Raw genomic sequence first — 57,671 nt, 5'->3', positions numbered from 1 at the left:
GCGCCACGCAGGTCGCACATCGTCCACGCCAGCCGCAGCGCGCGATCAGCTCCACGAGCGGTGACCCGGCCGTCGCGCAGGAACAGTTCCACCGGCCGCATCGCCTCGGCGCTAAGCCGGAACCGTTGCCGCAGAATCGAACCGGGCACCTCGGAGTTGGTGAGCCAGCCGTATTCGCGCCAGCGCTCCACGGCCGCCGAGCGGGCAGTCACCACCCGCGCACGCACCTGCGCACTCGTCTCCTCACCGGAGGTCATCAGCGCGGCCGACCCGGGCGGGTCCATCCGCACCCTGATGTCGACGCGATCCATCAGCGGCCCGGACAGTTTGCCCAGGTAGCGGCGCCGGACCACGGAGCTGCACACGCAGTCGACGTCGTGGGCCGGCGCGCACGGGCAGGGATTGGCGGCCAGGACGAGCTGGAATCGTGCCGGATAGCGGGCAATGCCGTCACGCCTGGGCACGCTCACCTCCCCCTCCTCCAGTGGCTGCCGCAACGAATCGAGCACTGTCGGGGACATCTCGGCACATTCGTCGAGAAACAGCACCCCGCGGTGCGCCAGCGACGCCGCCCCCGGCCGGGCGAAACCCGTTCCGCCACCTAGTAATCCGGTGGACGAGGTGCTGTGGTGCGGGGCGACGAACGGCGGATCGGACACCAACGGATCCCCGGGCGAGAGCACCCCGGCAATGGAGTGGATCGCGGTCACCTCGAGTGATTCCTCACGCCGCAGCTGCGGCAGGATTCCCGGAATCCGTTTGGCCAGCATCGTTTTCCCGATTCCCGGGGGTCCGGTCATGAGCACATGATGTGCGCCGGCCGCGGCGATCTCCAAGGCGTGACGTGCCTCGCTCTGCCCGACCACGTCGGCCATGTCGTCACGATGACCACCCGCCGCCGCGGGGATCTCCTCTCGTTCGCGCGGCACCGCGTCGAGCACGCATTCACCGGCGAGCCAACTCACCACCTGCCCCAGCGAGTCGGCTGCACCCACCTCCAGTTCGGTCACCAGCAGCGCCTCGTCGATGTTGCCCTGCGGTACGACGGCCCGCTCGAAACCCTGCTTGGCCGCGTGAATCAGGGCCGGCAGGATGCCCCGGACCGGACGCACCCTCCCGTCGAGAGCCAACTCGCCCATAACGACGGTGCGCGGCAACCGATGCGGCGCCGCCTCACCTGTCGACACCAGGATCGCGACCGCGATCGCCAGGTCGAAGCCGGAACCGGATTTGGGGATATCGGCCGGCGACAACGCGACGGTGAGCCGCCCTTCGGGAAACTTGAACCCGGAGTTGGTGATTGCCGACCGAATACGATCGCGTGCCTCCCGCACCGATCCGTCCACACCGCCACCGACCACGAACGCAGGCAGCCCCGTCCCCACCGAGGCCTGCACCTCCAGCATCTTGGCCTCGAACGCGTTGAGACCCACCGTGTGCACCGTGCCCAGCGCCCGGACCCGGGAGCTCATACGAACACCCCGACGTGATGACGCAGCCCCGCGCGGGTCAGATCTGTCGGGTCGACCGGGTCGAGCTGGATGGCGATGACATCGAACCGGATGGTTGGAAACCACGCCTCCTGCTGCGCCAGCCACACCCGCGTGGCACGCCGCATCTTGGCCAGTTTGTCCGGAGTGACCGCCTCGGCCGGATCAGTGTACATCCGACTGGCCCGGGTCTTGACCTCCACCACCACCAGCACCGACCCGTCGACGGCGATGATGTCGAGTTCGCCGTACCGGCACCGCCAGTTACGTTCCAGCACAGTCCATCCGGCGCTGGTCACATAGTCGGCGGCGATGTCCTCGCCCAGCCTGCCGATCGTCGCCCGCCGGTTGTCCCGACCCGGAGTGCCGGCGTCCTGCGGCCCTGAAGAATCCTGTTCGCTCATGCCGATAAGCATCGGCCCGGATCCGGCCGGATCGGCCCGGGTAGCAGCCCGAACGCGACATCTGTGGATAATTCAAGGGCCGTCCCCAAATTCCGCTGGGGAAACGCGAGCGACTAGGGCGTGTCGGGAAGCCGCAACTCCGGCTTCTCCAGTTCCTCGATGTTGACATCCTTGAACGTGATCACCCGGACCTGCTTGACGAAGCGCGCCGGCCGGTACATGTCCCACACCCAGGCGTCGCTCATCCGCAGCTCGAAGTACACTTCGCCGTCGGTGTTGCGGGGTGCGAGTTCAACGGAGTTGGCGAGGTAGAAACGGCGTTCGGTCTCGACCACATACGTGAACTGCCCGACGATGTCCTTGTACTCGCGGTACAGGGAGAGTTCCATCTCGGTTTCGTACTTTTCGAGATCCTCCGCGCTCATCCGGTAAGCGTATCGCGATCGGGGTCGGCAGTTATGGGTGGTCTCCCACCTGCTCGGGCGGCCACGTTGCGGTAGGACATGCGGTGCTCGCGGGACGGCCCGAGCCGGTCGATGCAGCTCATGTGGTGGGCGGTGCTGTAGCCCTTGTGGAGGGCGAAATCATAGCCGGGCAGATCACGGTCGAGGTCCACCATGATGCGGTCGCGGGTGACCTTGGCGATGACGCTGGCCGCGGCGATGCAGGCCGCGGTTCCGTCGCCGCCGATGACTGGCAGGCTCGGCGCGGTCAGGCCCGGTACGCCGAAACCGTCGGACAGGACGTAGCCCGGTGGGCTGTGCAGACCGGCGATCGCCCGGCGCATCCCTTCGATGTTGGCGACGTGGATGCCGATCCGGTCGACCTCGGCGGCATCGACGATCACCGCGTGCCAGGCCAGCGCGTTGCGGGTGACCGCGCGATACAGGCGCTCGCGCGTCGGTTCCGGGAGCTTCTTCGAGTCGTCGAGATCGGTGAGCGAGGTGACCTGTGAGGGTTTGAGGATGCACGCGGCCACCACCAGAGGGCCCGCGCACGCTCCGCGACCGGCCTCATCGACACCGGCGACGGGACCGAGACCGCTGGTGTGCAGCGCGAATTCGAGGGTGCGCAGGTTCGCTGCCCTGCGCACCGGCCGCCGCGGCGGCCACCTGTTACCGACTGCCACTTCGGTGTGCCTACTTCTGCGGGTTGACCGCGTCGACACCACCGATCCGGGACAGCGGATAGATGATGAACCGCACCTTGCCGCGGATGTTGCTCACCGGCACCGTGCCCTGTAGTTCGTCGGTGATGTGGTAGCGCGAATCGGCCGAGTTGAGACGGTTGTCGCCCATCACCCACACGTTGCCGGCCGGAACCTTGATCGGCCCGAAGTCCGCGCCGTAGCAGCTGTTCGGAGTGCTGTCGGCGTTCGTGAAGTCGGACTCCCCCAGCCCGGCGACGCTCTCGGCCTGCAGCTTCTTGTCGATGTAGGGCTCGGTCAGCGGTTTACCATCGACGGTCACGCCCTTACCGTCCGCATTCTTGCAGGCGACGGTCTGTCCGCCGGTCGCGATGACTCGCTTGACCAGGTTGTTCTCGTCCGGTGGGGCGAAACCGAACCACGACAGCCCGTTCTGGAGGGACTTGATCACCGCATTCGACGATCTCGGCGACTGCCAGCTGCCATCCCACGATTCGGTGGGTGCCTTGAACACAACCACGTCACCGGGTTTGGGATCGCCGAAGCGGTACACGATCTTGTCGATCACGATCCTGTCGTTGGTGCAGCCCGTGCAGCCGTGCAGCGTCTGTTCCATCGATTCCGACGGGATCACGTACTGCCGGCCGATGAACGTCTGCAGCACCCACGTCACGAGCAGCACACAGCCGACGATGATGACGATCTCGCGTAATACCGACGACTTCTTCTTCTCGTCGTCGGCACTGTCGGTCTTGAGTCGCCACGGCCGCGCACCGTCGTCGGACGAGTCCACGTCGTCGGCCTCACCCGCACGGGGTGTCCCGCCGGCGTCGTAGGTGTCCGCGCGATCGGTCTCATAGTGATGCTGCCCGGCGTCGGCGCCGGATCCCTGGTCCTCTGTATCGGCCACCCAGCCAGAGTAGACGCGTCGACGGCCGAACCTGTTTTCGACGTCCCCCGCCGGCCCCGCGCGAGCCACGGCGTATAGCAGCAGGCCCCGGTCGCACAGCGTGCGATCGGGGCCCACAACCGGACGAATCCGGCTCAGCTCAGCGCTTTTCCTTGATCTTGGCCTTCTTGCCGCGCAGGTCGCGCAGGTAGTACAGCTTGGCCCGACGCACGTCACCGCGGGTCAGCACCTCGATCTTGGCGATGTTGGGGCTGTGCACCGGGAAGGTACGCTCCACGCCCACACCGAACGACACCTTGCGGACGGTGAACGTCTCGCGGACGCCGCCGCCCTGCCTGCGGATCACGACACCCTTGAAGACCTGGACCCGCTCTTTGGCACCTTCGATGACCTTGACGTGAACGTCGAGGGTGTCGCCGGGTGCGAAGTCGGGGATGTCGTCACGCAGTGACTGCTTGTCGAGGAAGTCGAGGGTTTGCATCGTGGTAGTCCATTCTGGAATGTAACGGCGAACAGAGGAACCTGGCGGCCTGCCGCCGGGTGCGGATACACCCAGGCGGAGGTTCTACCGGTTCATGCTCCGAGTCGTTGGTACCCACGCAGGCACCGACCGGTACACCGATCAGGCACGCCTGTGCGCAGGCAACCTGAATATTGTGCCAGACGACACCGGCTGGGACGAAATCGCCGCAGGTAGGTCAGTCGTCGAACTCGCCCGGGCCGGTATCGGGATCGGTAGGCGCGGCCGCCGGTGCGATCACCGGCACCCCGAGGTCGTCGAAGTAGGCGATGACCTCTGCGGGAACGGGATGAGCCGAGGCCACCGCGAGCGGTCGGGCACCCAGCGCTTCCAGCTGTTCGGCGATCGCCAACTCGGACCCGCGCGCCGATCCGGCGAGATGTTCGCCGGCACCGATCGTGACCCCGGTCCGCAGGTACGGAACGGGGTCGCTGGTGCCGACCACTGCGATCATCTCTCTTGCCGGTGTGCAGCCCACACCGACCGACATCCGGACCCACTGCGCCAGGTCCGGCGGCAACGACGAATACAGTTGCCGGGCACGCTCGGCCAGTCGTTCACCGTCCACCGCCACCGGCGAGTCGGCGTGCCCGGTGAACGCGCGTGTCATCGCTGCCGCCATCGGCACCGCGGCAGCCATCGCGGGGAGCCCCGCACCGGACATCGTCGGGGCGTGTGTACCCGACGTTTGGGTTCCAGGAGCCTCGGTTCCGGGAGCCTGGGCGCCGGGTGCTTGCGCCGACGCCGATGAATCGTCGTGCGCGGCCGGGACATCCGATGACCTCACGGGCGCGGTTGCGGGATCGATCCGGGCGGCGCGCTCGACGGCGTCGTCCCCGATCGCCCCGACCACCGACGTCGCGGCACCGGTCGCAGCCACTATCGCCGTCGGGTGTCCCACGAGAGAAGCGACTTCGGCTCGCATCAGATCACGTTCGGCGATCGCGGAGGCCAGCGACAGGTGTTCACAGGTCCCGGCGACCTCGTCCGCGTAACGATCAAGCGTGGCGACCAGGGCCCCCAGCCGGGTCACGACATCGGCGACCGCGCTGCCTCGGGGTCCGGCAATCGCCCGCACGTTGTCGTCAACGCCCTCACGCAGTCCGCCGTCGCACAGCCCAGGGCGGGCGTGTGCCGCGGAGAAGTCCCTGCCCACGACCTCGGTCCGGGCGGCGATCGTTTCAAGCCTGCGAGCGCACGCTCTCAGCGCGGCAATGTCGGCGGACGGTTGGGCGTGCCGTACCAGCTCGTCAACGACATCGCGCGATGTCACTGTGACAGCCCTTCCCCGCGAGTACCGGCCAACGGTTTTGCGCATATGTCGGCCGTTCGCAGCCACTCTCCGGCGGCATCGACACGCATGATGTGCTCGCGCATCACTGCCTCGACCGCGCCGAGCGCGTCGAGAGCCATCCGGCCCGCGTCGGCGAACCGAGGCCGCAGCACGTCGGCGGCAGGATCGATACCGAACGCAATGCCCGCTTCGGCGAGCGCGGCCCCCAGGTCGGTGGTGATCGCCGGCAGATCATCAACGACTCCGGTCAGGACACGGACGAGCTCATCGAGGTCGTCGAGATCGACATGGACCCGAACGGTCACCCGCGCACCACATCCACTATGTCGTCGTATCCGGGTGAGGTGACCTCGGGGCCGTCGACGATCGACATCGACACCTGATCGCGGGTGGCACGCAACTTCTCATCGGCAGCGGCCACCAAAGAGGTGATCAACCCGGCCAGGGTGGTCGCGTCGCGGTCCCGGAGTGCGGAGGGGGCGATCGTCAAACCGACCAGTAGTCCCCTGGCGTTGACCGTCACTGCGACATCGCCCGTCGGACTGGTCGCCTCTGCGGTCAACCCGGCCAAAACGGCCCGGATGCGGTCGAGCTCGGCGTGCTGCCGTTCCAGTTCGGCATGCATTCTGGCCCAGACGTCAGGCATATGCCCGGCCGGCCGATCCCCAGGATCCCCGGCCGCCCCACCGGCCTCGGCGGCGTTCTGATTCGGTTCCACGCCCTCGTCCCCCTCACACACTCGCCGGTCCGAGGCTGCGCACACCGGTCATGAGCACCGATGCCACCTCGCGTGAGGTAGATCGTAGCCCCGGCCCCGTACCCGGTCGACCGGTTCATCCACAAGTAGGTCGTGCGGTCCTGTCAGGTCGTGCCTTCGGTGTGTCGGACCAGGAGATCGGGTCTGCGTTCGCGGGTGCGGTCCAGCGACTTTTCGTGGCGCCACGCGGCAACTTTGGCGTGATCACCGGAGAGCAGCACCGGCGGTACGGGTAGGTCGCGCCACACCTCGGGCCGGGTGTAGCTCGGGCCTTCCAGGAGCCCGTCGGAGAACGAATCCTCTTGGTGGGAGCGGGGATTGCCCAGCACACCGGGCATCAGACGGACGGTCGCCTCGATCATCGCGAGCACGGCCACCTCGCCGCCGATGAGCACGAAGTCGCCGATCGACACCTCTTCGACCCGCATCCGTCGGCCGGCGTCGTCGAATACCCGCTGATCGATGCCCTCGTAGCGTCCGCAGGCGAACACCAGGTGCGATTCGGTGGACCAGCGGGTCGCGGTCTCCTGGGTGAACGGCACGCCGGCGGGCGTGGGTACCACCAGGAGCGCCTCGTCGGGACAGACCTCGTCCAGGCAGTGGCCCCACACGTCGGGTTTCATGACCATGCCGGGCCCGCCCCCGTAGGGCGAATCATCGACGGCGCGGTGGACGTCGTGGGTCCAGTCGCGCAGGTCATGCACATCGACGGTGACCTGCCCCTTGTCGATGGCCTTGCCGAGCAGCGCGACCCGCAGCGGAGCGAAGTACTCGGGAAAGATCGAGACGATGTCCAGGCGCATACCCGGTTGACCTGTCTCGTGTGCGGTGGTCACTGGTCGAACAGTCCGTCAGGCGGGTCGATCACCACACCACCGTCCCGACTGATCTCGGGCACGATCTCACGCACGAACGGGACCAGCAGCTCGCGACCCTCGGGTGTGGTCACGGCGAGGATGTCGTTGGCGGGCAGGTGCAGCACCGACGACACGACACCGACGGATTCACCGCCCACCGTCACAACGGGCAGTCCTTCGAGTTCGTGGTCGTAGAACTCGTCCGGGTCGTCGCCGGAATCGACATCGGCGGCGTCGATGACGAACAGTGTGCCCCGCAGTTCGTCGGCGGCGGTACGTCCCGCGACTTCGGCCAGCGACAGCAACAGCCGCCCGGAATGATTCCGGGCGGCTGTGACCGTGAAGCGATGCTCGCCTCCCCCGCGCGGCGCCTGGCCGCGCAGAACCGCACCCTTCGCGAACCGGGTGTCGGGGTCGTCGGTACGTACCTCGACCACGACCTCACCACGGATGCCGTGAGCCTTGACGACGCGTCCGATCACCAGGTCCATGTGCGCTGAGCTGCCGTGATCGATGGTCAGCGGTCGGTGTCGACGATGTCGACACGGATGCCGCGGCCACCGATACCGGCGACGAGGGTACGCAGCGCAGTGGCGGTGCGGCCGTTGCGGCCGATGACCTTGCCGAGATCCTCGGGGTTGACGTGTACCTCGACGAGCCGGCCGCGACGGCCGGTCACCAGGTCGACGCGCACATCGTCGGGGTTGGCGACGATGCCACGAACGAGGTGTTCGACGGCGTCCGCGACGACAGCGCTCACGCGTCGGCCTCGGTGGCGGCCTCCGGAGCAGCCTCGTCGGCGTCCTTCTTGACGGCCTTCTTCTTGGGCGTGACGGCCTCGGCGACGGGTGCGCTGTCAGCGGCGGCGAGCGCGGCGTTGAACAATTCGAGCTTGGACGGCTTGGGAGCGGCGGTCTTCAGGGCGCCCTCGGCGCCCGGCAGGCCCTTGAACTTCTGCCAGTCACCGGTGACCTTGAGGATGGCCTGAACCGGATCGGTGGCCTGAGCGCCCACGCCGAGCCAGTACTGAGCGCGCTCGGAGTCGACCTCGATCAGGCTGGGCTCTTCCTTGGGGTGGTACTTGCCGATGGTCTCGATGACACGACCATCGCGACGGGTACGGGCATCGGCGACGACGATGCGGTACTGCGGGTTGCGGATCTTGCCGAGACGGGTGAGCTTGATTTTGACAGCCATGTGTCTTCCTTGCTGGTCACTGCGCAATTCGGCAGCTCATCAGGAGTGATGAGCCCGGTTTTGCGATCTGTTTCGGTGTGACCGCCGGTCGGCCGTAGCCGGGTCCGACGAACCGACGGCCCATTCTGCCAGACCCACCACCCAGATCAGAAATCCCGACGGCGCCCGCCGTATCGACCCGACTTCGCTACGTCCGAGTCCCGCGCCGGACCAGAGTCGGCCAGTTCAGGGCGGAACCCTCAGAAACTCTCGAACAACTCGGCTGCCGACAGCCCATGGAACAGTTCAGCAGGATCGATGCCAATTGCGGCCGCGATCCGAAGGTACTTGGTAATACCGGAGTCGGTCTCACCCCGCTCGATCCTGGCGACCTGTGTGGTTCCCAGACCCGTCTTCGCAGCGACCGCTTCCTGTGTGAGATTCCGCCTGACTCGTTCAGCCCGCATGTTGGAGCCCAAGAGTCTCAAGGCACTCGCCGCAGCCGCATCCATCACATAGAAGGCTGCCGATCACATCCGCTCTTCTCCAGAACGAAAAAGTGCGCAAATAGCACATATTTGTGCTATAAGTCTTGCGGCCAACTTTCCGATTGGCATCTACCTGGAGCCACAACCTATGTGCGCTTCCTGCAAGGAGACAGACCATGAATCAGGTTCCGCCTGGCGTCGACCCTTCGGTCGACCCCAAAGCCGCAGCCAAAGCGGCGAAGGCGTACGCCAAAGCGACACGACCTTGGTACAAGAAGAAGCGATGGTGGCTCCTCGGCGCGATCGCGCTCATCGTCATCATCGTGGCTGCAACCAGCTCTGGCGGAGATGACGGGCCCAAGGTCGTCGACGACACTTCGCAGTCGTCCAGCGACAACCAGAAGTCAGACAACAAGAAGTCAGACGACGCGCCCAAAGTCGGGACAAAATCTAATCCGCTGGCGCTTGGCAAGACCGTCGAGCTGGCCGGAACTCGCTACACGGTGAACTCCGCGGAAACCAAGGACTCGATCGGCTCGGACATCTTGGGCGAGACCGCGGACGGCACGTTCGTCGTCGTGAGTCTCACGATCGAGAACCGCAAGTCCGAGACCAAGACGTTCACGTCCTCTTCGGCGAAATTCGTGGCCAGTTCCGGCGATGAGTACGACACCGACAGCGAAGGGAGCATCGCGGCAACGACCGGCGACGGCGACCCGCTGATCTTCGAAGAGATGCAGCCTAAGCTGCCCAAGACGGGACTTCTCGTGTTCGACGTGCCCAAGAACGCCGTGTCCGATGGTCTGCTCAAAGTGAGTGACCTGTTCGGCAAGGGCGATGCCTACATCGACCTGGCGTTGCAGTAGGCCTGACAACTCTCATCTTGCGGGCCGGACCTCGAAAGAGTCCGGCCCGCAAGATGGCTCACCACTTACGCCAAATACACGCTGTTGCGACGACGCCCATCCGCTTACGGGTGCGCTACGCCCAATCAGAGCGGGTCAGGACCTGTAAGAGTTCGCTGTTGATGAACAGCCTGTCGCGGCCGACCTTGATATCCCCGAGCATGCCTGCGGCGACGAGCGCCTCGAGACGCTTCGTCGCCGTCGGGCGGGATACGCCAGTACGTGAAACCACGGTGGGGATCCGACAGTAGGGCTGCTCGAAGAGCACTGCCAACAGTTCTCTGTCTCCACCACCACGGGTAACCGCGCTGGCGCGGCGCGCAAAGTCGTCGGCCAGTTCGATGATCGCGGTGATCTTGCTCAGCACCGAGCGCGATGTCTGGTCAACTCCGTGCAGCATGTAGACAATCCAGTCTTCCCAGGCTCCCTCCCCCGTGACCGCGAGCAAGTGTCGGTAGTAGTCGTCTTTCGTCGCGCTGATGTACCGCGACAGGTAGAGGATCGGCGATGCAAGCAACCCGAGATGACACAGCATCAGGATGTTGACAATCCGACCAGTTCGTCCGTTACCGTCGGCGTACGGATGGATCGCTTCGAACTGGTAATGCGCGACCGCCATGCGCACCAACGGGTCTAATCCGTTGTCTGCGTGGATGAAACGCTCCCAATCCGCCAGCTTCTCCTGGATGATCTCCTTCCCATCAGGCGGTGTGTACGTCACCTCGCCCGTGATCGGATGAGCCAGATGAGTACCAGGCAGGTCACGCACTCGCATGTCCCGCCCCTTGATGGTGGTGCAGATTCTTGTTGCCGTCGCCGCAGTCAATCCGCGTTCCTCCACGGCGTCATATCCGACGCGGAGGGCCGTCCTGTATCGCAACGCCTCCCTGGTGGCCGGATCAGCCGAGTCGTCGTCGTCGAGGAATCTGAACAGCGCGTCAGTGGTAGTGACGATGTTCTCGATCTCGGAGCTCGCCTGAGCCTCGATCAACGGAATGGTATTGATCAGGATCGTCGGGTCCGGAATCGAAGCAGCGGCCTGGTCGAGTCGGGCGAGGGAAGCGCGGGCATCGATCGTCGCCTTCAGCACACGCGGAGTCTCCAGCGCATCCGCCCGCGGAGGCTGCGGTAGTGAGTTGTAGGGCCTACGCGGATCCCAGGTCGTCATGAGGAAACAGTGCCGCAACACACCCAACATGTAAAGTTTTTGCCGATTTTTTTACATATTTCGCCGATGTGTAAAGATTCTTTACATGTCTACCGGCCACGCGACACCCCGCAGCGCGGACGTAGGCGGTCGGACTGGGGACATAAAAGAGCCGGGTTCGGATGTGGTTGCTTACCCCGCGAAAAGCATCCATATCCGAACCCGACTGCAACTTAAACGCTACATTACTACCGAGTAAGAACCAACCCCATTGCAACGTTTGTGCCACATATCACAGTGACCCTAGCGCGAGAACCGACCCCGGAACAGGGCCGAATGATGTAGCGCGTAGTTACACGATCCGCAGGCCCGAACACATGATGACCGTCGGCGAACGCAACGTGGTGATGCTCTCGCGCGGATCGTCGGACACGACCAGGAAGTCTGCTCGATCGCCCTCGGCCAGCCCACCGGCTCCGAGCCACCGCCGGGCGTCGACGCTGGCCGCCGCCAACGCATCGACAGGTCCCCAGCCGAGGCCGACGAGTGCCTCGATCTCGTCGACGATGCGTCCGTGTGTGATGAATCCACCTGCGTCGGTGCCGGTGAACATCTGCACCCCGGCCTCGCGGGCTGCGGCGAACACCGTCCCGGCACTGGCGTGGAGCGAACGCATATTGGCCTGATAGACCGGGAACCGGTCCGCGCCGTCGGCGATACCCGGGAAGTTGTCCACCTGAATCACGGTGGGCACCAAGGTAATTGATCGATCGACAAGGGCATCGATGAGATCCGGGGTCAAGCCGGTGCCATGTTCGATACAGTCGAACCCCGCGTCGATGATGTCGCCGAGAGCGTCCGTACCGAAGACGTGCGCGGTGATCCGGGCCCCGGCGGCGTGAGCCGCTGCCGCCGCGGCCTCCAGGGTGGTGCGGTCCCACAGCGGTGCGAGGTCACCCACGTCGCGGTCGATCCAGTCGCCGACGATCTTGACCCACCCGTCGCCGTCCGCCGCCTGCCGTGCCACCTCGGCAGGCAGGTCGGACGGATCGACCAGATCGACGCTGTACCCGCGCATATACCGCTTGGGCCGGGCGATGTGGCGCCCCGACCGGATGAACCTCGGACACAGCGGATCGTCATCGAGCGGATGCGTGTCCAGCGGCGAGCCGACCTCGCGGATCAGCAGGGCCCCGGCCTTCGCGTCGGCGTACGCCGATTGCCGGGCCTGCTCGATGGTGACGTCGAGCCCCGGAGCGATCCCGACATGATTGTGCGCGTCGACCAGCCCCGGGACGATCCAGCCGCCGTCGACGGCGGTCTCGGCCGACGCGACGGGCTCGTACGTGATCCGCCCATCGACGACCCAGAACTCGAGCGACTGCTCGGTGAACGGATCGATTCCGCGAAATCGCAACGCGCCCTGTGCCATCGGCCCTCCCGTCGACATCGCGGCCTAGTTGCCGCGCTTCTTCGGCTGCTGGAACTGCGAGACGTCGATGCCTTCAAGTCCCGGCGGCAGTTCGTTGAGCCCGGCGGGCATGTTGGACAGATCGGGGAATCCGGCAGGCATACCAGGCATGCCGCCCATTCCCGGGAAACCGCCGCGCACCTTCGGCGGAGTGGGTCCGCGTCCACGGCCCTTTCCCTTCTTGCCCTTGCCTTTACGCGCATTGCGGCGACCGGCGGCGGGCCCGAAACCCATGCGCCCGGACATCTGCGCCATCATCTTGCGGGCTTCGAAGAATCGGTCGACCAGCTGGTTGACCTCGCTCACCGTGACACCCGATCCGTTGGCGATGCGCAGCCGTCGGGAAGCGTTGATGATCTTCGGGTTCTCTCGCTCGGCGGGAGTCATGCCGCGGATGATGGCCTGCACCCGGTCGAGCTGCTTGTCGTCGACCTGCGCGAGCACGTCCTTCATCTGGCCGGCACCGGGAAGCATCCCGAGAATGTTGCCGATCGGACCCATCTTGCGGATCATCAGCATCTGTTCGAGGAAGTCCTCGAGGGTCAGGTCGCCCTGGGTGATCTTGGCGGCGGCGGCCTCGGCCTGCTGCTGGTCCCAGTGCTGTTCGGCCTGTTCGATGAGGCTGAGCACGTCGCCCATGCCCAGGATGCGGCTCGCCATCCGGTCCGGGTGGAAGACGTCGAAGTCTTCGAGTTTCTCGCCGGAGGAGGCGAACATGATCGGCCGGCCGGTGACCTCACGCACCGACAGCGCCGCACCACCGCGGGCGTCGCCGTCGAGTTTGGTGAGCACGACGCCGGTGAATCCGACGCCCGATTGGAACGCCTCGGCCGTGGAGACCGCGTCCTGACCGATCATCGCGTCGACGACGAACAGGACCTCGTCCGGGTTGGTGGCCTCGCGGATGTCGGCGGCCTGCCGCATCAGCTCCTCGTCGATACCGAGGCGGCCGGCGGTGTCGATGACCACCACGTCGTAGTGCTGGGACACCGCCTCGTCGATACCGGCCCGCGCCACCGCCACCGGATCGCCGGAGCTGACGCCGAGAACACCCTCGCTGCCGACGCTGGTCCCCGGATGCGGCGCGAACACCGGCACTCCGGCTCGTTCGCCGACGATCTGCAGCTGCGAGACCGCGCCGGGACGCTGCAGGTCACAGGCCACCAACAGCGGGGTGTGACCCTGCTGCTTGAGCCAGTGACCGAGCTTGCCGGCCAGGGTGGTCTTACCCGCGCCTTGCAGGCCGGCGAGCATGATGATCGTCGGCGGCTTCTTGGCGAACTGCACGCGCCGGGTCTCACCGCCGAGGATCCCGACGAGTTCCTCGTTGACGATCTTGACGACCTGCTGGGCCGGGTTGAGGGCGGCCGACACCTCTGCACCCTTGGCGCGCTGCTTGATCTTGGCGATGAACCCGCGGACCACCGGCAGCGAGACGTCGGCTTCGAGCAGCGCCAGGCGGATCTCGCGGGCGGTCCGGTCGATGTCGGCGTCGGACAGTCGGCCTTTGCCGCGCAGATCCTTCAGGGCACCGGTCAACCGGTCGGAGAGGGAATCGAACATTTCTCTAGTGTTCCATGTCTGCGGCCGGGTCAGCTGATCGGCACACCTGAGCGGGAGGTTCCGCCCGTGGTGCCGTGTCCATGACCCGAGTCCGGTTCGACGCGCGGCTGCGGTTGCGGGCAGACGGCCAGGATGTCGGCCTCGACCGCGGCCCGGAACTGCGGGTCGTCGATACTGTGCGCCGGATCCGAACGCCGAACACAGAACGTGTCGACGACGGTGTTGCCGAGCGTGGTCACCTTGGCCCAGCGCACGTCGACGCCATGCGATTCCAGCACCGCGCTGACCCGGCTGAGCAGTCCGATCCGGTCGTCCACGCGCAGTTCCAGGATGGCCTGGCCACCGGCTTCACCGGCACCGTCACCCTGATCCGCCGGCGCACCCGACCACAGGATCTTGGTGGGTGCGACGGCGAACAGCGCGGGGACCGCGAACTTGGCGTGGCCTGCCCCGTCGGCGGCGGGGTCGGTGCTGCCCGCCGACGCCGACACCCCGGCCATCGCGCCGACGCCCTCGGCGATGCTGCCGATCGTGGGGACCGGGGACTCGGCCTCGCGGGCATCGAGGCGGGCGAGAACGTCGACTTTGCCCTCGATCGCCGCGATCAGTTGCTGACGCATCAGCCCGACCTCGGGTGGGGTGCCGAACCGCGGCACCACCACAAAGGTGTTGACCGCGCTGCCCGCGTGGCTGCGTACCGACGCCGACTGCGCTCGCAGGCCGTGCAGGCCGAGCACACCGGCCATCTTCGACAGCAGCCCCGGCCGATCGGGGGCGACCATGGTGACGGTGTAGGTGTGCAGCCCTTCGGCCGGGGAGATCTCCACGGCGAATCCACCCGCCTCGGCCAGGGCGATCTGCTCCGGCGACAACGGTTCAGCGACAACGGGTTCGGCACCGTCGATGAGTCGCAGGCAGCGCCGGACCAGGTCGAGGATGAGCGAGGACTTCCAGTCACCCCAGACGCCGGGGCCGGTGGCCAGCGAATCCGCTTCGGCCAGGGCTGCAAGCAATTCGAGCAGCACCCTGCTGCCACCGAGGGTGTCGATGACGAACTGCGCCGTGTCCGGGTCGTCGAGGTCACGCCGGGTGGCCACCGACGGCAGCAGCAGGTGATGGCGCACCATCTCCGACAGGATCGTGACGTCCTGCGGCCACAGCCCCATCCGGTTGCCGAGCTGTATCGCAAGTTCGGCACCGACGATGCTGTGGTCGGCGCCGCGCCCTTTGCCCAGGTCGTGAATCAACGCACCCAGCACCAGCAGATCTGGACGGGCCACGCGAGTTGTCATCGCGCTGGCGTAGGAGGCGGCCTCCACCAGATGCCGGTCGACGGTCCAGGAATGGATCGCATCGCGCGGCGGCAGGTCGCGCACCGCACCCCATTCGGGAATCAGCCGGCCCCACAAGCCCGTCCGGTCCAGCGCCTCGATCGGATCGACCATGTGATGACCCGACCCGAGCAGCACGAGCAGGTCACTGAGCGCCTCCTTCGGCCACGGTTCGCGCAGCTCCGGCGCATAGTCGGCGAGTCTGTTCAGCGTCGAGGCGCTGATCGGCAGGCCCGTACGTGCCGACGACGCCGCCACCCGCAGAATCAGACCCGGATCCCTGCTCGGAATCGCGTTGCGCGCCAGCACGACCTCGCCGTTGTGCTCGACAACGCCTTCATCGAGTGGGCGACGCACGGGTGTGCGTCGGAGCTTGGCCAGACCGCGCCGCGGCAACGCATTGCCCGCTGTTCGCAGGCCCACGTCGATGGAGTAGCTGATGGTACGCGCGGCGTCGCTGATGGATCGGGCCAGGTCGAACCGGTCCCCGATCCGTAGTGCCGCACCGATCTCGTCGGCGTCCTGGGCGCGCACCTGTTCACGCGGACGGCCGGCGATGCGGTGCAATTCGGTGCGGATGTCGAGCAGCCGCACGTACGCGGTCTGCGGCGCCGATCCCGAGGAATCGGCACGCGCGGTCGACAGGCCGTCGGTCAGTTGCGCGATGGCCAGCGCCCCGAGCAACTGGACATCGCGCAGGCCACCCCGGCCGCTCTTGAGATCGGGTTCGGCGCGGTGCGCGATGTCGCCGGCCCGGCGCCACCGGTCCTGGGCGTGGGCGACGACATCGGGAAACCGGGTGCGGATCTGGGCACGCCACTGCTGGCGCACACCTCCGATGAGCAGCTTCGACAGGTCCTCGTCGCCGGCGATGTGCCGGGCTTCGAGCAGGCCGAGCGCGGCGGTGACGTCCTCGGCGGCCACCGACAGCGCCTGCGGCACAGTGCGCACCGAATGATCGAGCGGGATGTTGGCATCCCAGAGGGGATACCACAGCCCGTCGGCGACCTCGGACACCGTCGCCGTGGGCAGGTCGTCGTGCAGGAGGATGAGGTCGAGATCGGAGAAGGGCAACAACTCGCCGCGGCCGAGTCCGCCGACCGCGACGATCGCCAGCCCGCTGTCGGCGGAGATGCCGAGTTCGGCCGCTTTGCTGTTGAGCCAGAACTCGTGCAGGTCGACGAGCACCTGACGCAAACCCGGTGCGTCGAGTTTGCCGGCGCGCGCCGAGGTGAGGAGCTGACGCCTGGCCTGGGCAAGATCTGTTGCTGCCATGGGGTTTTCGATACCTCGCAGATCCGTGGAAGGGGCTGATACCCGGCGAATGACCGTGCGCTGTGCGCCGGTCGTGAGATGGTCGCGGCCCCGCGCCTGACTTGTCATCAGTCGCGGGGCCGCGATGCACGGTGCGGACCGGGCGATCGACCAGTAACTGATCGACCCCGGGTGGTGGGTTACAGGGCCTCGGCCCCGCGCTCACCGGTGCGGACCCGGACCACCGAGTCGACCGGGGAGACCCAGACCTTGCCGTCACCGATCTTGCCGGTGCGGGCGGCCTCGACGATCACATCGACGACCTTGTCCACGGCCGCGTCGTCGACGACGACCTCGACCCGGACCTTCGGCACGAAGTCGACGGAGTACTCGGCACCCCGGTAGACCTCGGTGTGTCCCTTCTGGCGGCCGTAGCCCTGGACCTCGCTCACGGTCATCCCGAGGATGCCCGCCTGTTCCAGTCCGGCCTTCACGTCTTCGAGCGTGAACGGCTTGACGATGGCAGTGATCAGCTTCATGAATTATCCCTCTCCACAGAATTCAGCGTAGTTGTCGATGTGAGCGCGTTCACGCTGATTCATAGGCGGTCTCGGCGTGTTCTGCCTCATCGATGCCGACCTTCTCATCCTCATCGCTGACGCGCCAGCCCAGCGGCTTGAGGGCGTAGGCGATGGCGGCGGTGAGAACACCGGTGAAGACGAGGGCGAACAGCGCGATCACGAACTGCACGACCAGCAGTTTGCCGTCACCGCCCCAGAACAGGCCGTCACCCTTGGCGAGCAGACCGATGCCGATGGTGCCCCAGAGGCCGGCGACGAGGTGGACGCCGACGACGTCGAGCGAGTCGTCGTAGCCGAACTTGTTCTTCAGTCCGATGGCGACGGCGGCCAGTGCACCGGCGACCGCACCGAGGATCAGCGAGCCGACCGGGGTCAGCGCACCGCAGGCGGGGGTGATGGCGACCAGGCCGGCGACGATACCCGAGGCGGCACCCACGCTGGTGGCGTGCTTGTCGCGGATCAATTCGACTGCGAGCCAGCCGAGGATCGCGGCGGCGGTGGCGGCGGTGGTGTTGACCCAGACCAGGCCGGCGGTCATGTCGGCGGCGAGTTCGGAACCGACGTTGAAGCCGAACCAGCCGAACCACAGCAGCGCGGCGCCGAGCATGACGAACGGGATGTTGTGCGGGCGGTAGGCGGTGCGGCCGAAACCGACGCGCTTACCGATGATGACGGCCAGAACCAGGGCAGCTACACCGGCATTGATATGCACCACGGTGCCACCGGCGAAGTCGACGGGTGCGACCTTGGCCTCGCCGTCTTCACTGCCGAAGATCCACGACGCGAAGCCCCGCTCGGCACCGGACATGATGCCACCGCCCCACACCATGTGGGAGAGCGGGAAGTAGACCACGGTCGTCCACACCACGGTGAACACCAGCCAGGTGGAGAACTTCACACGTTCGGCGAGCGCACCGGAGATCAGAGCGACGGTGATGACGGCAAAGGTCAGCTGGAAGCCCATGAACACGATCGACGGAATGGATCCGCCGCCGGTGACGTACAGAGTTTCCCCACCCTGTTCGATCGTGTTGGTCAGCTGGTCTGAGCCGAACAGCGAGAACGGATTGGCGAAGATGCCTGCGAAGTCGTCGTCGTTGGTGATACTGCTGCTGAAGGCCATTGAGAAGCCCCACAGCACGTATACGACGCTGACCGTGGCCATCGAGCCGAAGGACATCATCATCATGTTCAGAACGGATTTACCGCGGGAAAGACCTCCGTAGAAGAAGGCCAGGCCCGGGGTCATCAGCAACACGAGGGCCGCGGAGGTAAGAATCCACGCCGTGTCGCCAGTGTCGAATGTGCCAAACGAATCTGTTGGCAGCGCGAGAACCACTGTATGAAACCTCCTGACGAGTTACGCCGACCTCTCGGCGCCTGTGATGACTCTGTCGGGCGGTGGTTTCCGTGGTGGTGCGCTGATGTTTCATGCCGGTGAACCACGACGCAGAATATATTTCATATGCGTAAACCGTCAGGACGGCTCTCAGCGGTATCTCACAGCGGCCCTACGCAGGTGCGAGTTCTCGTCCCCCGCGTAGGGCCCGGATCGATGGACCTACAACAGTGCGTCGACGAATGCTCCCGGTTCGAACGGCGCGAGGTCGTCGGCTCCCTCACCGAGGCCGACGAGCTTCACCGGAACACCCAGTTCCTCCTGAACGTGGAACACGATGCCGCCCTTGGCGGTGCCGTCAAGTTTGGTCAGCGCCACCCCGGTGATCTTGACGACGTCGGCGAACACCCTGGCCTGCACGAGACCGTTCTGGCCGACCGTCGCGTCGAGAACCAGGATCACCTCGTCGACGGGGGCCTTCTTCTCCACGACCCGCTTGACCTTGTCGAGCTCATCCATCAGACCGGTCTTGGTGTGCAGGCGGCCGGCGGTGTCGATCATGACGACGTCGACACCCTCTTCGATGCCCTTGGCGACGGCATCGAAGGCCACCGAGGCCGGGTCGGCATTCTCCTTACCGCGCACAACCTGCGCCCCGACGCGCTCACCCCAGGTCTGCAGCTGGTCGGCGGCGGCGGCGCGGAAGGTGTCGGCGGCACCGAGCAGCACCCGCCGGCCGTCGGCGACCAGCACGCGGGCCAGTTTGCCGGTGGTGGTGGTCTTACCGGTTCCGTTGACTCCCACGACCAGCATCACCGACGGCCGGTCGGCATGCGGCAGCGCCCGGATCGACCGGTCGTATTCGGGATGCAGTTGCGCGACGAGCACCTTGCGCAGCAGCGCGCGGGCATCGTCGGCGGTGCGGACTGGGTTGCTGGCCAGTTCGGTGCGCAGGTTCTCCACGACAGCCGTGGTGCAGGTGGTGCCCAGGTCGGCCATGATCAGCGTGTCCTCGATCTCCTCCCAGCTGTCCTCATCGAGGTCACCGGCACCGAGCAGACCCAGCATCGACTTGCCGATGGCCCCCTGCGACCGGGACAGGCGTCCACGCAGTTTGCCGAGCCGGCCCGCGGTGGGCGCGATCTCGTCGATGGCCGGTGCCACAGTCGCCGGTTCGGCGGTGTCCGGGACGATGATCTCGTCGGCCTGCGTGGTCTCGGGCGCTATGGCGGTCCCGGTTGTGACGACCTCGGGTTCCGGGGTCGACGGTGCCGTCACTTCGGGTGCGGTTGCGGTTTCGGACGCCGCTGGAGCGCCCGATGCGTCGGGCTCGGTGACGGTGGGCTCCGCCGCGGGCGGTTCGTCGGTGGTGACGAACCCGGCAGTCACGTCGGACTCGTCGGTCACCACCGCCTCTGTCGTGACCTCCGCTTGGGTGGTGACCTCCGCGTCCGTGATGACCTCGGGCCCGGCCGCAACCTCAGGCTCTGCGGTCACTTCCGGCTTCGCGATGACCTCCTGCTCCGCGGCGATCTCCGGCGCGGTGCCTACCTTCGGCTGTGCGGGGGCCTCGGGCTGTGCGGGGGCCTCGGGCTGTGCGGGGGCCTTCGCGACGGTTTCCGGTTCGCGAGGTTTGGGTGGTTCCGCGAGCGCCGTCGATCCCTGACTGAAGCTGAATCCGGACCCGGCCTTGTAGCCGCCGGACCTGTCGACCTGGCGCCCGGTGCCGTCGGGGGTACCGTCGACCTGCTTGGTTGCCGGTTTGTCCTCGGTGAGCGAGATCTGGCGGCGCCGCGCCAGCACGGTCCCGAGGCCGATCAGCGCGACGATGAGCAGTACCGCCACCACGATGCCGATGACCAGTCCTGAGTTCACTCCACACGTCCTTCCGTAGCGTCTGCTCCAGTCAATCAGACGAGTGCGCCGGACACCGATCGGGCGAGGCGAACACCCACGTCTGTATGCGCACCACACCGTTCGGTGAAGCCACCGCGTTCAACGAAGCCACCGCGTTCAACGAAGCCACCACGAGGCTGCGACCACCCGGCATACGATCGCCCTCGGACCCCGCATCAAGGAGGAGTTGCCTGTGTTTCCCGGAGCATTCGTCGCCACCACCCCGGACAAGCCCGCGGTGATCGCCGCCGCGACCGGTGAGTCGCTGACCTATCGCGAATTGGATGAGAACTCCACCCGGATCGCCAATCACCTCGCGGCACTGGGACTCCGGCCGGGTGACAACATCACTGTTGTCTCGGCCAACGATCTGCACATCTTCGAGGTGTACTGGGCGGCGCTGCGCAGCGGTCTGTACATTACGGCGATCAACCACCACCTGACGGCGGAGGAGACCAACTACATCCTCACCGATTGCGGTGCGAGTGTGCTGTTCGCCGGCGCCTCCGTAGCCGCTGCCGTCGCCGACGCCGGGCAGATCGAGGCACTCGGCCGGCCCGGTCACCGCATCGTGTGGGGCGGCGAACTCGACGGCTTCGACAACTATGAGCACGTCCTGGCGACTGCGTCACCCAAGCCGCGCGCCGATCAGCCGCGCGGAACCGACTTCCTGTACTCCTCGGGAACCACCGGTCGGCCCAAAGGCATCAAGATTCCCCTTCCGGACGGCCAGGTCGACCAGATCCCCGACACCTACACGGTGGTATTCGGCGGTTTGTTCCAGTTCACCGCCGACACGGTGTACCTGTCCCCCGCACCGCTGTACCACGCTGCGCCACTGCGCTATTGCGGTGTCACCAATTCGGTGGGCGGAACCGTGATCATGCTCGACCGATTCGAGCCCGAGGCGGCGCTGGCCGCCATCGACAAGTATCGGGTCACCCACAGCCAGTGGGTACCGACAATGTTCATCCGGATGCTCAAGCTGCCCGCCGAGATCCGCGAACGCTACGACGTGAGCAGCATCCGGTACGCCGTCCACGCGGCCGCACCGTGCCCGGTCGAGGTCAAACGCGCGATGATCGAATGGTGGGGACCGGTGATCCACGAATACTGGGCGTCGACGGAGGCCGCAGGAGCCACCATCATCGGGCCGCAGGACGCCCTGGAACGTCCGGGCTCGGTCGGGAAGGCACTGCTGGGCATCATCCACATCTGCGACGACGCCGGAGCCGAGCTACCCACAGGCGATGTGGGGCTGGTGTTCATCGAACGCGACTTCGTGCCGTTCCAGTATCACAACGATCCGGTCAAGACCCGCGAGGCCCAGCATCCCGAGCACGAAACCTGGTCCACCACAGGTGATATCGGCTACCTCGACGAGGACGGATTCCTGTACCTGACCGACCGCAAGGCGTTCACCATCATCTCCGGCGGGGTCAACATCTATCCGCAGGAGGCGGAGAACGTCCTCATCGGCCATCCGGCGGTGTACGACGTCGCGGTGATCGGCGTCCCCGACCCGGATCTCGGCGAGGTCGCCAAGGGGTGCGTCCAGTTGGCGCCCGGTCACGTCCCCTCTGCTGAACTCGCCGCCGAATTGCTGGCCTTCACCGGTGAGCGGATCGCCGCCTACAAAGTGCCCCGGTCGATCGACTTCCTGGACGATCTGCCCCGCACTCCCACCGGCAAACTGGTCAAGCGCGAACTGCAGAAGCAATACCTGTAGCGGACCCGACTCACCCGGCCATGGGTTCAGCCCGGTCCTCCGGGTCTGGCCCGCCCGCGGCGTCGGCGGCGGCCCCCCCCGCCGAGCGCACCATCCGCCAGCCCGATGCCCCGCCGCCGACCACCACATCGTTGGCGGTGAACGCCGCCGCGATCCCCGCGTCGGACACTTCGACCCCGACGACGGTGACCGCTTCGGTGAGGGCGTCTAGGTTCAGAGTGAGCCGGTTGACGAACATCTGGACGAAATCGGCCAGGACGTACGCGCCGAACACCTCGGCCCGCAGCACCGTGAACCGGATCCTGCCGTGGTCCACCCGGGGTTTGAGGGTGATGGCCACCGGGACGGGGACGATCATCACCTGCGCCGATACCTTCACCCGCAAGGTGGACCTGGCGATGTCTCCGCTGATCGACGTGACGGTCCCGGTTCCGGCCGACCCCGCGGCCAGCGCCATCAGCCGTTCGAAGGAGATCTGCGCCGACGCGTCGATACCCCGAACATGGGTCAGGCGGCTCTTGTCGTAGGTCAGGTCGTCGGCCGTGCCGGTCACCACGATCCCGTCGACCTCGATGATTCCGCGCAGTTCCCCGATCGTCGTCCGGTTGCCCAGGGTGAGGCGATCGGCGCGCACATCGGTCCATTCGCCGCCGGCGCCGAATCCGCTCGCGCGCACGTGCGGCACCATCCCGAAGTACTGCAGCACGATCGGGCGCGGACTCAGCGCCACCACGATCGGGTAGCCGGCCACCTCCGAGAGCCGCCCGGTGAGCCGGTCGGTGATGACGCGCCGCGCGAGCACTTCGGCGACCACGAGAATGGTCACCAACAGCACGAGGAGCACGAGTGCGTTTTCCATCAGCGCAGAGGCTACCCGGGTTCGGTGGCGGGGACGGCGATATCGACGCCGCGCAGACGCTGCGAGATGACCGTGGTGATTCCGTCGCCGCGCATGCTGACGCCGTACAGCGCGTCGGCGACCTGCATGGTCGGCTTCTGGTGGGTGATCACAATGAGCTGCGACTTTTCCCGCAATTGTTCGAACAGCCCGATGAGTCGTTGCAGGTTGGTGTCGTCGAGGGCGGCCTCCACCTCGTCCATCACATAGAACGGGGACGGCCGCGCCCGGAAGATGGCCACCAGCATCGCGACGGCGGTCAGCGACTTCTCCCCACCGGACAGCAGCGACAGCCGTTTGACCTTCTTGCCGGGCGGGCGGGCCTCCACCTCGATGCCGGTGGTCAGCATGTCGTTCGGGTCGGTGAGCACCAGCCGGCCCTCGCCGCCGGGGAACAGTGAGGCGAATACCTGCTCGAATTCGCGCTCGACGTCGGCGTAGGCCTCGGTGAACACCTGCAGTATGCGCGCGTCGACCTCCTCTACTACGGCCAGCAGATCCGCGCGGGCACCCTTGACGTCCTCGAGCTGCGCGGACAGGAAGTTGTAACGTTCCTCCAGCGCTGCGAACTCCTCCAGGGCAAGGGGATTGACCTTGCCGAGGGTATTGAGGTCCCGCTGTGCCCGCTTGGCCCGGGTTTCCTGGGTGCGCCTGTCGAACGGCATCGGCGCGGGCGCCACCACCTGGTCGCCGCGTTCCTTGGCCTGCTCGTATTCGGCGATCTCCAGCGCAGATGGCGGCATCGGCACATCCGGACCGTATTCGGCGATCAGGTCGTCGGGGGTGATCGCGAACGATTCGACGATCTGCTCTTCGAGCTGTTCGATGCGCAACGCCGCCTGCGCGCGCGCCAGCTCGTCACGGTGCACGCTGTCACGCAGGGCGTTGAGCCGGTCGGTGAGCTGCGCCGACTCCCGTTTGAGTTCATCGAGCGCGGCCGAACGCAACTTGCGGATGCCGTCAAGTTCGTCGCGTCCGCGTTGGGCCTGCGCCACCGCGGCACGCACCCGCTGGGCGACTTCGGTACCTACCCTCGCCACCGACTGCGCGACGACCGCGGACTCGCGACGGGCCTCGTCGGCCAGGCGCTGCCGTTCGCGATTCTCCCGCTCTCGCATCGCGGCGCTGCGCAGTGAGTCGGCCTTGCCGCGCACCGATGCGAGGCGTTCCTCCGCGGTCCGCAACGCCAGCCGCGCCTCCATCTCGACGCTGCGCGCGGCGCCGACGGCCTCACTGGCGGCGAGGCGTTCGAGATCGTCGTCGAGGGCGATGGGACCGGATTCGGTGGTGTCGCGCACGTTGCGCAGACGTTCTTCGAGTTCGTGCAGTGCGGCGAGGTTCTCGGCGCGGCTCTCCTCGGCACGATCGCGCTGGCGGGTCAGGCGTTCGGTCTCCGAGTGTGCCGTCCGCAGGTCCTGGCCCAGGCGGCCGAGCTGTTCGTAGGCCGCACCGAGGTTGGTATCGGATTCGTGCAGCGCCGCCAGCGCCGCCTCGGCCGATGCCTTGCGGTCGGCCTGTTCGGATTGCGCACCCGACAACGCGGCCGTGACCTCTTCGACGGTGCGCCGGGCCGCGTCGAGTTCGGCGCGGGCGGTATCGATCGCCGACTGCACCTCCAGGCTCGACTGCCGCCGCGCCGAACCGCCTTCGATGGCTGCGGGCCCGATCCGGTCGCCGTCGCGGGTGATTGCCCGGAGATGGTGGCGCTGCGCCAATCCCAGGCCCGCGGTGGCGTCGTCGACGACGACGGTGTCTGCGAGGAGCACTTCCAGCGCTCCGCGGACCGAATCGGGGCAGGTCACGACGTCGGCGGCCCAGCGCACTCCCGAAGGCAGGTCGACAACACGTCGAGTCCCGTTCACCGGCAGTCCGCTGACAATGAGCGCGGCCCGTCCGCCGTCCCCGGCGCGCAACGCGGTGAGCGCTCCGACCGCCGCGGTGCCATCGACGGTCACGATCGCGTCGGCGAGGCTGCCCAGAGCCGATGCCGCCGCCGTCTCGTATCCCGGTTCGACGGTGAGCAGTTCGGCAAGTGGCGCCAGCAGGCCGTCGGCGGCGTTCTGACGCAGCCATGCACCGCCGTCGCCGCGTTCGAGGCTGCCGGAGAGAACCTCGATGCGGGCAGTGAGTGAGGCGATCCGCTGCTCGGTGGTACGTTCCTCGGCCAGCAGGGCAGCCACCCGATCATCGGACAGCTCTAGCGCGGCCACACACCTGTCGTGGTGTTCATCGAGTCCGGCCTCGGCGCCTTCGAGTTCGGCTAGCAGTGTCTCGGCTGCGTCCTGTGCGTGACGGGCGTGGTCGGCGCGTTCGGAGGCCGCCGTGATCGCCTCGGTGAGCCGCGTGGTCTCCGCGTCGACGGATTCGGTGCGCGTACGCAGGTTGGCCACCTGCCCTTCGAGCCGGGCGATACCCTCACGCTGGTCGGCGATCGCCCGCACCGCCTCCAGATGGGCCCGTTCGGTGGCCTCGGCGAACGATTCCCGTTCGGCCAGCTCGGTTTTCGCCTCATCGAGTCGTTCGGCGGCCATTTCGACGGCCTCGGTCAGTTCCATCTCGGTATCGGCGGCCTCCTCGGCCTCCGTCTCGAGTTCTTCCGGATCGGGACCGCTGGGCAGCGCCGAGGGTTCGGACAGGTAGCGGCTACGTTCGCCGGCGACGCGACAGGTGGCGTCGACACGTTCGGCCAGTGCCGAGAGCCGGAACCAGCCCTGGCCGGCGGCTTCGGCGGCGGGCACGATCTCGGCGAGGTGGGTTTCGTGTTCGGCGGCGGCAGCGGTAACCGTGTCCAGTTGTGCTGTGACGGTGTCCTGTTCGCGACGCACCTCGTCCTCGACGGCGGTGTGCTGGGCCATCTCGGCACGGCGGGTCACCAGGTCGTCGGCGGCCAACCTCAGCCGGGCATCGCGCAGGTCGGCCTGGATGGTCTGTGCCCGGCGGGCGACCTCGGCCTGCCTGCCGAGCGGTTTGAGCTGACGGCGCAGTTCGGCGGTCAGATCGCCGAGCCGGTCGAGGTTGGCCTGCATCCCCTGTAGCTTGCGGACCGCCTTCTCCTTGCGGCGCCGATGCTTGAGAACACCGGCCGCCTCCTCGACGAAGGCGCGCCGGTCCTCGGGCCGCGATTCCAGGATCGCCGCCAGCCGCCCCTGTCCGACGATGACGTGCATTTCGCGGCCGATGCCCGAGTCCGACAGCAGTTCCTGCACATCCATCAACCGGCACGTGCTGCCGTTGATCTCATACTCACCGGCGCCGTCGCGGAACATCCGCCGCGTGATGGACACCTCGGAGTAGTCGATGGGAAGCGCGCCGTCGGCGTTGTCGATGGTCAAGGTGACCTCGGCCCGGCCCAGCGGAGGCCGCCCGGAAGTGCCGGCAAAGATGACGTCCTCCATCTTGCCGCCGCGCAACGCCTTGGCGCCCTGCTCCCCCATCACCCAGGTGAGCGCGTCGACGACGTTGGATTTGCCCGAGCCGTTCGGGCCCACCACACACGTGATGCCCGGCTCAAAGCGCAGCATCGTCGCCGACGCGAACGATTTGAACCCCTTGAGGGTCAGGCTCTTGAGATGCACGACCGACAACCCTACCCGCGGGCTACGACAGGTCCAGGTCACACCACTGTGAGGAAGGTCCCGCCCCAGTCACCTCTCGTGAAAGCCCTGGAGGTCTCGCCGGGCCACGGAGAAATCGTCGACGACCAGCGTCACCTGTCCGGGTGTGTTGCCGTTGCGCAGCCAGTCGACCAGTTGGTCGAGGTCGGCGCGTGGCCCTTCAGCGACCACCAGCACCCGGCCGTCGGCCTGATTGGCCGCATATCCGACCAGGCCCAGTTCGAGGGCACGCGACCGCGTCCACCACCGGAAGCCCACGCCCTGAACATGTCCGTGCACCCAGGCGGTCAGCCGCTGCTGTGTTGCGCTCATCACTCAAAACTAGCCGGTGTGAGCGGATTCACTCTTAGTCGGTCTCGATCTCCAGCTTGACCTCGGCACCGGCCTTGATGGTCCGCCCGACGGTGCACACAGCTTCGACGGCCCGCTCCACCACCACGAGCAACCGTTGCGCGGCCTCGGGGTCGAGTTCGGACAGGTCCACCTGCAGGATCTCCGACAGGACCGGGTACACCTCGTTCTCCCGGTCCGCGGGCCCGCTGACCCGGATCGTAGCGTCATAGTCGTCGCCGAGCCGACGCGAAAGCGGCTTGTCCGACGACATACCGGTGCACGCGCCGAGCGCGATCTTCAGCAGTTCCCCGGGCGTGAACACCCCCTCGACGTCCTCGGACCCGATCAGCACCTGGGCCCCACGCGAGCTGTGCCCGGTGTAGCGGCGGGTTCCGGTGCGCTGCACCCAGAGTTCGGTCGGGGTCTCAGTGGTGCTCATAGGTGTGGTCGGCCCTTTCGTGTGTGGAACACAAGTCGAATTTCGCGGTCCCCCGGATCACCTTGTGCACGAAACCGAGTTTCGCGACCACCGGTTCCGGTATGTCGAACGGATACAGTAGCTGTCCTCCCATTGCTGCATTGACCCGATTGAACATGGCGGACAACCATTTCCAGTCGTAGAGCAGCCGTTCGATCGGTTCGTCGGCGTAGCTCTCCAACGGCACGATGGCGCGGTCCATCGAGAAGCGCACCAGATCTTTGTCCAGCATCAACCCCGATTCCCGTGCGGTGTCGATGGTTCCTGTGATGTGGAGGTAGTGGGCGAAGCACTCGGCGAAGTCCTCCCACGGGTGCATCGTCGCATATTCGGAGATGAACGACTCATGCCAGTTCTCCGGCGCGCCGAACTTGTAGTGGCGATTGATCGCGTCCTGGTAGCTCGCTCGCTCGTCACCGAAGATCTCGCGGCACTCGTCGAGATACCGGGCGGCGCCCTCGCCGTTTTCGATCAGCACGTTCTGGTAGTAGTGGCCCACTTCATGTCGGAAATGCCCGAGCATCGTCCTATACGGTTCCCCGAGGCGCACTCGGAGGCGTTCCCGGTAGGCGTCCATCGTCTCGGCCAGGTCGATCGTCACCACGCCGTTGGCATGGCCGATCACCACCGGCTTTCCGGTGGTGATGCTCGACGTCAGATCAAACGCCAGCCCACCCTCGGTGCGCCAGAAAGGTTCGATCGGCAGTCCTAGCTCGGCGAGCTGATAAACCAACATCCGCAGGTTCACCGTGGCCGAGTGGAGCTTGTCGAGCGCGACCGTGTCGTCGGTGTCGGGATAAACCCGGATCAAGGAGCCCGCGAAGCACCGCCCACGAAGCCCCTCCTCACCCACACCGAGTTCGGCGGGCGTCACCCAGTTGCAGCCCATGTCATGCCAATTGGCACATCTCACCCACCGCCGACCGTCGATTTCAATGCCGTCGGGATGTGCCACGACCAGCGATCGGCTTGGGAGATGCACCCCGAGGCTCGCCCCGCACCGGGGACATTCCTGACTGACGAATCCTGACAATGCATTGCAGTTCGGGCAAGTCAGTGCGCGCATACGCTCAGCATAGGGTCGATCCGTTCAGCCCGGCACCTGGGCATGACGCGCGGCGGCGTAGACGATCCGCTCACCAGCGCGTCGTCCCCGTCCGCACAGTCAACGCGGGTGATCACGCGGCGCCGATCATGATCATCGGGCCGTTGCCCACCTGATCCGGTCAGTAGTGATAGCGCGACTGCAAGATGATCAGGTCGTCGCCGTCGACGAGGTAGACTATCAGCTTGCTGCGCAACTCATCACGGCAGCCCTCGACGGCGACGGCCCGCTCGAAGCACGGATGGCGGAGCTGTTTCCGTGGATGCTGGCACTCTCTCCGGACGGACGCGCAGCGTGCGCGCGCGCCCTTGTCGACGCCGCCCGGGCGTCGTTCTCCACCGGCCAGCCGCACCTGGCCGTCGCCGAGCTCACTTCCTGGAAAGAGACTGCTGCCGCGATCGCCGCAGGCCTCGGCTCGGAGCCGGTCGAATGGCTGGAGGCAGACGACGCCCTTACCGCCGGGCCAGTCGAGCGGCCCTGATCGTGGCAAGGGAAAGCCTGGTCCCGCGGCCCGCGAAAAGATCCTAGTACGAGATCCGATTCGCCACTGTCGGAGCACAAAAGGGCTGGCGCGATCTGGTGGCGACAGTTCGCAATCCCATGGCCGACACGTGGGACTTCTTGACCACAACGCCGCAGGTCCGCACGTCGACCAACTATCCGCTGCGCGACGAACTCAGCACGATCCGTCGTGGAGACAAAACGTACGAGCGCTGGCAGCACAAGCCGACCCTCAAAGGCACGGCACGGATCTGGTTCTACGTCGATGGCCAGACGGTATATCTCGAGCAGGTACACACGAGTCATCCGAATGAGACGAAGTGACCGAGCTAGAGGCGCCTGATCCGGTCAGCGCAACACCCGGGCATGACGAGCGGCGGTCAGCCAGTCCGGGAACTCCGAGAGCAGCAGGCGGTACAGCTGGTCGTCACTGATCCGGGACACGTCGTCGACGGCGAAGAAGCCTGCGTTGTCGACGACGCGACCGGAGAGTTCGTCCAGGGCGGTCAAGGCGCCGAAGTCGGCTTTCCCGATACCGATGAACTGCCAGAAGATCGGCAGCACCGCGGCCTCGGTGATCAGTTTCTGGATGGCCCGCCTGCCGCGGGCGAAGCCGCCATCGGTGAAGAACAGCACCAACACAGGGTCTTTCGAGTCGCGGCAGTCGGCGATCACCTGCGAAAGGATCGGCAGTTCCTCGTTGCGGCCGCCGAGCAGGTCGTAGTCGATGCCGCCGCGCACACCGCGCAGGTGGACGTAGTCGCGTACCCATTCCTCGGCGCGATCGACGGTGACATCGGGCAGTTTGGCGCACTGCACGGCGTACATGTATGCCTCCAGCGCGCCGTCGTCATCGAGTTGGGTGGCCACCGCGGTCATCCGTTCGACGAGTTCGCCGACGACGCCGTCGCGGTATAGCGCCGACATCGAGAAGGTCTTGTCGATGACCATGACCACACGAGCCCGCACGCCGGAAGTGACCTTCTTCTCCAGCAGCACCTGGTGTACCTGCTTCTTTCGCAGGTCAAGCTTGGCGCGTTTGGTCAGTGAGAGCTTCTCCTCGCCGGGCGCACTGCGGGGTCCGTCGTGGACGACCGGTACCAACGTGGGTTCGTCGTCGACCTGCACACCGTGGCTGCGCACGAGATCGGCGAAGCCGCCTTCCCAGCCGGCGCCGGTATTGCGGATCTTCCACTCGCCGCCACGCCGGTAGATCTCGATCAGCACCGCCGAGGTCTCCACGGACAGCCCTTCGCCAGGAGCGACGACCGTCCGATCATCTTGGGACAGCACAACTTCGACGCGAGCGTCGCCGAGCGTCAGATTCTCGGCCACGACTCCGATGTGCACCCGGCTCGCACCTGCGGGGAGCCGGGCCGGATCCACGACGACGGCACCCGAACCGTCGAGAATCACCGCACCGCTGGGATGTGCGGGCTGATTGAAGAACACGAAATCCGCATCGCAGCCGACCTTCTGGTCGTCCCCCAGGACGAAAGCCAGGACGTCGAGAGGCGCACCTGCCTTGACCTCGACGCGCAGCGGACGTGGCCCGGACAGCGCGGTGTTCTGACCGCGGGACAGAGTGAGATCAGACATGCGAAGTACTCCTCAAGCAAAGGCCGTACGCGGGATGGTAGCCGGTCCCGGCCCTGCGATTGTGGTCAGCGCCGGCTATCAGCTCGCACCCGATCGGTGAGATCGTCCGATATGTAGCGGTGCTCTGGCGAGCACAACACATCACCGAACCTATCGGGATGTGCAGCATGACCTTTCGAGCTATTGCGCGACGGAGGGTCGCGAGAACGACACGTGGACAACGCCGCTGGGCGAGGTCACCGTGTCGATGTCGAAACGGTCCTCAAGTCCTTCCAGTCCGTCCCAGAGCCGTTCGCCGCGACCGAGGAAGATGGGCACGACGGCGATGTGCATCTCGTCGACCAGATCGGCCCGAAGGAAGTCCCGGACGGTCGTGGTGCCGCCACCGATGCGGATGTCGAGGTCGCCGGCGAGCTCGCGGGCCCGGTCGAGAGCCTCGACGGGTGTCGCGTCGAGAAAGTGGAAGGTGGTCCCACCGTCGAGCTCCAGCGGTGGTCGAGGGTGGTGGGTGAGTACGACGACCGGCGTGTGAAACGGCGGGTTGTCACCCCACCAGCCGGTCCATTCATCGTCGGGCCACGGTCCGGGTTTCGGGGCGAACTTGTTGCGCCCCATGATCTCCGCGCCGATACCGGTGTTCCATCGGCTCGCGAACGCCTCATCGACGCCGGTGGTACCGGGCTGGTCGCCGTGCAGCCCCATCTCGGTGAAGGTGCGCGTCGGCAAGGCCCATTCCAGGAGCCTGGTGCCGGCGTGACCGAACGGCGATTGCCGGGTCTGGCCTTCGCCGACACCGAAGCCGTCGAGAGAGACGGAGAAATTGTGGACTCGAACTCGACTCATTGCGGCTCCTCCTGATGGTGAGTGCCGGCGACGATGTAGTTCGCCAGGCGGCCAAGCGTCTGCTGCCCGCCTTCGATCGCTCCGAACTTCTCGACGGCCTGGTCGCGGAGCGCCTTGGTGGGGAAGACATTTCGCAGCACAATCCGGGTGCGATCCCCGACCGGTTCGAAGGTGAAAGTGGACTCGAAAGCGTCCGGATCGTCCCGAAAACTGCCGTGATCCACCATGATTCGTTTCGGTGGGTCGATCTCGCGCCAGCGGATCCAGTTCGGGTAGTGGGTGCCGTCGGGTCCGTGCATCATGAAGTCCCACTCACCACCGACTCGGAAGTCGAATGATTTTGTGGTCGTGGTGAATCCGTCGGGCCCGAACCATCTCGACAGGTGCCGGACGTCGGTGAACGCCTCGAAGACGAGTGCGGGTGGGGCGTCGATCTCGTGGGTGACCACGATTTCCCGGTCTGCCGTGTCAGTCATCTGATTCTTTCGATTGTCGGGTCTGGTCCAGTTCCCGGACATAGTCGCCCAGCCTGTTGAAGCTCTCGTTCCAGAATTGTTCGAAGCCGCCCAGCCATTCCTTCACCGGCAGCAGCCCCGACGGATCCAGCTCGTACAGACGCTGTTTGCCGTCACTACGGACGTGGACGATGCGGACCTCGCGAAGGACCCGCAGATGCTTCGACGCCTGCGGCTGGGTCATCCCCAGTTCGTGCGCCAGCTCGCCCACCGCGCTTTCACCTCGCCGCAGACGGAGCAGGATCTCGCGGCGCTGCGGTTCGGCGATCGCATTGAACGCATCGGAGGTTGTCGCCGCTCGTGCCATCCACCCATCATATGCCTATATAGGAAACTGTCTAGTCCGTAGTTCCGGCGGCGGCCGGCGACAGCCTTGACATTGACGCGACGTCAAGGTTTCTACTGGCATCATGAGAATCGGTCAGGCCGCGGAGCTCGTCGGAGTGTCCACCAGAACGATCCGCCACTATCACCGTGTCGGAGTGCTGCCCGAACCCGAGCGCGACCCGAACGGGTATCGGCGGTACAGCCTCGAAGATGTGATCCGGCTGACCCGGGCACGGCGGCTGACCGACCTCGGCCTGAGCCTGGACGTCGTGGGCGAAGTGCTCGCCGCGTCCGGCTCCGCCGATCTGACCGAGATCCTCGATGAACTCGACGCGGACCTCGATCGCCAGGATGCGGCGATCGCCCGGCAACGGGCACGCCTGACGCAACTACGATTACGCCTCGACGAGCAAGGAGATCCCCTGCAATCGTCGGCCGCCGCTCAACTGGCAGAACTCCTCAAGGACACCGGCGTCGTCGGGCCGGCTGCGGACCTGGATGTTGACCTGATGTCTCTGCTTCCGGAAGAAGCCGCCGCGTACATCTTCCAGATCGACCAGACTCGGGGATTGACTCCCGAACGGCAGTCGCACCTGAAGGACGTGTACCGGCGCTTCGATTCAATCGCGGGACTTGACCCCGATGATCCACTCGTCGATGTACTGGCCGACGACATCGTCGCAGGCCTTCCCGACGAACTGAAACAGGAAGCGAGTCGGCCACTGCCGGCGGGAGTCGATGAGCTCTGGCAGATGTCGGCGCCGCCGCTCGGCGAGATGATCACCGAGCACCTAGCACCCGCACAGGTCGCGGTTGTGACTGCGATCATGTCCAGGCTGGTATCGTCGTGACCGCGGCGACGGTCGTGCGCAGGGTGCTGTTCACGCTCGCACCGATCGAAATCGGCCTGGCGGTGGCGATTTTCGCCGGAGCCACGATTCCGCCACCGTTGAGGATCGCCATCGCAGTATTGGTTCTGATCACCGTGCTCGTCGAGATCTCGATCCTCGCAGCGAAGATCCACGGTCTATGCAGAGGCGGCGCCGGCTTCCGGCGGGCCACAGTGCAAGCGGGTCGTGAGGTGATCGGGGAACGTCTGTGGGGACTCATTTCCACCGAGGTCGGCATGTTCGCGGCGCTGGGGCGACTCGTCGCCCGCAGGCCGAATGTGCCGGCGGGTGCGCAGGTGTTCACCAGTCACCGTGACCTCGCGCGGTTGATGTGGATCCTGGTACCGCTCACCGTCCTGGAGTCGGTGGTCGTGCATTTCCTGATCCGATTGCTCGTCCCCTGGCCGGCCGTCGGGATAGTGGTCCTGATCCTCACCGTCTACGGTCTGCTGTGGGTGCTCGGGTACGTCGCCGGGATCGCCATGAATCCCCACTGTCTCGATGACGGAACCTTCCTGGTGCGCAACGGGCCTCGGACCTGCGTATCGATTCCGTCGGAGGACATCGAACGGGTATCGCCGCATAACACGGAGGGATTGGGCTTGCGCCCTGCTTTCGATGACGGGTCACACACCCTGTCGGTGCCGCTGGTCGGCCGGACCAACGTAGCGGTGACACTCCGCAGACCGCTCCACACCCAGCCGCTCACCGAACACCGCGAGGTGCGAACGGTCCGGTTCTTCGTCGATGACCCCCGCGAGGTCGTGCGACACCTGCGCTCCGCGATCGACAATGTCGGCGAGTCGGCTCCTCGCTGATCATTACCCTCCACTGTCAGGCGGCGCCCCGGCGTGACGGTCGCTGGCACCGCGGGCAGAAGTGCGAGCCACGGTTCATGAACTGTTCCCGCACAATCGGAGTCCCGCACCTTGGACACGGCAGGCCAGTCCGGCCGTATGAACTCAGGCTTCGGTCGAAGTATCCGGATTGGCCGTTGACGTTGACGTAGAGCTCATCGAAGGAGGTTCCGCCGACGGCGATGGCCTCGCGCATCACGTCGGCGACGGCGTCGAGGAGTTCGGTGAGTTTGGGGCGACTGATGCGGTCGGTGACACGGGTGCCGTGTAGTCGCGCCCGCCACAGCGACTCGTCGGCGTAGATGTTGCCGACGCCGGAGATCACCGTCTGGTCGAGCAGGACCCGTTTGATCTCGGTGTGTTTGGCACGGATGCGGGTGATCACCTGCGCCTGGTCGTACGAGGGCTCGAACGGGTCGGGGGCGATGTGGGTGATCGTCTCGGGGACCCGCACGCCCGCTGCGTCGATGGCCCAGTCGTCGATGAACCAACCGCCGAAGGTTCGCTGGTCGACGAACCACAATTCGACCGGCCCGGAAGCATCGTCGGCACCCGGCGCCAGGTTCACGCGGATCCGCAGGTGGACCTCGTCGGGTGCGCCGGGCTCGGCGATCAGCAGTTGCCCACTCATCCCCAGATGGATCACCACCGCCCAGCCGTCGTCCGTCAGCTTTTCACCGCTACCGACGTTGAGCCACAAGTACTTGCCGCGACGACGGACATCGGTGATGGTAAGCCCACGCAACCGAGCGATCAGATCGACGGCGCCCCCGGCCTGACGGCGGACCGCCCGCGGATGTAAGACCTCGACGTGTTCGATCCGGCGACCGACGATATGCGCTGCAAGGCCGAGCCGGATGGTCTCGACCTCCGGCAGCTCAGGCACTCTCGGTCCCGAACTCCCCGCCGGGTTCACTGTTTGCGGTTTCGCCGCCTTCGGACTCGTGGTCTTCGGAACCTGCGCCGGAACGGTTGTTGAGCACGTCCCAGGCCAGGGCCGCGGCCTTCTGCTCGGCTTCCTTCTTGGACCGCCCCACACCCGAACCCAAATCCTCGCCCCCGACGACGGCAGTGGCGGTGAACTCCTTGTCGTGGTCGGGTCCGGTGGAGGTGATCTGATACTGCGGCGGACCCAGTTCGCGTTCGCTGGACAGTTCCTGCAGGGACGTCTTCCAGTCCAGGCCCGCGCCCAGCTTGCCGGCCTTGCCGATGACGTCGTCGAAGATGGCCAGGATGATGTCGCGGGAGATATCCAGGCCGTGGTCGAGAAACACTGCGCCGAACAGTGATTCGAGCCCGTCGGCGAGAATGCTCGCCTTGTCGCGGCCGCCGGTCATCTCCTCGCCCCGCCCGAGGTACAAATGCCTGCCCAGGCCGCCCTCGCCAAGGCCACGGGCGACTTCGGCGAGCGCATGCATGTTGACGACGCTGGCGCGGATCTTGGCGAGCTCGCCCTCGGGACGGTCGGGGTAACGCTTGTAGAGCCGCTCGGTCACCACCACACCGAGCACCGAGTCGCCCAGGAATTCCAGACGTTCATTGGTGGGCAGGCCACCGTGTTCATACGCGTAGGACCGGTGCGTCAGCGCGAGCGTGAGCAAGTCTGGTGAGATCGGCACGCCAAGTGCGTCCGTGAGATCGACAAAGGTGTTCGCACTGTTGTCCCCCGACGTCCGCGTCACTGTGTGCCGGCCCCCGTTCCGTTGGTTTGCGTTCCGTTGCCCTCGTCATCGGTGAGGGTGTCGAGTTTGGCGGCGAGACCGGCCCACCGCGGATCGATGATGTCGTGGCCGTGGTCGGGGTCGGCGATCGCCAGACGCACACCGCACTGCGGGCACAGGCCCGGGCAGTCATCGGAGCACAGCGGCGACATCGGCAACTCCATGGCCACCGCGTCGATGATCGACTGTTCGAGGTCGATCTGCTCGTCGACGATGCGGTGCACGTCCTCCTCGTCGGTGGTCTGCTCGGTCTCGCTGTTCGGGTAGGCGAACAGTTCGGTCAGGAACACGTGCACCGTGCCCTCGACCGGTTCCAGACATCGCGAACACTGGCCCGACGTCTCGCCGCACACGGTACCCGTGACCAACACACCCTCGGACACCGATTCCAGGCGTAGGTCGACGTCGACTTCTGAGCCCTCTTCGATACCGATCATCTCCACCCCGATGCGCGAGGGTGTGAGGATCGTGCGATGGACTTCGGCCATGGTGCCGGGGCGACGGCCGAGGCTGCGGATGTCCAGAACGAACGGTGCTGGGCTGGTCACGGATTGAGCTGACACGGTATGCACCATACGCCCGACCCGGGACCGGGGCCAGTGACCACACGGACTACCCGCGGGCCGCGCAACTACGCCCGGCCAGCGGTCGTCAAGACTATCCGGACTGCCGCAGACTCCGCGAAGCCATCGGCGGCCGGCACACGGCTATACGGCCAGCGGGGATGTCTCGCGGTCCCGGTGAGCACCCTGACGCTCCGCATGGTGGTCGACGCTGCGCGGATACTCGACGTAGTCGTGCATTCCGGCGCCGGTACGCAGCTGATGCCGCCCACGATTGACCGATCGCAGTGTGCCGGTGAGGACTTCCTCGAACTGCGCGAGCTTCTCATCGACATACACGTCGCAGTCGCCACGCAGGCGGTCGGCCTCGCCATGAGCCGCGTCGATGATCCGCTCGGCCTCGCTCTTGGCCGCCGCGACCACCTCCGCCTCGGACACCAGGCGCTGCTGTTCGGCGATGCCGTCGGCCACCGACTTGTCATAGGAATTGTTTGCGGCATCGATGGTGCGCTGAGCCTCGGTACGCGCCCGGCCGGTCACCGAGTCGTATTCGCGGGCCGCACTCGACCGGATGCGGTGCGCTTCCTCGGCCGACTCGTCGACGATGGACTTGCCGTGCGACTTGGCCTCGTCCACCATGCGATCGGCCTGCGCCTTCGCGTCGGCGAGGATGCGGTCGGCCTCGGCACGCGCGTTCTCCAGCGTCGATTCCGATTCGGAGTCCGCCTTGGCGATCACGGTGTCGGAATGCTCACGGGCGGTGCTGATCAGCTCGTCACGCTGATCGAGCACGTCCTGTGCGTCGTCGAGTTCGCCGGGGATGGCGTCCTTGAGATCGTCGAGCAGTTCGAGCACGTCTCCGCGAGGGACGACGCAACCGGAGGTCATCGGGACGCTTCGCGCTTCTTCGACGATGGCGATCAGCTCATCGAGTGCTTCAAATACCCGGTACACAGCTACCTCATTCCTGCGATGGTCTGTCGGGTCGGCTGGTCACACGGCCGACGAGACTGCTGTGACTATTGTGCCGAAAGATGACACGGTTGCCGGTAACGCCGCTGTGGCGTGTCGCGGACGCCGCGACGCCGACCTAGACTTTCCGCTGCCCTGTCACCGCCGCCATCAGCCTCTCATGGATATGCCCGGACAGGAACGGCGACACGTCGCCACCGAGCTTGGCCACCTCTTTCACCAGCGAGCTCGACACGTGAGCGTAGCGGGGATCGGTCAGCAGGAACACCGTCTCGACGTCGCTCAGTTCACGGTTCATCTGCGCCATCGGTACCTCGTAGTCGAAGTCGACACCCGACCGCAGCCCTTTGACGATGGTCGAGTAACTGTTCTCGGTCAGGTAGTCGACGAGCAGACCGGTCCAGCGGTCCACCCTCACGTTGGGCAGGTCGGCACAATCCTCCTCGATCAGCGCGATGCGTTCGTCGACACTGAACATCCCCGACTTGTTCGGGTTGACGACGACGGTCACCACCACCTCGTCGAAGCGGCCGGCGGCCCGCTCCACGACGTAGCGGTGGCCTCGTGTGAACGGATCGAACGAACCGGGGCAGACAGCGGTAGCCATGCCACAGCAACTTACCGCAAGCAACCATCTTGATCCCTGAGGCCGATGCGACGAAGGAGCGAGGGTCGCGAAGGGTCCGGCGACACACGCACCTGACGCGGCCGCTCAGTCCGTTGCCCGCCCGGTGAGGTTGGCGATGATCTGCGCGGCAGAACCCTTCTGGACGGCGTCCCAACCGTCGCCGGCCCACAGGTTGAGCGTCTGGGTATTGCCGGCGGCCGCGGCAGCGGTCCGGATGGGTTTGGTCATGTAGTGCACATGCGGATAGGCGGCCGGCGCGTCGACGTTCATGGTCGCGAAACGGTTGGCCAACGCGCGGGCCGGACGTCCGGAGAACGCCCGGGTGACGACGGTACCGCGGTACTCCCAGCTCCACACCGCGTTGCGGTAGGTCTCCGAGGTGCCGGCCTCGTCGGCGCACAACAGTGCCGTGCCGACGGCGACTGCGGTGGCCCCGGCGTCGAGAAGTTCGCGGACGTCGTCTGCCACCCCGACCCCACCGGCAGCGATGACCGGCACTTCTGTGGCCTTGGTGATCTTGCGAACGAGTCCGGCGGTCGACATTCCCGGACCTCCATGCGGATGATCGGGAACGTCATGCCAGATCCCCCGATGCCCGCCGGCCTCAACGCCCTGCGCTATCAGCGCGTCGGCTCCGGATGCGACGGCGGCTGCGGCCTCGCCCGGTGAGGTCACGGTGACGAAGACCTGAGCACTGACCTCGGCGCGAATCCGGTCCACCAACTCACGCCCTGGGTCGGCGAACGTCGTGCTGACGAACGCGGGGCGATATCGCGCCAACACGGCGAGCTTGGCGTCGATGTCCTCGTCGAAGAACCTGGGGTTGCCGACTTCGGTGCCGAGGGTGTCGGCGTCGATCTGCAAGCGGGTCCGGTACTCGGCGATCTCGTCCGACAACTGCTCGCCCACGTCGGTTCCGGGCAGGAACAGGTTGACCCCGAATGGCCGGTCTGTGAGCTCTCCCACCTCGACGAGCAGCGGTTCGAGCTGTTCGGCGGTCAGATACCCGGCCGCGAGGGTACCCAGCCCTCCGGCGTTGCTGACGGCCGCGACCAGCTCGGGTGTGGTCGGCCCGCCCGCCATCGGGGCCCCGACAATCGGTATCACCCATTCGACAGGGCCGATCCGGACCCCGGCACCGCCCTGCGCATCAGTCGTCGTCACCTTGCCACCTCCGTATACCACCCAATCGCACTTGGATGAGAATACGGTATGTCAGAAGTGAGAATCACGTCTCCGATCGGGTGAAGTTGCTACCTGCGCCCGATTTCCACCCGGGTGTCGCCGTAGGTCTTGTCGACCACCAGCTCCAAAACAGCGGGCCACTGGACGCGTGATGACCTGGAGGAGCGTTCCAGCACCAGGAGACCTTCGTCGGCCATGAAGCGTTCGGCGGCGGCCACTTCGGCCTGCACGATGTCGGTGCCGAGGTCGTAGGGCGGGTCCATGAAGATCACGTCGAACGGATTTGCGTCGGCGGAGAGAAAGGTGCCGACCTCCCCGGTCACCACCCGCGCCGCCGACAAGACACCACACGCATTGAGGTTGGCGACGATCACCGAGGTGGCGCGGCGCCGGGAATCGACGAACACCGCCGACGATGCACCCCGCGAGAGTGCTTCGATGCCGAGCGCACCCGATCCCGCATAGAGGTCCGCGACCGCGGCACCGTCGAGGTCGATGCGTGCGTCGAGCATGTTGAAGACCGCCTCACGCACCCGGTCGGAGGTGGGTCGGGTCCCGTCGTCGGGAACGGCGATCCTGCGGCCACCGAAGCGACCGGCGATGATCCTGGTCATGGTGGCCCATTCTCCACCAGCGATGTGCCGGAGCTGTAAGGTAGTCTCTTCATACTGGCCGGTACCTGTGACCGGCCATGCAATGTGCTGGGACGTGTCATCGGTGACACCGGCCTCATTGATCGGTGCGGGTACGCGTGTATCCACACCGAGGACCATGAGCCGATGGCGGCCCAGCTGTTTTGTCACGAAGCGGCCGAAATGGGGATACATCTCGTGAATCACACCGCGAGGCGATCGAAGCAGACCACCTGGCGTATGGCGGTCCTACCTGCACTGATGGCGGTCACCGCACTGGTCTTCGGCACGCTGGCCGCAGCTCCCGCCGCCGGTGTACCCGACGGCGGCAGGGTCGATGCCGCCCGAATGGCCAAGATCAACGCGGCGCTGCCCACCCCGTTGCATGACGGCTTCTACAGGACGCCCGCGAACATCGGGAAGTACAAGCAGGGCGAGATCATCTCCACCCGGACGCGGCCCAACCCGCCTGCGTTCCTCGGCGTCAAGACTTATCAGATCAAGTTCCGCTCCAATGACAGCGAGAACAAGCCGATCGCGGCGATCACGACGATTCTGGTTCCGTTCAACAAGAAGGCCAACGGGCCGCTGCTGTCGTTCCAACACATCGTCAACGCGGTCGGCCTCGAATGCGCGCCGTCGCGCGTGCTGTGGACACAGGACCCCAACCTCACCATCCGGGAGGCACCGGCACTCAACGTGGTGCTGCAGCAGGGCTGGACGGTGAGCATCCCCGACCACCTCGGTCCGCGCAGCTCATACGGTGCGGCCAAGCTCGGCGGCCAGATCTCGCTCGACGCGATCACAGCCACCCAGAACTTCAAGCCCGCCGGTGTCAAGTACAGCAAGGTCGGCCTGGCCGGCTACTCCGGTGGCGGCATGGCCACGGCGTGGGCAGCTGCGCTCGCCCCCAAGTACAGCCCCAAGCTGAACATCGTCGGCGCAGCCTACGGCGGAGTGCCGATGGACCTGATCAAGATGGCCGAGGGCCTGGGCTACAACCGCCCGCACCCCGCGTTCGGACTCGCGTTCGCCGCGGCCATCGGCCTGGCCCGTGAGTATTCCGATAAGGTCACACTCTTCGACTACCTCTCACCCAAGGGCAAGCGGATGTTCTCCGAGATGCGCAACGCGTGCACCAACGATGTGCTGCGGATCGGTGCCGGCCACAGCGCCCGTCAGGTCGCCAAGAGCGGTATCCAGTTGTTCGAGAACCCGACATTCCGCAAGATCGGCGCCGAGAACAGCTTGGCCATGTACTCCGGCGTGCCCAAGGCACCGGTCTTCGAGTGGCACAGCCCCACCGACGTGCTGATCCCGCTCGACGCGATCACCTCGACCACGCGGCGCTACTGCAAGGCAGGCACGAAGGTGACGACGATGCTCACCCCGTCCCCCGAGCACATGAGCGCTGCGGTGATCGGCGTCGTCCCGGCGATGGAGTTCCTGTCCGCTCGTTTCCGCGGAGAGCCCGCATCCAGCACCTGCTGACACCCCACAGATGACTGAGTCCCCACGGTATCGCCGTGGGGACTCAGTCGTTCCAGATCTCTACCGGCCAGATCTCTACCGGGCCACCAGGTCGTCGGCGTGTACGACCGGTCGGCGCAGATCGAGCGGCAGGTCCGCCGTGGAGCGTCGCTCCATCGACGCGATCTCGTCGGAGTCGTAGGCCACCACACCGCGGCCTCGCACCGCACCGGACAGGTCTACGAGCTCCACCACATCACCGGCGTAGAACACGCCCTTCACCTCGACGATGCCCGCCGCCAACAAGGACCGTCGCCGACTGACCACCGCCGCGACCGCCCCGTCATCGATGACAAGCGAGCCATTGCTGTCGGCGGCATGCCGAACCCAGAATCGGCGGGCCGTCAACCGCTCGGCCCGCGCCGCGAACACCGTCCCCACCGACGCATCCTTCAGGGCAAACGCCGCGTCGGAGGCTGCGGCCAGCAGCACCGGTACCCCGGCATCCGCCGACAGCCGGGCAGCGGTGAGCTTGGACGCCATTCCGCCGGTGCCCAATGCACCGCCGGAGCCCGCTATCACCCCGTCGAGATCCTCCGGACCGTGCACCTCATCGATGAACTGCGCCCGCTCCCCGTTGGGGCCGACCTTGCGCGGGTCTCCGTCGTACAGACCGTCGACGTCGCTGAGCAGGATCAACGCATCGGCACGGATCGAATGAGCCACCAACGCGGCGAGCCGATCGTTGTCACCGAACCGGATCTCGTTGGTGGCCACGGCGTCGTTCTCGTTGATCACCGGCACCACCCCCAACGACACGAGACGTTCCAGCGTGCGCTGGGCATTGGCGTGGTGGCGCCGGTTCGCGAAGTCATCGGCGGTCAACAACACCTGTCCCACCGTTCTCCGGTACCGGGCGAACGACGTCCCCCAGGCGTGTGCGAGCGCGAGCTGACCGACGCTGGCGGCGGCCTGCTTGGTGGCCAGGTCAGTGGGTCGCTTCTTCAGTCCCAACGGCGCGATTCCTGCGCCCACCGCACCCGAGGACACCACGGTGACGTTGGAGCCCGCCCGCATCCGTGCTTCGAGTGCATCGGCAAGGGCGTCCAGACGCGCCCGGTCGAGGCCGTCGTGCATATCGGTGAGCGCCGACGATCCGATCTTGACGACGATGCTGCGGGCGTCGGCGATGTGGCCTCGTACCTCACTCCGGCGCAGGTCACTCATGAGTCACCTCACCCACGGATATCGCCGTCCTCGAACCGCCCGCGGCGCGCCTTGCGTGCCTGCTTGCGTTCGGCCGCGCCGACGCGCTCGGAACGATCGAGGCGGATGTCGGTGCCGCGGCCGGTGACCGGCACCTCGTCACCCATCGGTGTGGTCGGCTCCCAGTCGAAGGTCATGTCGCCGATGGTGACCGGCGCGCCGGGTTCGGCACCGAGGCGTTTGAGCTCGTCTTCCACGCCGAGGCGATTGAGCCGGTCGGCGAGGTAGCCCACCGCTTCGTCGTTGGCGAACTGCGTTTGCGCGATCCATCGTTCGGGACGTTCTCCCCGCACGATGAAACCGCCCTCGACGGCCGGATCCGGCAGCACCGAGAATCCGCTGTCGTCGACGGCGACCGGTCGGATGATCTGCCTTCGGGCCTGCTGTTTCGGTTGCGCCGCACGGTATTCGGCGACCATCTTGGCCAGGGCGAAGGTGAGCTCGCGCAATCCGTTGTGACTCACCGCTGAAATTCGGAACACCGGCCAACCACGTTGCGCCAGTTCAGGTTCGACGAAGTCGGACAGTTCGGCGGCATCTGGCACGTCAATCTTGTTGAGTATCACCACACGTGGCCGATCGGCCAGATCACCGAGACCGTGATCGGCGTCGAGGGCCGGCCTGTACGCGGCCAGCTCCGCCTCAAGCGCGTCGATGTCGGAGACCGGGTCGCGACCGGGTTCCAGTGTCGCGCAATCGACAACGTGGGCGAGCACAGCGCACCGTTCCAGGTGCCGCAGGAACTCCAGGCCGAGCCCACGTCCGGTCGACGCACCGGGGATCAACCCGGGCACATCGGCGATGGTGAAGATGTCGCCGGCCGCTTGGACCACACCGAGGTTGGGGACGAGGGTGGTGAACGGGTAGTCGGCGATCTTCGGCTTGGCCGCCGACAGCACCGACACCAGCGAGGACTTTCCCGCAGACGGAAAGCCGACGAGACCGACGTCGGCGACCGATTTGAGCTCCAGCACCAGATCGCGCGTCTGGCCTTCCTCGCCGAGCAGCGCGAATCCGGGCGCCTTGCGTGCCCGCGACGCCAGCGCGGCGTTGCCCAGTCCGCCGCGGCCCCCTTTGGCCGCCTCGAAGGACGTACCCTCGCCGACCAGGTCGGCGAGGATCTTGCCGTCGGCATCGAGGACAACGGTGCCGTCGGGCACGTTGAGGACCAGGTCCTCGCCGGTGGCGCCGTCGCGGTTGTCGCCCATGCCGGGCTTACCGTTGGTCCCCTTGGCGTGTGGCCGGAAGTGGAAGTCCAGCAGCGTATGTACCTGCGGGTCGACGACGAGCCGCACAGATCCGCCGTTGCCGCCGTTACCGCCGTCGGGTCCGCCGAGCGGCTTGAACTTCTCCCGGTGTACCGAGGAGCATCCGTGGCCACCGTTTCCGGCCGTCACATGAATGGTCACGCGGTCGACGAACCGAGACATCGCCACTCTCACTTCCTGATCGGTGGAATCTCCACCAGTGTTCCGATATTGAACAACGAGAGCCCCGCAGCGTGCGGGACCCGCAAAATGCCAACAGAGGGCGCCCAGGGGCGGTTCCCCTGTGCACCCTCTGTCGAGGCTATATTTCTCTCACCCCGGACCGGGGCGGGAATCAGACCGCAGCGGCGTCGGTGACGATGTTGACGGTCTTGCGGCCACGCTTGGTGCCGAACTCGACCGCACCGGCGGCGAGCGCGAACAGGGTGTCGTCGCCACCACGGCCGACGTTCACGCCCGGGTGGAACTTGGTGCCACGCTGGCGGATCAGGATCTCGCCCGCGCTGACCTGCTGGCCACCGAAGCGCTTGACGCCGAGCCGCTGGGCGTTGGAATCACGACCGTTGCGCGAGCTGGACGCGCCCTTCTTATGTGCCATGTCAGTCCTCCTGAAGAATCTGTAGGTCTTGGTGTGAGGGTTGCCGTGCCACGACAGACGACGACAGCCCCGGTGGGTGTCAGTTGATGCCGGTGACCTTGAGGACCGTCAGCTTCTGACGATGACCCTGGCGCTTGTGGTAGCCGGTCTTGTTCTTGAACTTGTGGATGCGGATCTTGGGACCCTTGGTCTCCTCGACTACCTCGGCGGTCACGGAGATCTTGGCCAGCGCATCGGCGTCGGTGGTGATCTGGGCGCCGTCGACAACCAGTGCCACCGGCAGGTTCACGGTGGTGCCCGGCGCGCTGTCGATCTTCTCGACCTTCACAATGTCGCCCTGCGCGACCTTGTACTGCTTACCGCCGGTCTTGACGATCGCGTACGTTGCCATCGAAGCTGTCCTCTAACTCGTCTAGTCGGGCCGGTACCCGTATCCGCGGTTCCGGCGCTCTACTGATCCTGATCTGTGGTTGTCTACCTGACGCGGGCCGCAATACACCCCGGACCAGTTGTCAGGGTCACCGCAGATCACACCAGAATGCCTGTCGTGCGGGGGAACGACCTTGTGGCGGACGTCAATCCGGCACAGCGCAAACCCGCCGCCGAAGGCGACCGTTCAAGGCTACGGGACCGCCGCCCACCGGGTCAAACCAGCCCGGCCCCGAACGGCCGCACTCACTCCTCGACCGGAGGGCCCGCCGGCCTTCCCGCCGAACGCCTGCGTGGCCTGCGGCGCACCGCCACCGTCTTGGCAGCCGGGGCCGCGGTCGAGGGCCCCGACGTGGTCACCGGAGCGCTGTCGCCGTCGCCGGTCACCGGGGCCGACGTCATGACCACCGGCTCGGTGGTGGTTGTCGGTGAACTCACACGCACCACACGCCGCCGACGGCTGCCGGTTCCGGACGCACGCGCAGGCTCGGGCGCAACCGTGTCCTGGCCTGCGGCTTGCCGATCATTGCCGGCATCGTCACCGGGCTCGGCGGTGTCCTGGCCTCGGGCGCCGCTCTCACCGGTCGTGGCCGGCTCCGCGGTGCGGATTTCGCCATCTTCCGCCGGAGCGTCGTCACTCACCGCGCTTTCGGGCGCCTGGGCACCGCCGGTCGTGATGACGGCCTCATCGACAGTGGCTGCCGGCACGTCGGTAATCGGTGCGTCGGCAATCGGTGCGTCGGCACCGCTGTCGACGTCCGCGCCGTCGGTTGTGACGACGATCTCAATATCCTCGGCGACTAACGCTGCGGCGACCATGCCATCAGCTGACGACGCATCGTCGACAGGCATCGTGTCGAGCGCCTCGTCACCGGAGCAGTCGGCCTGGCCGGGTTCGTGCGAATGCGCGGCCATGGCCCGGAACATCGGATGTTCGGACGGGCTGTGTGCCGGCTTGGCCGCCTCGGCCTGCTCAGCCCGCTTCTTGGCCTTGCGTGAGCGTTTCGACCCGCTCTCAGGCCGCGATTGGTCGTCGGTACGCACCTCGACGGGATTCTGGTGGACGATGATGCCCCGCCCAGCACACGCGGTACACGTGGTCGAGAAGGCCTCCAGGAGCCCGGTGCCCAGACGCTTGCGGGTCATCTGCACCAGTCCCAGCGAGGTCACCTCGGACACCTGATGCCGGGTGCGGTCCCGGGCCAGCGCCTCGGTCAGCCTGCGCAGCACCAGGTCGCGGTTGGATTCGAGGACCATGTCGATGAAGTCGACGATGATCATGCCGCCCAGATCCCGCAGCCGCATCTGCCGGACGATCTCCTCGGCGGCTTCGAGGTTGTTACGGGTCACCGTCTCCTCGAGGTTGCCGCCGGAACCGGTGAACTTGCCGGTGTTGACGTCGACGACGGTCATCGCCTCGGTGTGCTCGATGATCAGGGTGCCGCCCGACGGCAGCCACACCTTGCGGTCGAGCGCCTTGGCGAGTTGTTCATCGATGCGGTGCACCACGAACGAATCGGGCGCGTCGGCATGGCGCTTGGTGAATCGTTCGACCCGTTCCATCAGGTCCGGGGCCACCGAGCTGACATACCTCTCGACGAGGTTCCACGCCTTGTCGCCCTCGACGATCAGCTTCTTGAAGTCCTCGTTGAAGAGGTCCCGAACGACCCGGACCAGCAGGTCGGGCTCCTCGTACAGCGGTCGCGGTCCGCCGCCCGAACGACCCTTGGCCTCGCCGACGGCGGCTTCGATGCCCTTCCACTGGCTTTCCAGGCGCGCGATGTCGGCGCCCAGTTCGTCCGCGCTCACGCCTTCGGATGCGGTGCGGATGATCACGCCGGCGTCCTCGGGCAGCAGCTTGGCAAGGATCTGCTTGAGGCGTTTGCGCTCCACATCGGGCAGCTTGCGACTGATGCCCGTCGACGATCCGCCCGGCACGTACACCAGGTAGCGGCCGGCCAGCGAGATCTGCGTGGTCAGGCGCGCGCCCTTGTGGCCCACCGGATCCTTGCTGACCTGCACCAGCACAGAGTCGCCCGGCTTGAGGGCCTGCTCGATCTTGCGGGAACCACCGTCGAGACCGGCGGCGTCCCAGTTCACCTCACCGGCGTACAGCACACCGTTGCGGCCCCGGCCGATGTCGACGAACGCGGCCTCCATACCGGGGAGCACATTCTGCACCCGGCCGAGATAGATGTTGCCCACCAGCGACGACGACGTCTCGGTGGTCACGAAATGCTCCACGAGCACACCGTCTTCGAGGACCGCGACCTGCGTGTAGTCCTCGGCGTTCGGGTCGTGGAAGGCGCGCTCGCGCACCACCATCACCCGGTCGACGGCCTCGCGCCGCGCCAGGAACTCCGATTCGCTCAGGATCGGCGGCCGACGACGACCCGCGTCGCGGCCGTCACGCCTGCGCTGCCGCTTGGCCTCCAGCCGCGTAGATCCCGAAATGCCCTGTACCTCGTCACGGGCGCGCTTGGTGCGCGGCTCCCGCTCGTGCACGACGGTGTTCGGCGGATCGTCGGGGGCCACCTCGTCGCCCTCGGTGCCCTTGCGACGGCGACGGCGACGGCGCCGCCGCGACGTTCCCGACTCCCCGCCGGCATCGTCACCGTCGGAGTCCTCGCCGTCATCGGTCGACTCCGCATCACCGGAAGAATCCGATTCGTCGTCCACGACGCCGGCGGAATCGCCACGTTCGGCTTCGTCACCGTCGGCCGATTCGTCGTCGGCCGATTCGACTCTGGCCGCGCGCCGCCGACGCCGCTGCCTGCGGGGCGATTCTTCCTCGTCGGACGCCTCCGCGGTGCCCTCGTCGGCCGAGTCCTCGTCGTCGCCCGGCTCCGGGGAGTCCCCGTTCGATTCACTCGCCCGCACATCGGCCGCGGACTCGTCATCGTCGGACCGCTCTCCGGCGTCCGCCTGATCCCCCCGGCCACGCCCGCGGCCACGACGCCCCCGACGCCGCCGTCGCGGCTTACCCGATCCGCTTTCATCGGCCTGGTCATCATCGGCGCCGTCGAGGTCCGATTCGTTCTCCGCGTCCGTGTCGGCGTCATCCAGGGCGTCCGACGACAGCGGTGTGTCGTCGACAATGGCTTTACGAGCGGGTACCTTGACCGGCTCGACGACATCGGGCGACAGGAACAGCGGTACCGTCGCGGCCTCCGTCGGCGGGGGCCCGACGACCGACTCCTGAGTGGCGGTCGCCGCTGCGGAGAACAGCGAATCGATCGACAACTGCGCTGCTGCGCCGGACCCGACAGCCGCCGACTCAGTGGGCTCGGGCTGCGCGATCGCCGGTCCGGGAGTCGTGGCCACCTCAGCCGAGTCGGAATCAGCAGTCGGCGCCCCGGCATCGTCCGGCTCGGGCGCCTTCGGCGCCGCGTCGTCCCCCGACTCCTGCGGAACGTCCGTATCGGCCGGCTCTCCGGTCACTCGGTCACGAACCGTGTAGGCGATCTCGCGGTCGATGCTGGATTGCGGTGATCGCGCACCGTGTCCGATCTCGGCCAGGTGACCCAGCACCTCGCGGCTGGTGATACCCAGCTTCCGTGCCAGGGCGTGAACGCGCAGTTTGATAGGAAATTCGTCTGCCTGTGCTGATGCGTCATTGACGTCAGCAGGCGACCCGTTGTCGGTCACTCAGTCTCCTTGAGCCCCCGGGCGCGTCGGGCTGACGCGGCCACGCGGGGGCCTAACTCTGTGTCCCGGCCGTGGCCGGTGTTATGTGGTCTTCGCGCCGGTGCCCGTTCCGCGGTAGCGGAGGGAGGACGTGGCGCCTTGCTGGGTGATGTCCGGCTGCGTCGAACATCCACACCACCACGTGCGCACGAATGTGACGTGTACGCGGTGGGGATGACGAGCGGACCGGCATCGGCCACCGTCAACAAAGTGTGTCGACGGTAACTTTCCCGAGTATCCCACACCCCGGTCCGTTTGCCGTAACCAACGCGCATTTACATCGAACGACGGGAGCAACGCCGGGGGCGGGCCGCGGAACACCGCAAGAAGATCGGAGAACCGGCCGTAGAGGGCTGGGCCGGGCCGGGCCGCGGCCTCAGAGCAATGCCCTGAGGCCGCGAGCACCGTGATTCACCTCGAGCCAAGGTCAGCCGAGAGCCGGGTCAGTCGAGGCCGGGGAACCAGAGTGCGATCTCACGCTCGGCCGATTCGGGCGAATCGGAACCGTGAACCAGGTTCTCCTGCGTGACCAGCGCGAAGTCGCCGCGAATGGTTCCCGGAACGGCCTTCTCGACCGGGTCGGTGCCGCCGGCGATCTGGCGCCAGGCCGCGATCGCGCGCGGTCCCTCGACGACTGCCGCGACCAGCGGGCCGGAGGTGATGAATTCGAGCAGCGAATCGAAGAAGGGCTTGCCCTCATGCTCGGCGTAGTGGCCGCGAGCCAGCTCGTCGCTGACCTGCTTGAGCTCGAGGGCGACCAGCGTCAGCCCTTTGCGTTCGATACGTCCGATGATGTCGCCGACCAGGTTGCGGGCCACGCCGTCGGGCTTGATGAGTACGAGAGTCCGTTCAGTCACGCGAACACTGTAACGATTCCCGAGCTGTCTGTGGCAACGAGTGGCCGATCAGCGCGACCGAATTATCCCGCGGGCTCCGGGTCCTGATGGATCCGGTTGCGGTACGACGACGGCGTCTCACCGCTGAACTGGGTGAATGCCCTGGTGAACGACCCCTGGCTGTCGAATCCGACGGCTGTGGCGGTCGAGCTCACCGACTGCCCACGAGTGGCCAGCAGGGTCATGGCCCTCAACATCCGCGCGCTGGTGAGGTAGTCGCGCCACGACATGCCCACCGAGCCGGTGAACATCCTGCGCAGCGTGCGCTCGGACACTGCGACCGCCCGGCTCACTTCCTCGATGGTGACGGTGGCCAGGTGATCGCGGGTGTAGCGCATCGCGGCCGACACGAGCGGGTCGTCAGAGGTCGGCAACAGCAGCGGCGTCTCGGCGGCGAGGGCGTCGACGACGAGATCGGCGAGAGTTCCGAAGAACCGCTCCGAGCGTGGATCGGGGGTGCTGTCGGCGAACGGCCAGCGCAATGAGTAGACGAGCATCTCGCGCATCAGCGGCGAGACTGCCAGGATGCGGGCACGATCGCCGTGGCCGCTGATCAGTTCGGGTTCGAAGAGCACCGACAGGGTGGTGACGTCCCCCTTGAGATGGGTGTCGTGTTCGAGGCCCGCCGGCAACCAGATGGCCTGCTGCGGCGGCACCAGATAGTAGCCGGCCGGTGTTTCGACCTCGACGACGCCACCGATCGCGTATTCGATCTGGTGTACCTCGTGCGAGTGCCACCCGGTGACCAGGGCACCGCCGTCGTAGGCGTAGCTGCCCGCCGAGGCGGTCCCCCGGCCCTTCATCGGCACCCACTGCACCTGTCTGGCCGAAAGTGCTAAATCACTGTCCGATCGCGCAGAGATGGTCACGGGAATCCACTGTACAAGTGAAACAGGACATATTCACGGCCCGGTTTCTGACCGCAACACAGCTCCGAAAGAGGACACAGTCCCATGAATGTCGACGACATGATCCTGATCAGCATCGACGACCACGTCGTGGAACCCCACGACATGTTCGCCCGGCACGTCCCGCAGAAGTACATGGACGAGGCGCCGCGGGTGATCTTCGATGACAAGGGCATCGAGCAGTGGTTCTATCAGGGCAAGGTGACCGGTACCAGCGGCCTGAACGCCGTGGTCACGTGGCCCCCGGAGGAGTGGGCCTACGACCCGGCCGGCTACGCGGAGATGCGTCCGGGCGTGTACGACGTCAACGAACGCGTACGCGACATGAACCGCAACGGTGTGCTCGCCTCGATGTGCTTTCCCACCTTTACCGGCTTCTCCGCGCGCCACCTGAACCAGTATCAGGACCCGGTCACACTGATCATGGTGTCGGCGTACAACGACTGGCACATCGACGAGTGGGCCGGAGCGCATCCCGACCGCTTCATCCCGCTGGCACTGCTGCCCACCTGGAACGTCGAGGGAATGGTCAAGGAGATCCATCGCGTCGCCAAGAAGGGCGCACGCGCGGTCACCATGCCCGAACTCCCCCACCTGGAGAAGCTGCCCAGCTACCACGACATCGACTACTGGGGGCCGGTGTTCCAGGCACTCGTCGAGAACGACATGGTGATGTGCCTGCACATCGGCTCCGGGTTCGGCGTGCTGCGGCTGGCCAGGGACGCACCCATCGACAACCTGATGGTGCTGGCCACACAGATCTCGGTGATCGCGGCTCAGGATCTGCTGTTCGGACCCGTGATGCGTGCGTTCCCCACCCTCAAGTTCGCGTTCTCCGAGGGTGGCGTCGGCTGGATCCCGTTCTTCCTCGACCGCGCCGACCGGCACTACCTCAACCAGAAGTGGCTGAACAACGACTTCGGCGACCGACTGCCGAGCGAGGTGTTCCGGGACCGCGTCCTGGCGTGCTACGTGACCGACAAGACGGCCATCAAGAACCGGCACGACGTCGGCATGAACAACATCGCCTGGGAATGCGACTACCCGCATTCGGACTGCTTCTGGCCGGACGCACCGGAGAAGGTCCTCGCAGAGTTCAATGCCGCCGGTGCCACCGACGCCGAGATCGACCAGATCACCTGGGAGAACTCCGCGAAGTTCTTCAACTGGGATCCGTTCACCCTCAAGACCAAGGACGAGTCCCGGGTGGGCGCCCTGCGTGCACTGGCCACCGACGTCGACACCACCGTCCGGCCGCGCGCGGAGTGGAAGAAGATGTACGAGGCCAAGAAAAAGGCCGAATCGGACCTCGCGATCGCCGCGGCGAAGGGCTGACGGCCGACGGCTGAAACCGGACGCGCCTGACCGGGGTCATCCCCGATCAGGCGCGTCGTCGTCCCCTGAAATGTGGTGCGTGGCCGAACTACGTCAGTTGCAGTACTGGCCCTCCACGGCAAACAGGCCGTAGTCGAACAGACTGCCGGCATGTCCCCGCGAGATCACCATCTGGATACATCCTCCTGGTGTGCTCAGCGCACCATCGAGGGCACGGCCGAACTGCAAGGCCAGTCCGTCGTTGGCCGCCCGGTATTGAGGTGGCACGGGAAGTCCGGCGATACCGCCGACCACATTGACGCGATCCAGCTGCTTGGTCACCTCATGGGTGGCGATGAATCCATACTCGGAGTTCGACAACTCGATGGGCGGTCCGGGCTTGAGGATCGCGGTGTAGTCAGGCTCGGCCGGGGGTAGGTTACCGGACTGGTTCCCCGCGGTGCTCGCAGTTCCAGGGCCGGGATCGGCGGGTGTGGCGTGCGCCGCACCGCCTCCGGCGGCAATGAGCCCGGCGGCGACCATCGCCCCGGCGATCAGCGCCGCACGCTTCTTGACAGCGGACAGTCGACGTGTTGTGACAGACAAGATTCCCCTCAGACGTATACAGGTGCGCCAGGTTGCTCACACCAACAGCCATTGTCACAGTTTCCGCCGGAGATGACGACCGTCACGCGTAACGTTCCGGCAACAGGTCTTGCAGGTCCCGAACCGTGCGATGAACGTTGGAGAACTATATCTCGTCGATGGGGCGCTGACCCGCTAGCCGACCCTCGTCGATACGTTGCTGAATGTCGCGTTTGATGTAGCCGATGTAGAGCCAAACGCTCAGGAACACCACGCCGATGACCGCGATCGACCAGTGAAAAACACCCCCGACGATGATCGCGACCTGCAGCGCGAGATCGAGCTGCAGCGCGTAGGGGCGTCCCTGCATGCCGCAGGCCAGCACCATCGCCACCGCGATCAGCCCCAGGTAGCCACCGGAGATCCAGGTCAGTCCGCCACCGATCTTCCACACCACCGGCAGGCACAGCAGGACCACGATCAGTTCAAGGATCAGCGTTCCGGCCATCACCCCACGCAGTCCCTTCCAGGGGTCGACGGTCGGCGGTGTGAAACGCGGTGCGGCGGTGTTCTCACTCATGATGGTTCCTTACCGAACAGGCCGCGTGCGGCGCCTGCGGTGACCACCGAACCGGTGATCACCACACCCGCACCAGCAACCGGCTGTCCCTCGGATTCCTCGGCCAGGCCGATCGCCGCCTCGACGGCGTCGGGCAGAAATGGTTCTACGGTGACCCGGTCCTCGCCGAACACCGCGCGCGCGATCTCTGCGAGTGTCTCGGTCTCGAGTGCTCGAGGAGAGCCGTTGTTGGTGACGACTACGTGATCGAGGACCGGTTCGAGGGCTTCGAGCAGTCCTTCTGCATCCTTGTCCCCGAGCACTCCGATCACCCCGACCAGCCGCCGGAAGTCGAACTCCTCGGCCAGTGCGTTGGCCAGGGCGGTTGCCCCGTGCGGGTTGTGCGCGGCATCGACGAAGACGCTCGGCGCCGAACGCACCCGTTCGAGCCTCCCGGGACTCGATACCGCGGCGAATCCCGCCCGCACGGCGTCGATGTCGAGTTGACGCTCGGCACCGGCCCCGAAGAACGCCTCGACGGCGGCGAGCGCAAGGGCGGCGTTGGCGGCCTGGTGCGCGCCGTGCAGCGGCAGGAAGATCTCCTCGTACACCCCGCCCAAACCTTGCAGGGTGAGCAGCTGACCACCCACCGCCAGCCGCGATTCCAGCACGGCGAACTCCGAGTTCTGGCGCGCCACAATGGTTTCCGACTCCACAGCTTGAAGCAGCAGCACGTCCATGACCGCGGGATCCTGCGGCGCGATCACCGCGACCGGATCCTGCGCGAGGAAGTCGTCACCCTTGCGCGGCGTGATGATCCCGGCCTTCTCGCCCGCGATCGCGGCGAGTGTGTCGCCGAGATAGTCTGCGTGGTCCAGCGCGATCGGGGTGATCACCCGCACCTGCGAGTCGATCACGTTGGTGGCGTCCCAACGGCCGCCCATGCCGGTCTCCACCACCGCCACGTCCACCGGCGCCTCCGCGAACGCCGCGTACGCCATCGCGGTGAGCACCTCGAACTTGCTCATCCGCGGTCCGCCGGCGGCAGTCGACGAGTCGTCGACCATCGTGATGTAGGGCTCCAGCTCGCGGTAGGTGTCGATGTAGGTGCGCGGTGCGATCGGCGTGCCGTCGATCGAGATCCGTTCGGTCACCAGTTGCAGATGCGGGCTGGTGATGCGGCCGGTGCGCCGGTGCAGCGCGACGAGCAGGGCGTCGATCATCCGCGTCACCGACGTCTTGCCATTGGTACCCGCGATGTGGATCGACGGATATGTGAGCTGCGGTGAGCCCAGCAGATCCATCAGCGTCGAGATGCGCGTCAGCGACGGTTCGATCTTGGTCTCGGGCCAGCGGGTGTCGAGTTCGGCCTCCACCTCGGCCAGTTCCGCCAGATCGGCACTGATGTCGGTGGTGAAGGCCGACGGATCTGCCGGACCCTCGTCGTCGAGCGGGTGCACCGGTCCCCCGGGCCGCGCAGTCAACCCAGGTTCGACGGCCCCGACAGCGCCCTCGAACGCCAGGTGCGCCAGGTCGATCTCGTCGGCCTCCGGTGCGCCCGGATCCTGCGGATCGCTCACCCGCCGAGCCCTTCCAGCTTTGCCTTGAGCCGGGCAACCTCGTCGGTGGCCACCTTGTTGCGTTCGGTGATCTTCGCTCGCACTGCCTCCGGAGCCTTCGACAGGAACTGGTCGTTGCCGAGTTTGGCCGCGGTCTGCGCCAGTTCCTTCTCGGCGGCGGCCAGGTCCTTGGCGATGCGTTTGCGTTCGGCCTCCACGTCGACGGTCCCGGAGGTGTCGATGCGCACGGTCACCGTCGCCGACGACAACCGCACCTCGACGGTCGCGGTGGCTGCGAAGCCTTCGCCGGCGGAGTTGAGCCGGGCCAGGGAGTCGACGTACGGACGTAGCGAGACGATGCCCGCGTCGTCGAGACCGTCGAGTTCGGCGGCCACCCGCTGGCCCGGTTTGAGGCCCTGGTCGCTGCGGAACCGGCGGATCTCGGTGATCAGCGCCTGCAGGTCGGCGACCTGACGTGCCGCGTCGGCGTCGGCCTCTTCGGCCGAGACCACCGGCCACGGTGCGATCACCAGGGAGTCGCCGCCGGTCAGCGACTTCCACAGCACCTCGGTGACGAACGGCATCACCGGCGACAGTGTGCGCAGCAGCTTGTCGAGCACGTGACCGAGCACCAATGACGTTGCGTGCGAACGTTCCACGTCGTTCTCGGCGAACTGCACCTTGGTCAGTTCGAGGTACCAGTCGCAGAACTCGTCCCACGCGAAGTGGTACAGCGCCTCACACGCCTTGGAGAACTCGTACGCCTCGAATCCGGCGTCTGCCTCAGCGACCACCTGGTCGAGCCGGTCCAGGATCCAGCGGTCCACCTTGGTCAGCGATTCGCGTTCGGGCAGGTCACCGACCCGGGCACCGTTCATGAGCGCGAACTTGGTGGCGTTGTACAGCTTGGTCGCGAAATTGCGCGACGACGACGCGTGGTCCTCGCCGACGGAGATATCGGCACCCGGGTTGGCTCCACGCGCCAGGGTGAAACGCAGCGCGTCGGCGCCGAACCGCTGTACCCAGTCCAGCGGGTCGATGCCGTTGCCCTTGGATTTGGACATCTTGCGGCCGAATTCGTCGCGGACCAGGCCGTGTAGGAACAGGTTGGTGAACGGTACCTTCTTGTCACCGCCCAGATCCTTGCCGACGTACGTGCCGAACATCATCATCCGCGCCACCCAGAAGAACAGGATGTCGTAGCCGGTGACCAGAACCGAAGTGGGATAGAACTTTTCGAGGTCGGCGGTGTTGTCGGGCCAGCCGAGGGTGGAGAACGGCCACAGACCCGAGGAGAACCAGGTGTCCAGGACATCGGTCTCCTGCGTGTAGCCCTCGGGTGCCTGTTCGTCGGGTCCGGCGCAGACCACCTCGCCGCCCGGGCCATACCAGATCGGGATGCGGTGCCCCCACCACAGCTGCCGCGAGATGCACCAGTCGTGCATGTCGTCGACCCAGCCGAACCAGCGCGGTTCCATCGACTTGGGGTAGATGACGGTGTCGCCGTCGCGTACGGCATCGCCGGCGGTCTTGGCCAGGGAGTCGACCTTGACCCACCACTGCATCGACAGGCGTGGCTCAATCGGCTCACCGGTACGTTCGGAGTGTCCGACACTGTGCAGGTACGGCCGCACCTCCTTGACGATGCGCCCCTGCTCGGCGAGCGCCTCGCGCACCTTGACCCGCGCCTCGAAGCGGTCCATGCCGTCGAATTGCGTTCCAGTTCCGTCGATCCGGGCGGTCGCGTCCATGATCGTCGGCATCGGCAGGTTGTGCCGCTGCCCGAGCGCGAAGTCGTTGGGGTCGTGTGCAGGGGTGATCTTGACCGCGCCCGAACCGAATTCGGGGTCCACGTAGTCGTCGGCGACGATCGGGATGCTGCGGTCGAGGAACGGGTGCGGCAGTTCGGTGCCCACGAGATGTGCATAGCGTTCGTCGTCGGGGTGCACGGCAATCGCGGTGTCGCCGAGCATCGTCTCCAGCCGGGTCGTGGCCACCACGATGTGCGGCTGCGCGTCGTCGAGGGAACCGTACCGGAAGCTGACCAGCTCGCCCTCGACGTCGGCGTAGGACACCTCGATGTCGCTGATCGCGGTCTGCAGCACCGGCGACCAGTTGACCAGGCGCTCGGCCTGGTAGATGAGGCCGTCGTCGAACATCTTCTTGAACACGGTGTGCACCGCGCGCGAGAGTCCCTCGTCCATGGTGAAGCGTTCGCGCGTCCAGTCGACGCCGTCACCCAGGCGGCGCATCTGTTCACCGATGTTGCCGGAGATCTCGGCCTTCTCCTGCCACACGCGTTCGATGAACGCCTCACGGCCCAGGTCGTCGCGGGTCTTGCCCTCGGCGGCCAGCTTGCGTTCGACCATCGTCTGCATGGCGATCGCGGCGTGGTCCATACCGGGCAGCCACAACACTTCGTAGCCCTGCATGCGTTTGCGCCGGGACAACGCATCCATCAGCACATGCTCGTAGGCGTGCCCCATGTGCAGCGAACCGTTGACGTTAGGCGGCGGGATGACGATCGTGAACGGAGGTTTGTCGCTCGCCGCGTCGGCGGTGAAGTACCCCGCGTCTACCCAGCCCTGATACAACCCGGCTTCGTGTTCGGCGGGGTCCCACGACTTCGGCAGTGCGGACGCGTCGGCGCCCTGTGCTTCACGATTGCTCACCCCACAATCTTAGGAAACCCGCGCACCCGGCAGGGCGCCGGGCGCCACCCCACGGACCACCCGCGCCTGAGGTTGCGATCTGTCCCGGGTTCCGGGACAGATCGCACAGTCGAGCATGCTGGTCAGGAGACGCGGAGGTCGTGCAGGTCCTCAGGGGCGTTGACGTTCGTGAGCCACTCGGGGTCAGAGACCGGGACGCGGCGAGTTTCCAGGGCCTCCGTCACCGCGAGCATTCGACGCTCACCACCGGCGACCAGATCAGCGACGACCTGCGCCGACAACGTGCGGTAGATGGCGGCCATCGGATGGTCGCGTCGGGCGTCGTGGGCGATCACCGCCTGCGTCGACGGGGGGGCGCCGCGAGCCAGTTCGTCGATCAGCCCCGGACCGGTGAGGGGCATGTCCGTCGCACAGACGAACCCCCGGCCGAATCCGTCGGCGGCGGCCGCCGCGAGACCCGCGGCGAGGCCGCCGAGCGGTCCGGCGCCCGGTTCCTCGTCGGTCACCCACACCGCCTCAGGGCCTCCGGTGCCGTGCAGG

General features: G+C 66.3%; 57 protein-coding genes (1 of these 57 running past the window's edge). 8 read left to right on the top strand and 49 right to left on the bottom strand.

Annotated features, from left to right (window positions below; genetic code table 11):
* From Q0627_RS08325 to Q0627_RS08260, 14 genes are all read right to left on the bottom strand, one after another.
* Positions 1–1,472: the 5' portion of a YifB family Mg chelatase-like AAA ATPase gene (locus Q0627_RS08325; RefSeq protein WP_291015461.1), read on the bottom strand. Its footprint begins 64 nt before the window's first position; the window shows 1,472 of its 1,536 coding nt (coding positions 1–1,472); its start codon is at positions 1,470–1,472; its stop codon lies beyond the left edge, outside the window.
* Positions 1,469–1,894, bottom strand: coding sequence for a YraN family protein (locus Q0627_RS08320; RefSeq protein WP_291015459.1), 426 nt, complete (start codon positions 1,892–1,894; stop codon positions 1,469–1,471). The genes Q0627_RS08325 and Q0627_RS08320 overlap by 4 nt, the downstream gene beginning before the upstream one ends.
* Positions 1,895–2,007: 113 nt before the next feature.
* On the bottom strand, positions 2,008–2,319 hold the full coding sequence (locus tag Q0627_RS08315) for a DUF2469 domain-containing protein (protein WP_291015458.1): 312 nt from the start codon (positions 2,317–2,319) through the stop codon (positions 2,008–2,010).
* Complete coding sequence (locus Q0627_RS08310) at positions 2,316–3,023, bottom strand: ribonuclease HII (protein ID WP_291015457.1); 708 nt, start codon at positions 3,021–3,023, stop codon at positions 2,316–2,318. Before Q0627_RS08310 ends, Q0627_RS08315 begins: the two co-directional genes overlap by 4 nt.
* Before the next feature lie 10 nt (positions 3,024–3,033).
* Positions 3,034–3,834: a signal peptidase I gene (gene lepB / locus Q0627_RS08305; RefSeq protein ID WP_291015495.1), complete on the bottom strand. Its 801-nt coding sequence runs from the start codon at positions 3,832–3,834 to the stop codon at positions 3,034–3,036.
* Positions 3,835–4,090: 256 nt separating this feature from the next.
* Positions 4,091–4,432 (bottom strand): 50S ribosomal protein L19, encoded by a 342-nt coding sequence (gene rplS, locus Q0627_RS08300; protein ID WP_291015455.1) that lies wholly within the window; start codon positions 4,430–4,432, stop codon positions 4,091–4,093.
* Between the two features lie 217 nt (positions 4,433–4,649).
* Complete coding sequence (locus Q0627_RS08295; RefSeq protein ID WP_291015454.1) at positions 4,650–5,744, bottom strand: hypothetical protein; 1,095 nt, start codon at positions 5,742–5,744, stop codon at positions 4,650–4,652.
* On the bottom strand, positions 5,741–6,070 hold the full coding sequence (locus tag Q0627_RS08290) for a hypothetical protein (protein WP_291015453.1): 330 nt from the start codon (positions 6,068–6,070) through the stop codon (positions 5,741–5,743). Before Q0627_RS08290 ends, Q0627_RS08295 begins: the two co-directional genes overlap by 4 nt.
* Entirely contained in the window at positions 6,067–6,483 is a 417-nt protein-coding gene (locus tag Q0627_RS08285) for a YbaB/EbfC family nucleoid-associated protein (RefSeq protein WP_291015452.1), read from the bottom strand. The genes Q0627_RS08290 and Q0627_RS08285 overlap by 4 nt, the downstream gene beginning before the upstream one ends.
* Positions 6,484–6,626: 143 nt before the next feature.
* Positions 6,627–7,325 (bottom strand): tRNA (guanosine(37)-N1)-methyltransferase TrmD, encoded by a 699-nt coding sequence (gene trmD, locus Q0627_RS08280; RefSeq protein WP_291015494.1) that lies wholly within the window; start codon positions 7,323–7,325, stop codon positions 6,627–6,629.
* 29 nt (positions 7,326–7,354) lie between these two features.
* The gene (rimM, locus tag Q0627_RS08275) at positions 7,355–7,870 is read right to left on the bottom strand and encodes a ribosome maturation factor RimM (RefSeq protein WP_291015451.1); all 516 of its coding nucleotides are present in this window, start codon (positions 7,868–7,870) and stop codon (positions 7,355–7,357) included.
* Positions 7,871–7,896: 26 nt separating this feature from the next.
* Positions 7,897–8,139 carry an RNA-binding protein gene (locus tag Q0627_RS08270; RefSeq protein WP_005187316.1) on the bottom strand — a complete coding sequence of 81 codons (243 nt, stop codon included), beginning with the start codon at positions 8,137–8,139 and terminating at the stop codon, positions 7,897–7,899.
* Positions 8,136–8,576 (bottom strand): 30S ribosomal protein S16, encoded by a 441-nt coding sequence (rpsP, locus tag Q0627_RS08265; RefSeq protein WP_298808968.1) that lies wholly within the window; start codon positions 8,574–8,576, stop codon positions 8,136–8,138. The genes Q0627_RS08270 and rpsP overlap by 4 nt, the downstream gene beginning before the upstream one ends.
* A 239-nt stretch (positions 8,577–8,815) precedes the next feature.
* Positions 8,816–9,067 (bottom strand): helix-turn-helix domain-containing protein, encoded by a 252-nt coding sequence (locus Q0627_RS08260; RefSeq protein WP_298808966.1) that lies wholly within the window; start codon positions 9,065–9,067, stop codon positions 8,816–8,818.
* Between the two features lie 152 nt (positions 9,068–9,219).
* On the opposite strand from Q0627_RS08260, the gene Q0627_RS08255 reads away from it, so the two are divergent.
* Positions 9,220–9,909 (top strand): DUF4352 domain-containing protein, encoded by a 690-nt coding sequence (locus Q0627_RS08255; RefSeq protein ID WP_291015448.1) that lies wholly within the window; start codon positions 9,220–9,222, stop codon positions 9,907–9,909.
* 115 nt (positions 9,910–10,024) lie between these two features.
* Here the strand turns inward: Q0627_RS08255 and Q0627_RS08250 are convergent, their stop codons facing one another.
* The 7 genes from Q0627_RS08250 to ftsY form a co-directional block, all read right to left on the bottom strand.
* Positions 10,025–11,038: a Fic family protein gene (locus tag Q0627_RS08250; RefSeq protein WP_291015447.1), complete on the bottom strand. Its 1,014-nt coding sequence runs from the start codon at positions 11,036–11,038 to the stop codon at positions 10,025–10,027.
* Between the two features lie 409 nt (positions 11,039–11,447).
* Positions 11,448–12,527, bottom strand: a complete 1,080-nt coding sequence (locus Q0627_RS08245) for an amidohydrolase family protein (RefSeq protein ID WP_298808962.1) — start codon at positions 12,525–12,527, stop codon at positions 11,448–11,450.
* 24 nt (positions 12,528–12,551) lie between these two features.
* Positions 12,552–14,129, bottom strand: a complete 1,578-nt coding sequence (ffh, locus tag Q0627_RS08240) for a signal recognition particle protein (protein WP_298808959.1) — start codon at positions 14,127–14,129, stop codon at positions 12,552–12,554.
* Positions 14,130–14,158: 29 nt separating this feature from the next.
* Positions 14,159–16,735 carry a [protein-PII] uridylyltransferase gene (locus Q0627_RS08235; protein WP_291015444.1) on the bottom strand — a complete coding sequence of 859 codons (2,577 nt, stop codon included), beginning with the start codon at positions 16,733–16,735 and terminating at the stop codon, positions 14,159–14,161.
* A gap of 179 nt (positions 16,736–16,914) precedes the next feature.
* A complete protein-coding gene (locus Q0627_RS08230) occupies positions 16,915–17,253 on the bottom strand; it encodes a P-II family nitrogen regulator (protein ID WP_291015443.1) in 339 nt (112 codons plus the stop codon).
* A gap of 49 nt (positions 17,254–17,302) precedes the next feature.
* On the bottom strand, positions 17,303–18,634 hold the full coding sequence (locus Q0627_RS08225) for an ammonium transporter (protein ID WP_291015442.1): 1,332 nt from the start codon (positions 18,632–18,634) through the stop codon (positions 17,303–17,305).
* Positions 18,635–18,856: 222 nt separating this feature from the next.
* A complete protein-coding gene (gene ftsY / locus Q0627_RS08220) occupies positions 18,857–20,509 on the bottom strand; it encodes a signal recognition particle-docking protein FtsY (protein WP_291015441.1) in 1,653 nt (550 codons plus the stop codon).
* Between the two features lie 214 nt (positions 20,510–20,723).
* Here ftsY and Q0627_RS08215 point away from each other — a divergent pair, with 214 nt between their 5' ends.
* On the top strand, positions 20,724–22,259 hold the full coding sequence (locus Q0627_RS08215; protein ID WP_298808953.1) for an AMP-binding protein: 1,536 nt from the start codon (positions 20,724–20,726) through the stop codon (positions 22,257–22,259).
* Positions 22,260–22,269: 10 nt separating this feature from the next.
* Here Q0627_RS08215 and Q0627_RS08210 read toward each other — a convergent pair whose 3' ends face one another.
* The 5 genes from Q0627_RS08210 to Q0627_RS08190 all read right to left on the bottom strand — a co-directional run bounded on the left by Q0627_RS08210 (position 22,270) and on the right by Q0627_RS08190 (position 28,648).
* Positions 22,270–23,118 carry a hypothetical protein gene (locus Q0627_RS08210; RefSeq protein WP_298808951.1) on the bottom strand — a complete coding sequence of 283 codons (849 nt, stop codon included), beginning with the start codon at positions 23,116–23,118 and terminating at the stop codon, positions 22,270–22,272.
* An 11-nt stretch (positions 23,119–23,129) separates the two neighbouring features.
* Positions 23,130–26,732 carry a chromosome segregation protein SMC gene (gene smc, locus Q0627_RS08205; protein ID WP_298808948.1) on the bottom strand — a complete coding sequence of 1,201 codons (3,603 nt, stop codon included), beginning with the start codon at positions 26,730–26,732 and terminating at the stop codon, positions 23,130–23,132.
* Between the two features lie 69 nt (positions 26,733–26,801).
* Complete coding sequence (locus Q0627_RS08200) at positions 26,802–27,083, bottom strand: acylphosphatase (RefSeq protein WP_291014145.1); 282 nt, start codon at positions 27,081–27,083, stop codon at positions 26,802–26,804.
* A gap of 34 nt (positions 27,084–27,117) precedes the next feature.
* Positions 27,118–27,543, bottom strand: a complete 426-nt coding sequence (locus tag Q0627_RS08195) for an OsmC family protein (protein WP_291014147.1) — start codon at positions 27,541–27,543, stop codon at positions 27,118–27,120.
* A complete protein-coding gene (locus Q0627_RS08190; protein ID WP_298808945.1) occupies positions 27,530–28,648 on the bottom strand; it encodes a putative zinc-binding metallopeptidase in 1,119 nt (372 codons plus the stop codon). The genes Q0627_RS08195 and Q0627_RS08190 overlap by 14 nt, the downstream gene beginning before the upstream one ends.
* A 166-nt stretch (positions 28,649–28,814) precedes the next feature.
* On the opposite strand from Q0627_RS08190, the gene Q0627_RS08185 reads away from it, so the two are divergent.
* Together Q0627_RS08185 and Q0627_RS08180 are read left to right on the top strand one after the other, a co-directional pair.
* Positions 28,815–29,168: a hypothetical protein gene (locus tag Q0627_RS08185; RefSeq protein WP_291020414.1), complete on the top strand. Its 354-nt coding sequence runs from the start codon at positions 28,815–28,817 to the stop codon at positions 29,166–29,168.
* 119 nt (positions 29,169–29,287) lie between these two features.
* A complete protein-coding gene (locus Q0627_RS08180; RefSeq protein WP_291020412.1) occupies positions 29,288–29,512 on the top strand; it encodes a hypothetical protein in 225 nt (74 codons plus the stop codon).
* Between the two features lie 24 nt (positions 29,513–29,536).
* Here Q0627_RS08180 and Q0627_RS08175 read toward each other — a convergent pair whose 3' ends face one another.
* The 4 genes from Q0627_RS08175 to Q0627_RS08160 form a co-directional block, all read right to left on the bottom strand.
* Complete coding sequence (locus Q0627_RS08175) at positions 29,537–30,787, bottom strand: VWA domain-containing protein (protein WP_291020410.1); 1,251 nt, start codon at positions 30,785–30,787, stop codon at positions 29,537–29,539.
* Positions 30,788–30,967: 180 nt separating this feature from the next.
* Positions 30,968–31,630 (bottom strand): dihydrofolate reductase family protein, encoded by a 663-nt coding sequence (locus Q0627_RS08170; RefSeq protein WP_298808942.1) that lies wholly within the window; start codon positions 31,628–31,630, stop codon positions 30,968–30,970.
* Positions 31,627–32,106: an SRPBCC family protein gene (locus tag Q0627_RS08165; protein WP_298808940.1), complete on the bottom strand. Its 480-nt coding sequence runs from the start codon at positions 32,104–32,106 to the stop codon at positions 31,627–31,629. Before Q0627_RS08165 ends, Q0627_RS08170 begins: the two co-directional genes overlap by 4 nt.
* Entirely contained in the window at positions 32,099–32,452 is a 354-nt protein-coding gene (locus Q0627_RS08160) for a helix-turn-helix transcriptional regulator (protein ID WP_291020601.1), read from the bottom strand. The genes Q0627_RS08165 and Q0627_RS08160 overlap by 8 nt, the downstream gene beginning before the upstream one ends.
* A gap of 103 nt (positions 32,453–32,555) precedes the next feature.
* Here Q0627_RS08160 and Q0627_RS08155 point away from each other — a divergent pair, with 103 nt between their 5' ends.
* Both Q0627_RS08155 and Q0627_RS08150 read left to right on the top strand, forming a co-directional pair.
* Positions 32,556–33,323: a MerR family transcriptional regulator gene (locus tag Q0627_RS08155; RefSeq protein WP_291020598.1), complete on the top strand. Its 768-nt coding sequence runs from the start codon at positions 32,556–32,558 to the stop codon at positions 33,321–33,323.
* Complete coding sequence (locus Q0627_RS08150; protein ID WP_291020596.1) at positions 33,320–34,180, top strand: hypothetical protein; 861 nt, start codon at positions 33,320–33,322, stop codon at positions 34,178–34,180. The genes Q0627_RS08155 and Q0627_RS08150 overlap by 4 nt, the downstream gene beginning before the upstream one ends.
* A gap of 16 nt (positions 34,181–34,196) precedes the next feature.
* Here the strand turns inward: Q0627_RS08150 and mutM are convergent, their stop codons facing one another.
* The 7 genes from mutM to rsmD all read right to left on the bottom strand — a co-directional run bounded on the left by mutM (position 34,197) and on the right by rsmD (position 39,902).
* Positions 34,197–35,105: a bifunctional DNA-formamidopyrimidine glycosylase/DNA-(apurinic or apyrimidinic site) lyase gene (mutM, locus tag Q0627_RS08145; protein ID WP_291020594.1), complete on the bottom strand. Its 909-nt coding sequence runs from the start codon at positions 35,103–35,105 to the stop codon at positions 34,197–34,199.
* On the bottom strand, positions 35,098–35,901 hold the full coding sequence (gene rnc, locus Q0627_RS08140) for a ribonuclease III (RefSeq protein ID WP_291020592.1): 804 nt from the start codon (positions 35,899–35,901) through the stop codon (positions 35,098–35,100). The genes mutM and rnc overlap by 8 nt, the downstream gene beginning before the upstream one ends.
* Positions 35,898–36,515, bottom strand: a complete 618-nt coding sequence (locus tag Q0627_RS08135) for a DUF177 domain-containing protein (protein ID WP_291020590.1) — start codon at positions 36,513–36,515, stop codon at positions 35,898–35,900. Before Q0627_RS08135 ends, rnc begins: the two co-directional genes overlap by 4 nt.
* 132 nt (positions 36,516–36,647) lie before the next feature.
* Positions 36,648–37,457: a DivIVA domain-containing protein gene (locus tag Q0627_RS08130; RefSeq protein WP_291020588.1), complete on the bottom strand. Its 810-nt coding sequence runs from the start codon at positions 37,455–37,457 to the stop codon at positions 36,648–36,650.
* A gap of 136 nt (positions 37,458–37,593) precedes the next feature.
* Positions 37,594–38,082: a pantetheine-phosphate adenylyltransferase gene (gene coaD / locus Q0627_RS08125; RefSeq protein WP_291020586.1), complete on the bottom strand. Its 489-nt coding sequence runs from the start codon at positions 38,080–38,082 to the stop codon at positions 37,594–37,596.
* Positions 38,083–38,187: 105 nt separating this feature from the next.
* Positions 38,188–39,267: a nitronate monooxygenase gene (locus tag Q0627_RS08120; protein WP_291020585.1), complete on the bottom strand. Its 1,080-nt coding sequence runs from the start codon at positions 39,265–39,267 to the stop codon at positions 38,188–38,190.
* Between the two features lie 89 nt (positions 39,268–39,356).
* On the bottom strand, positions 39,357–39,902 hold the full coding sequence (gene rsmD, locus Q0627_RS08115; protein ID WP_291020584.1) for a 16S rRNA (guanine(966)-N(2))-methyltransferase RsmD: 546 nt from the start codon (positions 39,900–39,902) through the stop codon (positions 39,357–39,359).
* A 258-nt stretch (positions 39,903–40,160) separates the two neighbouring features.
* On the opposite strand from rsmD, the gene Q0627_RS08110 reads away from it, so the two are divergent.
* Complete coding sequence (locus Q0627_RS08110) at positions 40,161–41,411, top strand: lipase family protein (protein WP_291020583.1); 1,251 nt, start codon at positions 40,161–40,163, stop codon at positions 41,409–41,411.
* 75 nt (positions 41,412–41,486) lie between these two features.
* On the opposite strand, the gene proB is transcribed toward Q0627_RS08110, so the two are convergent.
* The 7 genes from proB to Q0627_RS08075 all read right to left on the bottom strand — a co-directional run bounded on the left by proB (position 41,487) and on the right by Q0627_RS08075 (position 50,403).
* Positions 41,487–42,617 carry a glutamate 5-kinase gene (gene proB / locus Q0627_RS08105; protein WP_291020582.1) on the bottom strand — a complete coding sequence of 377 codons (1,131 nt, stop codon included), beginning with the start codon at positions 42,615–42,617 and terminating at the stop codon, positions 41,487–41,489.
* Positions 42,618–42,625: 8 nt separating this feature from the next.
* On the bottom strand, positions 42,626–44,086 hold the full coding sequence (gene obgE / locus Q0627_RS08100) for a GTPase ObgE (protein ID WP_291020580.1): 1,461 nt from the start codon (positions 44,084–44,086) through the stop codon (positions 42,626–42,628).
* Between the two features lie 172 nt (positions 44,087–44,258).
* Positions 44,259–44,522, bottom strand: a complete 264-nt coding sequence (gene rpmA / locus Q0627_RS08095) for a 50S ribosomal protein L27 (RefSeq protein WP_213248696.1) — start codon at positions 44,520–44,522, stop codon at positions 44,259–44,261.
* Between the two features lie 79 nt (positions 44,523–44,601).
* A complete protein-coding gene (rplU, locus tag Q0627_RS08090; RefSeq protein WP_291020575.1) occupies positions 44,602–44,913 on the bottom strand; it encodes a 50S ribosomal protein L21 in 312 nt (103 codons plus the stop codon).
* A 284-nt stretch (positions 44,914–45,197) separates the two neighbouring features.
* On the bottom strand, positions 45,198–48,599 hold the full coding sequence (locus Q0627_RS08085; RefSeq protein ID WP_291020573.1) for a translation initiation factor IF-2 N-terminal domain-containing protein: 3,402 nt from the start codon (positions 48,597–48,599) through the stop codon (positions 45,198–45,200).
* A gap of 482 nt (positions 48,600–49,081) precedes the next feature.
* Complete coding sequence (gene ndk, locus Q0627_RS08080; RefSeq protein WP_005192227.1) at positions 49,082–49,495, bottom strand: nucleoside-diphosphate kinase; 414 nt, start codon at positions 49,493–49,495, stop codon at positions 49,082–49,084.
* 62 nt (positions 49,496–49,557) lie between these two features.
* Positions 49,558–50,403: a helix-turn-helix domain-containing protein gene (locus Q0627_RS08075; protein ID WP_291020567.1), complete on the bottom strand. Its 846-nt coding sequence runs from the start codon at positions 50,401–50,403 to the stop codon at positions 49,558–49,560.
* A gap of 84 nt (positions 50,404–50,487) precedes the next feature.
* Here Q0627_RS08075 and Q0627_RS08070 point away from each other — a divergent pair, with 84 nt between their 5' ends.
* Entirely contained in the window at positions 50,488–51,777 is a 1,290-nt protein-coding gene (locus Q0627_RS08070; protein WP_291020565.1) for an amidohydrolase family protein, read from the top strand.
* A gap of 93 nt (positions 51,778–51,870) precedes the next feature.
* On the opposite strand, the gene Q0627_RS08065 is transcribed toward Q0627_RS08070, so the two are convergent.
* From Q0627_RS08065 to Q0627_RS08045, 5 genes are all read right to left on the bottom strand, one after another.
* A complete protein-coding gene (locus Q0627_RS08065; protein WP_291020563.1) occupies positions 51,871–52,362 on the bottom strand; it encodes a hypothetical protein in 492 nt (163 codons plus the stop codon).
* Between the two features lie 145 nt (positions 52,363–52,507).
* Positions 52,508–52,921: a DUF4233 domain-containing protein gene (locus Q0627_RS08060; RefSeq protein WP_291020561.1), complete on the bottom strand. Its 414-nt coding sequence runs from the start codon at positions 52,919–52,921 to the stop codon at positions 52,508–52,510.
* Positions 52,918–54,306, bottom strand: a complete 1,389-nt coding sequence (locus Q0627_RS08055; RefSeq protein WP_291020614.1) for a folylpolyglutamate synthase/dihydrofolate synthase family protein — start codon at positions 54,304–54,306, stop codon at positions 52,918–52,920. Before Q0627_RS08055 ends, Q0627_RS08060 begins: the two co-directional genes overlap by 4 nt.
* 170 nt (positions 54,307–54,476) lie before the next feature.
* The gene (locus tag Q0627_RS08050; RefSeq protein WP_291020559.1) at positions 54,477–57,131 is read right to left on the bottom strand and encodes a valine--tRNA ligase; all 2,655 of its coding nucleotides are present in this window, start codon (positions 57,129–57,131) and stop codon (positions 54,477–54,479) included.
* 122 nt (positions 57,132–57,253) lie between these two features.
* A partial coding sequence (locus Q0627_RS08045; protein WP_298808911.1) for an NTP transferase domain-containing protein occupies positions 57,254–57,671 on the bottom strand: 418 nt, incomplete at its 5' end.

It is taken from the genome of uncultured Gordonia sp., from assembly GCF_937858515.1.
In the GTDB taxonomy this organism is placed as follows: domain Bacteria; phylum Actinomycetota; class Actinomycetes; order Mycobacteriales; family Mycobacteriaceae; genus Gordonia.
Note: the sequence above shows the minus strand (reverse complement) of the source record. Positions and strands in the feature narration are given on the sequence as shown.

Excerpts from the sequence above, each read along its gene's own strand:
- Q0627_RS08320 (WP_291015459.1), bottom strand. The coding sequence starts at position 1,894 with ATGAGCGAACAGGATTCTTCAGGGCCGCAGGACGCCGGCACTCCGGGT.
- Q0627_RS08315 (WP_291015458.1), bottom strand. The coding sequence starts at position 2,319 with ATGAGCGCGGAGGATCTCGAAAAGTACGAAACCGAGATGGAACTCTCC.
- rplS (WP_291015455.1), bottom strand. The coding sequence starts at position 4,432 with ATGCAAACCCTCGACTTCCTCGACAAGCAGTCACTGCGTGACGACATC.
- trmD (WP_291015494.1), bottom strand. The coding sequence starts at position 7,325 with ATGCGCCTGGACATCGTCTCGATCTTTCCCGAGTACTTCGCTCCGCTG.
- rimM (WP_291015451.1), bottom strand. The coding sequence starts at position 7,870 with ATGGACCTGGTGATCGGACGCGTCGTCAAGGCTCACGGCATCCGTGGT.
- rpsP (WP_298808968.1), bottom strand. The coding sequence starts at position 8,576 with ATGGCTGTCAAAATCAAGCTCACCCGTCTCGGCAAGATCCGCAACCCG.
- Q0627_RS08260 (WP_298808966.1), bottom strand. The coding sequence starts at position 9,067 with ATGGATGCGGCTGCGGCGAGTGCCTTGAGACTCTTGGGCTCCAACATG.
- Q0627_RS08255 (WP_291015448.1), top strand. The coding sequence starts at position 9,220 with ATGAATCAGGTTCCGCCTGGCGTCGACCCTTCGGTCGACCCCAAAGCC.
- Q0627_RS08245 (WP_298808962.1), bottom strand. The coding sequence starts at position 12,527 with ATGGCACAGGGCGCGTTGCGATTTCGCGGAATCGATCCGTTCACCGAG.
- ffh (WP_298808959.1), bottom strand. The coding sequence starts at position 14,129 with ATGTTCGATTCCCTCTCCGACCGGTTGACCGGTGCCCTGAAGGATCTG.
- Q0627_RS08235 (WP_291015444.1), bottom strand. The coding sequence starts at position 16,735 with ATGGCAGCAACAGATCTTGCCCAGGCCAGGCGTCAGCTCCTCACCTCG.
- Q0627_RS08230 (WP_291015443.1), bottom strand. The coding sequence starts at position 17,253 with ATGAAGCTGATCACTGCCATCGTCAAGCCGTTCACGCTCGAAGACGTG.
- Q0627_RS08210 (WP_298808951.1), bottom strand. The coding sequence starts at position 23,118 with ATGGAAAACGCACTCGTGCTCCTCGTGCTGTTGGTGACCATTCTCGTG.
- Q0627_RS08200 (WP_291014145.1), bottom strand. The coding sequence starts at position 27,083 with ATGAGCGCAACACAGCAGCGGCTGACCGCCTGGGTGCACGGACATGTT.
- Q0627_RS08195 (WP_291014147.1), bottom strand. The coding sequence starts at position 27,543 with ATGAGCACCACTGAGACCCCGACCGAACTCTGGGTGCAGCGCACCGGA.
- Q0627_RS08190 (WP_298808945.1), bottom strand. The coding sequence starts at position 28,648 with ATGCGCGCACTGACTTGCCCGAACTGCAATGCATTGTCAGGATTCGTC.
- Q0627_RS08180 (WP_291020412.1), top strand. The coding sequence starts at position 29,288 with ATGGCCGACACGTGGGACTTCTTGACCACAACGCCGCAGGTCCGCACG.
- Q0627_RS08175 (WP_291020410.1), bottom strand. The coding sequence starts at position 30,787 with ATGTCTGATCTCACTCTGTCCCGCGGTCAGAACACCGCGCTGTCCGGG.
- Q0627_RS08170 (WP_298808942.1), bottom strand. The coding sequence starts at position 31,630 with ATGAGTCGAGTTCGAGTCCACAATTTCTCCGTCTCTCTCGACGGCTTC.
- Q0627_RS08165 (WP_298808940.1), bottom strand. The coding sequence starts at position 32,106 with ATGACTGACACGGCAGACCGGGAAATCGTGGTCACCCACGAGATCGAC.
- Q0627_RS08160 (WP_291020601.1), bottom strand. The coding sequence starts at position 32,452 with ATGGCACGAGCGGCGACAACCTCCGATGCGTTCAATGCGATCGCCGAA.
- Q0627_RS08155 (WP_291020598.1), top strand. The coding sequence starts at position 32,556 with ATGAGAATCGGTCAGGCCGCGGAGCTCGTCGGAGTGTCCACCAGAACG.
- Q0627_RS08135 (WP_291020590.1), bottom strand. The coding sequence starts at position 36,515 with ATGGTGCATACCGTGTCAGCTCAATCCGTGACCAGCCCAGCACCGTTC.
- coaD (WP_291020586.1), bottom strand. The coding sequence starts at position 38,082 with ATGGCTACCGCTGTCTGCCCCGGTTCGTTCGATCCGTTCACACGAGGC.
- rsmD (WP_291020584.1), bottom strand. The coding sequence starts at position 39,902 with ATGACCAGGATCATCGCCGGTCGCTTCGGTGGCCGCAGGATCGCCGTT.
- Q0627_RS08110 (WP_291020583.1), top strand. The coding sequence starts at position 40,161 with ATGGCGGTCCTACCTGCACTGATGGCGGTCACCGCACTGGTCTTCGGC.
- proB (WP_291020582.1), bottom strand. The coding sequence starts at position 42,617 with ATGAGTGACCTGCGCCGGAGTGAGGTACGAGGCCACATCGCCGACGCC.
- obgE (WP_291020580.1), bottom strand. The coding sequence starts at position 44,086 with ATGTCTCGGTTCGTCGACCGCGTGACCATTCATGTGACGGCCGGAAAC.
- rpmA (WP_213248696.1), bottom strand. The coding sequence starts at position 44,522 with ATGGCACATAAGAAGGGCGCGTCCAGCTCGCGCAACGGTCGTGATTCC.
- rplU (WP_291020575.1), bottom strand. The coding sequence starts at position 44,913 with ATGGCAACGTACGCGATCGTCAAGACCGGCGGTAAGCAGTACAAGGTC.
- Q0627_RS08070 (WP_291020565.1), top strand. The coding sequence starts at position 50,488 with ATGAATGTCGACGACATGATCCTGATCAGCATCGACGACCACGTCGTG.
- Q0627_RS08060 (WP_291020561.1), bottom strand. The coding sequence starts at position 52,921 with ATGAGTGAGAACACCGCCGCACCGCGTTTCACACCGCCGACCGTCGAC.